Here is a 56,310-nt window from a genome sequence, read left to right as displayed (position 1 = left end):
CCGCCGAAGGCGCGGACCGCCTCACGATCCTGATCGGCGCCGACACCTTCTTCCCCGATGTCAACGGTGCCGCCCGCTTCGGCGAGCGACTCGCAGCCGGGCTCGTCGCCCGCGGACACGACGTCCACGTCATGGCTCCGAGCAAGACCTGGGCCCAGCACGGCGAGTTCCGAGAGGTGATCGAAGGCGAGGAGATGACGGTCCACCGCATCCACTCGTACCGCTGGTATCCGCACGACTGGCTGCGTTTCATCCTGCCGTGGCGCTCCAAGCACTACGCGCGGAAGGTGCTCGACCGGGTGCGACCCGACGTCGTCCACATCCAGTCCCACATCGTCATCGGTCGGGGGCTCTCACGCATCGCGCACGAACGCGGTATTCCCGTCATCGCCACCAACCATGTGATGCCGGAGAACATCCTCGATTTCACGGCCCTTCCGACGTCCTGGAACGACACCGTCGTGCGCTGGGCGTGGGCGGACGCGAAGCGCACCTTCACCCTCACCCGCGCCGTGACCACGCCGACCCGGCGCGCCGCGGACTACCTCGAGAAGACGATCGACATCCACAACGTCATCCCGATCAGTTGCGGCATCGACCAGTCGAACTACACGCCCGATCTCACACCCCGCGACGCGAACCGCGTGCTGTTCGTCGGGCGCCTCACGACCGAGAAGCAGATCGACGTCGTGCTGAGGGCTCTCACGAAACTCGATCCCGCGCTCGAGGTCACGATGGACATCGTGGGCGGCGGCGACCAGCGCCGCACCCTCGAGACCCTCGCCGATGAGCTCGGGCTTGCGGGCCGAGTCAGGTTCCACGGGCACACCTCGGAGGAGGACCTGCGGGCGTTCTACTCGCGAGCCTCGGTCTTCGCGATCGCCTCGATCGCCGAACTGCAGTCGATCGCCACGATGGAGGCGATGGCCTCGGGCCTCCCCATCGTCGCCGCCAACGCCGTGGCGCTGCCGCACCTCGTGCACAACGGCGAGAACGGGTACCTGTTTGAGCCCGGTGACGTCGACGAACTCGCCGCGCGCCTGACCGATGTGCTCACGGCGACGCCCGAGGAGCGGGTGCGCATGCAGAAGGCGTCGCTGAAGGCGGTGTCGATGCACGACATCGGCCGGACGCTCGACACGTTCGAAGCCCTCTACCGCAACGAGCCCCTGCCGGAGTAGTCCCGTGCACATCGTGATGTTCGGCGATCAGCACGTCGAGACCCTCGGGGGAGCGCAGGTGTCGATGCGCCTGCAGCGGGCTTTCCTCGAGCGTGCCGGCCACACCGTGACGATCGTTGCGCCCCGCCGCCACGGCCCCCGCGCGCACACCGGCGCGAACGACCCCGGCTATCTCGATCTCCCCTCGGTCCCGGTGACCCTGGACCGCGAGTATGCGATGACCTGGCCGGGCGCACGGGCAGAGAGGGTGCTGGATGCCGAGATGGCCACGCGTCCGCCGGTGGACGTCGTTCACGTGCAGGGCGACTTCTGGGGGGCCTTCCTGGGCCTGCGCTTTGCCGAGCGGCACGGGCTCCCCGTCGTGATCACGATGCACAACCGCGTGGATGTCGGCATCCGGGCCGTCGCGCCGGCGCCGGGTCTCGTCCTGCGTGGGCTCAATCGGTGGGGCCGGCATGTGTTGGGCGAGACCAACACGCAGGGGAAGGACGGCTGGGCGTATCTGCGTCTGCTCGCCTCCCGCGCCGATGCCGTGACGGCGCCCTCGGCGCACTTTGCGCGGCGTCTGGAGGAGCATCGGGTCTTCGAGCACGTCGACATCATCTGGAACGGGATCGATGACGACGCGTACCGGGCTGTCCTCGACAAGCCGCAGACCGAGCGGACCTCTCGACGACCGCGACTGGTGTGGGTCGGCCGTATGAGTCCCGAGAAGCGCCTCCTTCCGTTCCTCGAGGCCGTTGTCGCGTCGGGCATCGACGTCGACATCGAGGTCATCGGCAACGGCGCTCAGCGCGCGGCGGCGCAACGCGTGGCCGAGCGGGCACAGGCATCCGTGTACTTCCTCGGGTCTTTGCCCTACCGCGAGACCCTGCGGCGCATCCGCGCGGCCGATGCTCTGGTGCAGACCTCGATCGGCTTCGAGACGCAGGGGATGACGATTTTCGAGGCCGCGTCTGTCGGGACCCCCTCGATCGTGTGTGATCCGGATCTGGTCGCCGAACTGGGATCAGGGACATGGCCGGTAGCCGATGACTCGGTCGCGGCGCTCGCTGAGGCCCTGCGCGCCGCGACCGCCGACATCCAACGCGGCTGCGCACCGCAGCCGGCCGCCGACATCGCCGCGCGCTTCCAGCAGTCTTCGCGCACCCGCGCGATGCTCGAGGTCTACGCCCGGGTCATCCAGTCCCACGCCGCGCGCTGACACCTAGGCGACCTCCCCCGCCGCGAACCCACTGGTTCCTTGCGAACCCACACGTTGCTGACGCAACGAACGTGTGGGTTCGCCAGGAGCGTGTGGGTTCGGCGGCGTGGGGAGGGCGGAGAGGATGCGGGTGGGTTCGGACTGGACGGCTCGGGAGGGGTCGGTGGGTTGGCGGCGGTGACCGTCGCGGAGGATGGCGCGGACGGTTGCGGCGACGGCGGTGAGGGCGAGGGTGGCCAAAAGGATGCTGAAAACGGTCATGGCAGAAACGCTATGGCCGAGTGAAAACCGCCACTAGTGGCAGAAGTGACGTCATGCGTATAATTTCTGCCATCCCCTGGAGAGAGGCGACACATGATCACCACCGTTGCGACGATCGTGCAGCCCGGTTTCTCGCCGTTCGAGTTCGGCCTGGCGTGCGAGGCGTTCGGTCTGGACCGCTCGGGTGACGGCATCCGCAACTTCGACTTCCACATCGTCAGCCCCGAACCTGGGCTGGTGCCGAGCAACCTCGGCTTCTCGATCACGGTCGACGAGGATCTGTCGGTCGCCGAAACCGCGGACCTCGTCATCGCGTCGCCCGTGCCCCGCGCGCTCTGGGATGACCCCGACGAACGCGTGTCCGAGGTCATCCGCGGCGCCGTCGCGCGCGATGCGTGGGTGCTGAGCGTCTGCAGTGGTGCGTTCGTCATCGCCGGAGCGGGCGTCCTCGACGGACGCCGCGCGACCACCCACTGGATGTACGCCGACAAGATGGCCCAGATGTATCCGGATATCGAGGTCGACTCCGACGTCCTCTACGTCCAGGATGGGCGGATCATCACGAGTGCCGGCACCGCCGCCGGACTGGATGCCTGCCTGCACCTGCTGCGCCAGGAGCTCGGCCCCGAGGCGACCAATCGCATCGCCCGCCGCATGGTCGTTCCGCCCCAGCGCGACGGCGGCCAGGCCCAGTTCATCGACAAGCCGATCCCGCTTGCCGCGAGTCAGTCGCTCGCGCCCGTGACCGATTGGATGCTCGCGAACCTGCGCGAGGATCTCACGGTCGACCAACTCGCCGCCCGCGCCCACATGTCGCCGCGCACCTTCGCGCGGCGCTTCAAGGCCGACCTGGGATCGACCCCGGCCGCCTGGCTCGGGCGCCAGCGGGTGTTGCACGCACAGCGTCTCTTGGAGCGCACCGATCTCGGTCTCGACCAGATCGCGTGGGAATGCGGGTTCGGATCGGCTGCGGTCCTCCGCCAGAACTTCGTCCGCGTGCTCGGTGTCACCCCGACCGCCTACCGCTCCCGCTTCTGTGGGGCCGAGGATCTGCCCGAAGCCGTGTGACCCGGCATGACGGCGCGCATACCCTGATGCTTCACCCCGTGGCGCATGAGGGCAACGGGGTGCCACCCCCGTTCGCTACACTCTCGCTCACACGCCGCTCGGCGCGGCATCGGCAGTGCTGGTATCGGGGGTTTGCATGACGAAGAAGATCGTTCTCGCGGGGGGAGGTGCGGCGGCTGCGCTGCTGCTCTTGGCGGGGTGCACCACTCCCACGCCCGAGCCGACCGCGACCACGGAGCCGACCACGTCTCCGAGTGCCACGGTTGCGCCCACAGTCGAGCCCACCTCAGACGCGATCGTGCTCCCGGCGTGCGAGGACATGCTCGACCTCGCGGTCGTGCAGACCAACTTCGGCGCAAATGCGCAGTTCCTGGATGTGGTCGCCGACGGCGACCTCACCTCGCTCCTGCCCGGTCCTGCCGCGCAGACTGCGCTCGATGCGGCCGTGTCCCGTGAAGGCTGCCTGTGGGGCATCCCGAACAGCGATGGTGCTTTCTTCGTCATCGTCGCCGACATCCCGCTGTCGGCGCGCGACACGCTCGTCAGCGCGCTGGGTTCGAGTGATTTCTCCGAGACGGTCATCGGCTCCGCGCCGGCGTTCGTCTGGGAGCGCGATGACGAAATGGGCACCCTCACGACCGTCTACGTGTTCGCCGACCCGATCTGGGTGACCGTCACCGGCGCCGGGACGACGGCCTCGCAGACGGCAATCGCCGAGGACGTCGTGATGGACATGCGAGACCTGTTCCCCGCCATCTCCTGACTGCCCGCTCCCGGTCTACCTCTTCCCAGCCTCTCGCAGGGAGCGGCGGTCGGAGCGGGAGAGCGCCGAGTCTGAACGTCTGCGGGCGGCGGATGCGGCATCGCGGAACGCCGCCCGCTGATCGGGCGCACAGACGCTCGCCAATGCTGCGAGCGTCTTCTGCAGACGGATGCCGACCTCGACGGTGCCGGCGCCGTCGCGTGCGATGGGGCGGAACGCGTCCTCAATGAGATCGCGGAGGGAGACCGGGGTGACGCTCACGTGGGGGAAGGCGATCTCAGGGTCCGGCTCGGTGCTGATGATGACCGTGAAGACGCGCTGGAGTGCGCCGAGCACCTCGATCGCGCTCCCGGGATCGTTCGTCGACGGCGACAGGGCGCGGCTGGCGATCTCTGACAGGGCGATCATGCCGAGACGGGGATCCTGGTCGTAGTCGCGATGACGCGCGATATGGAACGCCTCGGCGATCAGGGCGTGGTCGTCATCTTCGAGCACGCTGCCCGGGCGCACACTCACGGCTGCGAGCGGCGTCGCCGCATCCGCGATCGACCCGGGCATGGCGATGATGTGGACCGCCGCGCCGTGCTCCTGCGCCCATGCGTTCAGACGCGCGAGCTCGATGTGCGTCACGTAGCCGACGCGGTCCGTGTGCACCGGATGCGCGTCGCGCGGCGGTGTCTGAGAGACGCGGGCCCGAAGGCTCGGGTGACGCGCGTACTCCGCGACGGTGTGCTGCGCGGCCTTCTCCACCCGATCGATGACGTCCGCCATGCGACCGAACGGGCCGAGAAAGCCGATCCACCGCAGCAGTGCGACGACGATGAGAGCGATCACGACCAGCGTCCCCGCGAACAGGATGATGCGCCCCTGTTCTCCGTAGTACCCGGTCGACAGTGCCACGATCCCCACGAGCGCGAACACGAAGCCGCCGAGGAACGTGGACAAGACGTTCTGGGAGGTGGGATCGTCCACGAGTAGCTGTGTCGCGCGGGGTGTGGCGACGGTCGAGGCCGACCCATACGCGGTCACCATCGCGGTCAACGAGAACGTCGTCACGGCGAGCATCGATGTCGCCAGCACCTGCAGGATCGTCCCCACCGATCCCTGGCCGAGATCCAGCGGAATGTCCGGGAGGAGAGCGCCGACGATTCCTGCGGCGAGTGCAAGCAGAACGGCGCCGAGGCTGAACAGCGCGGCGCGGAACCAGACGCGCCGCGCCAGTTTCCCGAGGAAGACCCTCGTGTCGCTCATCCGGTCACCAGCATCCTCTCGACGGTATCGGGCGGCCGTGCGTGCGTCGAGCCGGGCGGGCAATCGACGCACGAGAGCATTCCGTGCGGAGGACATTTCTGCTAAACTTGAGCCGTTGTGACTCAAGTTTAAAGACGAGCAACCCGTAGACCAAGGAGAGAACACCATGCCCGCAATGCCGATGGCCGAACAGGAGGAGCAGCACAGCGCCCTCGAGCAGTTCGGCATCAACCTCACCGATCGCGCCCGTCAGGGCAAACTGGACCCCGTCATCGGACGAGACTCCGAGATCCGTCGCATCAGCCAGGTGCTGACCCGGCGCACGAAGAACAACCCCGTCCTCATCGGCGAGCCCGGCGTCGGCAAGACCGCCGTTGTCGAGGGCCTCGCTCAGCGCATCGTCGCAGGCGATGTCGCCGAAAGCCTCCGCGACAAGGAGCTCGTCTCCCTCGACATCTCCGCGCTCGTCGCCGGTGCCATGTACCGCGGCCAGTTCGAAGAGCGTCTCAAGGGCGTCCTCAAGGAGATCACCGAGTCCGACGGGCGCATCATCACCTTCATCGATGAGTTGCACGTGCTCATGGGAGCCGGGGGTGGCGAGGGGTCGGTGGCGGCATCCAACATGCTCAAGCCGATGCTCGCCCGCGGTGAGTTGCGCATGATCGGTGCGACCACCCTCAACGAGTACCGCGAGTTCATCGAGAAGGATGCCGCCCTCGAGCGTCGCTTCCAGCAGGTGTACGTCGGCGAGCCCAATGTGGAAGACACCGTCGCGATCCTCCGCGGCCTGAAGGAGCGCTATGAGGCGCACCACAAGGTCGCGATCTCGGACGGCGCGCTCATCGCCGCCGCGGCCCTCTCGCACCGCTACATCCCCAGCCGCCAGCTGCCCGACAAGGCGATCGACCTGATCGATGAGGCCGCGTCGCGGCTGCGGATGGAAATCGATTCCGCACCGCTGGAGATCGACGAGCTGCGACGTCACGTCGACCGGCTGAAGCTGGAGGAGATGGCGCTCAAGAAGGAGAAGGACGACGCGTCGCGCGAGCGGCTTGCGAAGCTGCGCGAGGACCTCGGCAAGGAAGAGTCCCGGCTCGGCGAGCTGCAGGCGCGGTGGGACCAGGAGCGGTCGGTGCTCAACCGTGTCGGTGAGCTGAAGACGCGTCTGGACTCGGCTCGCATCGACGCGGAGCGGGCACAGCGCGAGGGTAATCTCGAAAAGGCCTCGCGGGCGCTCTACGCCGAAATCCCGGCGCTGGAGCGTGCGCTCCTCGAGGCCGAGCGCGCCGAGAGCTCGGATGACCGGATGGTGGGCGACCAGGTCACCGAGGAGGCCATCGCCGGCGTGATCGCGGCGTGGACCGGCATCCCTGTCGGACGTCTGCTGCAGGGGGAGACCGAGAAGCTCCTCCACCTCGAGGCCGAGCTCGGCAAGCGCCTGATCGGTCAGAAGGATGCCGTGAAGGCCGTCGCAGACGCCGTCCGCCGTTCGCGCGCCGGCATCAGCGACCCGAACCGTCCGACCGGTTCGTTCATGTTCCTCGGCCCGACGGGCGTCGGCAAGACCGAGCTGGCCAAAGCCCTTGCCGAGTTCCTCTTCGACGACGAGCACGCCATGGTGCGCATCGACATGTCGGAGTACGGCGAGAAGCACTCGGTCGCGCGTTTGGTCGGTGCCCCTCCGGGATACATCGGCTTCGAGCAGGGCGGACAGCTCACCGAAGCGGTGCGCCGCCGTCCCTACAGTGTCGTGCTGCTGGATGAGGTCGAGAAGGCGCACCCCGAGGTCTTCGACGTGCTACTGCAGGTCATGGATGACGGTCGCCTGACCGATGGTCAGGGACGGACCGTGGACTTCACGAACACCATCCTCATCCTCACCTCGAACCTCGGTTCGCCGATCCTCATCGACCCGACGATCCCGCTCGAACAGAAGCGGGAGCAGGTGCAGCTGTTGGTGCGCCAGGCGTTCAAGCCGGAGTTCATCAACCGCCTCGATGACATCGTCATCTTCCAGGCGCTGACCGAGGATGACCTCGCGCAGATCGTCGAGCTGTCGGTGGACCACTTGCAGCGTCGGCTGCGGGAGCGTCGGCTCGTGCTCGCCGTCACGCCGGATGCCCGGTCGTGGCTGGCCGAGCGCGGCTACGACCCGATGTTCGGGGCCAGGCCGCTGCGCCGGCTCATCCAGTCCGAGATCCAGGATCGCCTCGCGATGGCGCTCCTGTCGGGCGGGGTGCGAGACGGTGATGTCGTGCGGGTGGATGTCGCGGTCGACGGCTCCGGTCTGGCGCTGACCAGCCAGGGACCTGCCGCGGCGCCCGCGCCGCAGCCGGGCGAGGACGACGGCGTGATCGAAGCCGAGCTCATCGACGAGTGAGCGCGAAAAGCCCGCCCTGCCGAGTCTTTCGGCAGGGCGGGCTTTGTTGTGCCGGTATCGCGCGGGTGTGAGCTCAGGCGTAGACGAGGACCGCGTCGGCGAGGGGGCGACGGGTGCGGGGCGTGGCCTCGCGCTGCTGCAGCTCGTCGGATGCCGCATCCACATCGCCGAACGCGCCGATGGCCACGACGGTGAGGGGCTGCATCGTGGCGGGGAGGTCGAACTCGTTGGCGAGCGCGGCTGCCTCGAATCCACCCATCTGGTGAGTTGCGAGCCCGTCGGCGTTGGCCTGGATCGTGAAGTGCGCCGCGGCCTGTCCGGTGTCGTAGGCGGCCCAGGGGAGGGCGACTCCGTCGCGTTCGGTCTCGGCGACGAAGATGACGAGCGCGCCGGCGTCCGCCGCCCAGGTGGAGTTGAAGCCCTTGAGGGTGGCTGCGATACGAGCGAACGCGTCGCTGCCGCGGCGCGCGACGATTGCGTGCCAGGGCTGGCTGTTCGCTGCCGAGGGCGCCCAGCGCGCGGCCTCGAGCGCGTTGTTCAGCGCTGTGTCATCGATCGGCGCGTCCGCATCGAAGACACGGGTGCTGTATCGGGTCGCGAGGATCTCGTGGATCGCGGTGGTGCCGGTTGTGGTGCTCATTGAGGGTCTCCCTGCGCGTGATGCTGATCTTCCCAGGGCAACGCTGACCTGCTTCATGCAACAGCATGGATTGCGAGGCTATTCCCCCGCTGTGAGGACGCCATGGGTCAGAGCACAGGCCACGGATCTTTCGGCGGAGAGAACTCCTCGCGAACTTCTGCGGGCGTTCCACCCCGGCGGGCGCAACCCGCTGCGTAGCGTTAACGCATGACGATAGCGACGGCCGACCTCTACGACGAGCGTGGCGACGAGCTCGCCTCCCTTTCGCTGCAGCTGCGCGACCTCGGCGGGCGCCGAGCATTCGACGGGCCAGTGCGGACGGTCCGCTGCTTCCGCGACAACGCCCTGGTCAAGCAGACGCTGAACACCCCCGGCGCAGGTGCTGTCCTCGTCGTCGACGGCGGAGGGTCGCTGGAGTCCGCGCTTGTCGGGGACCTCATCGCCGGATCCGCCGTCGAGAACGGGTGGGCGGGCATCATCGTCAACGGCGTCGTGCGCGATACAGAGGCGTTGGCGGGCCTTTCGATCGGCATCAAGGCGCTGGGCACCAACCCGCGCAAGAGCGCCAAGGCCGGAGTGGGCGACGTCGATGTGCCCGTGACCATCGCAGACGTCACGTTCATCCCCGGTCGCCACGTGTGGGCCGATGCCGACGGCATCCTCGTCGAGCGCGCGCCCTGATCGCCCAGTTGCACCTCGCTCAGCCGAGTTGCACCTCGCTCAGCCGAGTTGCACCTCGCTCAGCCGAGTTGCACCTCGCTCAGCCGAGTTGCACGTCGCTCAGCGCTTGAGGGCGTCGCGCCAGCGAACCCGCGCGCCCATACGCAGCACGGAGTTCTCGTAGATCCGCGCGCCGATGGCGACCGCGGCCGCACACGTGGCGATGAGGATCACGAGCGAGACGATCGGCTCCCACCACTGCGCCTCCCCCGTGAAGATGCGCACCGGCATCCCGACGGGTGCCGAGAACGGCACATACGACATGATCGCGAGCACGAGCGGGTTGTCGTGGGCGAAGATCACGAGGAAGTACGGGATGAGGATCAGCATCGTCAGCGGCGTCGTCGTCGCGCCGACATCCTCCTGACGCGAGACCAGCGCCCCGGCGGCCGCGAACAGCGAGGCGAGCAGGATGAATCCGAACAGGAAGAACACGGCGAACCACGCGATGGCAGGTCCGATGCCGTCGAGCGCGACGGACTGTCCCGTCACCGAGACCCCGAGCACCCCGATTGCGGCCATCGCGATGATCTGCGCCATCGCAAGCACCGTATTGCCGAGCACTTTGCCCGCCAGCAGAGCTCGCGTGGGGATCGCCGAGATCAGCAGCTCGACGACGCGGGTCTGCTTCTCTTCGACGACGCTCTGCGCGATCGTGCCGCCGAAGACGGATGCTGCGAGCAGGAACACGATCCCGAACGCGATCGAGACGATGTACTGGGCGATGTCGTCACCCGGTGCGGGGTCGAGCAGCGTCACCGTCGGGAAGGTGCCGAGCGCCAGGATCAGTTGCTGCGGAGCGGATTCCGTCGCGATCACGCTCACGCCGACCGGCGACGATGAGTCGGGGACCACGGCGGCATCGACCGTTCCACTCTCGACGAGGGCAGTGGCGGCATCCGGATTCGGCGCTTCTGTGACCGAGACGTTCGGGATGGCGCTGACTTCGGCGGACGTGTCGGATGTCACGGCGACGGACGTGGTGAGGACCGTCTGCGCCTGGAAGCCGCCCCAGACGACCGCGGCGAGAGCTCCAAGCAGCAGGATCGCCGTCGAGATGACGAAGACCTTGCTGCGCAGTTTCGACCCGATCTCCCGGCGGGCGACGAGTCCCACCGCGCGAACGGCAGACGGCGAGGGGCTCATCGGATCACCTCCCGGAAGATATCGGCCAGGGTGGGTTGGACACGGGTGAAGCGCGACACCGGCCCGCGGGCGAGCGCCTCGCGCAGCACCGCCTGGGCGGCGTCGGGCGTCTCGGCATCGAACGAGACGCCATCCGTCGCTCCGGTCGCAACGGTGATTCCGGGCAGGCTCCCGATCCACTCGGTCGCCGTGGCCGTTGACAGCTCGTACCGGTGGGAGGCGTGCTCGGCGCGCAGCGCATCGCGTGAACCGGATGCGCGGATCGTGCCCCCGGCGATGATGACGAGGTCATCGCACAGGCGCTCCACGACATCGAGCTGGTGCGAGGAGAACAGCACCGCGGCTCCCGCGGCGGCCCGCTCGTGGAGGACACCGGCCACGACATCCACGGCGAGAGGGTCCAAACCCGAGAAGGGTTCGTCGAGGATCAGCACCTCGGGCTCGTGTACGAGCGCGGCGGCGATCTGCGCACGCTGCTGATTTCCGAGGGAGAGCGCCTCAACCATGTCGTTCATCCGCTCGCCGAGCCCGAGCCGCTCCAGCAGCGCGGTGGCCCGCCGGGTCGCATCCGTGTGCGAGAAGCCGTGCAGCTTCGCCAGGTAGACGATGTGCTCACGCACTTTCATCTTCGGGTACAGGCCGCGTTCCTCGGGCATGTAGCCGAAGCGGCGGCGATCAGCTGCCGCGACGGGCGCACCATGAAGGGTGACGCTGCCGGAATCCTTCGCGAGCACACCCAGAACGATGCGCATCGTGGTCGTCTTGCCGGCGCCGTTTCCGCCGACGAATCCGGTCAGGCGTCCGTCGGCGACAGCGAAGCTCACCTCGTCGAGCGCTCGCCGGTCGCCGTAGCTCTTGGTGACCTCCGTGAGCTGCAGCACCGCGCTCCTAGTTGTCCGCCCAGCCCTCGGGGCCTGCGGACCCCGCTGCGTAGTCCTGCAGCGGCACCTCGTTCTTGGCCCAGGCATCGAGCACTGGCTGAACGATGCGCCAGCACTGCTCGGCGGCATCACCGCGCACCGACAGGGTGGCATCACCGTCGAGGATGCCCTGCAGAACTTCGGCGTAGGCCTTGAGCGCGCCGGCGCCGAGATCGGCACTCAGCGATTCCTTGCGGAGCTCGAACTCGTCGCCGCCGTCGTTCATGTTCAGCTCGAGCGACATGCGGTCGGGGCCCAGCTCGAACGTCAGGGTGGTGCCATCCGTCGAGCCGGTGAATCCGGTGGGCACATGGCGGACCGGCTTGAAGCGCAGCTGGATGTGTCGGCGCGGCGCGCCGATCGCCTTGCCCGAACGCAACGTGATGGGCACTCCCGCCCAGCGCTCGGTGGCGACCTCGAAGGTGACCTCGGCAAGGGTCTCGGTGTTGTTCTCGGGGACGACGCCGTGCTCTTCGGTGTACGAGGGGAGCTGGCGTCCATCGATGGTCCCGGCGGTGTAGCGTCCGCGGCGCGAGCTGGTGATCGGGTCGTCATTCCACACGTGCGTGGCGCGCAGCGCGGCGGTCGTGGCATCCCGCAGGTCCTGCTCGGACAGCGTCGCGGGCGGCTCCATGGCGACGACGGCCATCACCTGCAGCAGATGGCTCTGGATCATGTCGCGCAGGGCGCCGGCCTTGTCGTAGTAGCGCGCGCGGCCCTCGAGCCCCAACTGCTCGTCGTAGCAGATGAGGATCGATTCGATGTGCTCGCCCTTCCACACGGGTTCCAGCACCCGGTTCGCGAAGCGCACGCCGAGCACGTTGAGGGTCATGGAGCGTCCGAGGAAGTGGTCGACCCGGAAGACCTGATTCTCGGGGAGGAGCTTCGCGAGCACCTCGTTCAGCTCGTGTGCGGATGCCTGGCTCGTCCCGAACGGCTTCTCGAGCGCGATGACCGTTCCTTCAGGAAGGTCGATCTTGGTCATCGCTTCGCACGATGCCGCGGCGATCGCGGGCGGCACCGCGAAGTAGAGCGCGGGGGCGGGACCGACCATCGCGAACAGGGAGGTGAGCTCGCTGGGATCGGTGATGTCGAGCTTGTGATACGTCGTGTCCTTGACGCGGTCGTACGCGGCATCCGCGTTCATCTCGTCGAAGGCCCGTCGCACCGTCGTGCGCCACCGCTCGTCATCCCAATCGTCGACGCCCGCGCCGAACAGACGCACCTCTCGATCCGGCTCGATCGTGAGCAGCTGGCCGAGAGCGGGAAGCAGCAAGCGCGAGGTGAGGTCACCGGAAGCGCCGAAGATCACCATGGTCGTTGCGTCAGACATGCCACCCACCCTAGCGAGCGGTGATGGTCACAGGGAGGCGTCCGGGGGACCCGCGCGGATGGCACGAGCTGCCTGTGCACAGGTCGGGTGGGTCCTCGCAATCCGTGCGACATCAGCGACCGATATAAGTGTCCCGATAGTGGTCGCGCATTCTCCGGCGACCTCGCTCCCGTGAAAGGACGTCTCGTGCGCCGTATCCGCGTATCGCTCGCCTCCCTCGCCACCGCCGGACTCGTCGCCGCGCTGCTGGTCGCCGCGCCGTCGGCCGCGAGCGGCCACGGCTACGTTTCGGGCGACGTCGTTGCCCGGGCGGCCGCGTCACAGAACACGAATCGCGGCACCGTGGCATACGAACCGCAATCACTCGAGGGTCCGAAGGGATTCCCCGAGGGCGGTCCCGCGGATGGCCAGCTCGCCTCAGCTGGCGGATTGTTCGGCGGGACGCTCGACGAGCAGTCGGAAGACCGGTGGTGGAAGAACGAGGTGACCACCGGCGATCTCACGATCACCTGGACGTTCACGGCGGCGCACCGTACGTCGGAGTTCCGGTACTACATCACGACGCCTGGATGGGACGCCAACGATCCTCTGGACCGCGGTGACTTCGTGCTGCTCGCAACGGTGCCGCACGACGGGTCGGCGGCGTCCACCAATCCCAGCCACACGGTCACGATCCCGGCCGACTACTCGGGCTATCACGTGATCTATGCCGTCTGGGACATCGCGGACACCTCCAACGCGTTCTACAACACGATCGATCTCTCCATCACGCCCGCCGACGGTTCTCCCACTCCCACCCCCACGGTGGAGCCGACTCCAGAGCCGACCGAAAGCGAAGAACCCGCGGTTGCTGCAGTCACGGGCCTGCACATCATGGAGCGGTCGGATACGACGATGCAACTGATGTGGACGTCGTCGGCAGACGCCGCGTCGTACCGCGTTTCACGCACAGCGCCGAACGGGACGGTCACGACCGGATCGACCACGGCGACGATGTTCGACGACAGTGGCCTCTCCGCATCCACGACGTACACGTATCGAGTCTGGGCGGTGGCTTCGGACGGCACGCTGAGCGACCCGGCGACGGTCACGGGAACGACCTCCGCGGCACCGGTCGACGAGGAATCCTCGGCGTCGTACCCGACATGGAGCTCGACCGCCGCGTACACGCGTGGGGACGTGGTCGAATACGGCGGCGTCGTCTACCAGGCGGTGCAGTCGTATCAGGGCGTCGGCGACCCGAATTGGATCACAGCCCTCGCACTCTGGACGCCGGTGACGGACACCCCGGCTCCCGCTGACTCGCCGGCGCCTGAGCCCACGACCAGCCCCGAACCCGAGCCGACGGTCGAGCCAGAGCCAGAGCCAGAGCCGGAGCCGACCGTCCCGCCGACGATGATCCCCGTGTGGGACCCTCGTGGCACGTACGCCGCAGGCGACCAGGTCACGTGGCAGGGCACGACCTACGTGGCCGTGCAGGGCTACGCGGGCTACGGCGACCCGAACTGGATCACCGCGTTGTCCCTGTGGCGCCCCCTGTAGGGCTCACTGCGCCAGACGGACGCCGTGCCCGGAACCTGACAGAATCGGCCCATGGCTGCCCCCATCGAGGACTATGCGATCCTCAGCAACTGTCGCACCGCCGCGCTGGTCTCCCGCGAGGGGAGTATCGACTGGCTCTGCCTGCCGCGCTACGACTCGGCATCCATCTTCGGTTCTCTCCTCGGCGACGAACACCACGGGCACTGGACACTCCGGGCGAGTGATCCGGATGCCACGTCGACGCGCTCGTACGAGAAAGACACGTTCATCCTCGTCACCCGGTGGGAGACCTCCACCGGCGTCGCAGAGGTACAGGAGTTCATGCCCGTCGACGGCGGTCGGGTGGAACTCATCCGCCGCGTCGTCGGCATCGAGGGCACGGTCGAGTTCACGAGCAGCCTGCGGATGCGATTCGACTACGCCCGCGCGCTGCCGTGGATGCGCCAGGTCGGCAGCATCATCACTCCGGGTCTGTTGGGGGTGGCCGGTCCCGATGCGGTGCTCGTCCGCGGTGTCGAGATGGCCGCCGACGACCGCGTGCACCGGGGCAGCTTCACCGTCGAGGCCGGCCGTGGCCGCGACCTGACCCTCAGTTGGTATCCCTCGCACGAAGAGTCACCGGAGCCCGGGGATGTGGACCGGATGCTGTCGCACAGCCGCCAGTGGTGGGACGACTGGGCCGGCCGCGTCGACCATGACGGACCCTTCGAAGAACAAGTCGTGCGCTCGCTCATGGTGCTCCGGGCGCTCACACACGAGGACACCGGCGGCATTGTCGCCGCGGCCACGACGTCGCTTCCCGAGCAGTTCGGGGGCGAACGGAACTGGGACTACCGCTACGTCTGGCTGCGCGACGCGGCACTGACGATCGAGGCGCTCATCTCCCACGGCTTCCTTCGCGTGACCGAGCGCTGGCGCAGCTGGCTGCTGCGGGCGATCGCGGGAGATCCGGCCCAGCTGCAGATCATGTACGGCATCTCGGGTGAGCGTGACCTGCACGAGCGCGAACTCGAGTCCCTCCCCGGATACCAGGGCGCGGCGCCCGTGCGCATCGGAAACGGCGCGGTCACCCAGTACCAGGGCGATGTCATCGGCGAGGTGATGGTGGCTCTGGAGTCCGCGCGCATGGCGGGGCTCGAAGAGACCGAGACCTCGTGGGCGCTGCAGTGTGCCCTGCTCACCGGGGTGGAGGCGAACCTGGATCGGCCCGACAACGGCATTTGGGAGATCCGTGGCGAACCTCGTACCTTCACCCACTCGCGCGCGATGGCGTGGGCGGCGTTCGACCGCGGCGCGCGGGCGGTGCGCGAGCACGGCTTGGAGGGCCCGGTGGAGCGCTGGGAAGAGCTGCGCGACCAGGTCCGTGCCGAGATCGAGGCGCAGGGCGTCCACCCCGAAGGCGGCTACTTCGTGCAGTACTTCGGCGGCACCGAAGTGGATGCCTCTCTCCTTCTGCTCGCCCAGGTCGGATTCGTGGAGCATGACGACCCGCGCATGCTCGCCACCGTCGCCGAGATGGAGCGCACGCTCATGGTCGACGGACTTCTCCAGCGCTACCGCACGACATCGGGCGTCGATGGGCTGGCAGGCACGGAGAACCCGTTCCTGGCCTGCTCGTTCTGGTTGGTCGAGCAGTACGCCGGCAGCGGTCGCGTCGAGGAGGGCACCGCGCTCATGGAGCGGCTCTGCAGCTTCGCGAACGACCTGGGACTGCTGTCGGAGGAGTACTCCGTGACGGAGGGCCGTCAGGCCGGGAACACGCCGCAAGCGTTGTCGCACCTCGCGCTGGTGCGTGCCGCCGACGCGCTCGGCGGCCACACGGGACGCGCGGCGCACCGCAGATAGGGATCAGCCCTCGACGGGGGCGGGCTCCTCGGGCAGGGTGGCGTCCTCGATCACGCCCGCGTCGTGCAGGCGTACGGCGTCTTCGAGCTTGAAGAACTTCACGACCTGCTCCTGGTCGCTCGCGAGGATCGTGTCCGCGATGGGGACGATCTCGATCTGATCCACCCGGTGCCGCTCGCCGTCGATGCGCAGCACCGCCTCGCCGGCGGCCATCGCGTTCTTGGCCCACGCGGTGTCGCGGCCGTACACCAGGGCCACGCTCCAACCTTCGTCGTCGCGGACCGGCGAGATCGGCGTCTCGTAGGCGGCTCCGCTCGTGCGACCGATCGTCTCGATCACCGCCGTGCGCTGTCCCGGAGTCCCGGCGTTCTTCAGGACCTCGGGGTTCAGGTAGTCGCGCTGGATCTCGGTGAACTTCTTCAGGAACCTCGGGTCCCGCGAGCGCATCTTCGTGACGAAGAAGGAGGCGGCGACGGCCGCCGCTGCGGCGGCGAGTCCGGTGAGGGTGAGCAGGACGACGAGGATGCGCTTCATGGGAGGGCTCCAACCGGTGGCCGTGGATTGTGACCACGCTACGGGCCGAACCCGTCGTGACGGAAGGGCTCGTCGGTGACAGGGAGGGGAGGTCAGCCGAAGATCATCGGCAGATCGTCGTCGGCCTCGCCGTCCGCGAGATCCATGTCGACGACGACGGGTACGTGGTCGCTCGGGCCTTCGCCCTTGCGCTCGTCCCGGTGGATGGCGGCAGCGGTCACGGCATCCGCGACCGCGCGCGAGCCGAGGATGAAGTCGATCCGCAGACCCTCGTTGCGGGGGAAGCGCAGCTGCTTGTAGTCCCAGTACGTGAAACCGGTGGGAACGAGCGGACGGACGACGTCGCTGAGTCCCGCGGCCTCGAGGGCCGCGAACGCGTCGCGCTCGGGCGCCGAGACGTGCGTCGAGACGCCCTCGATGATCGTGGGGTCGCCGTTGTCGGCATCCGTGGGCGCGATGTTGAAGTCGCCGACCAGGGCGAGCGGGAGGTCGGGCTGGGTGGCGAGGATCGCGTGGGTGTACCCGCGGAGGGCCTCGAGCCAGCGCAGTTTGTAGGCGTAGTGCGGGTCATCCAACCCGCGCCCGTTGGGCACGTAGAGGCTCCAGACCTTCACCCCGTCGATCAGCCCCCCGATCGCGCGGGCCTCGAGCGGAGCATCCGGCCCGTTGTGGCCCTTGGCGAAGCCGGGCATGCCGGGGAACGAGGTCTCGACCTCGGTGATCGGCGAGCGGCTGGCGATCGCGACGCCGTTCCACTGGGAGATGCCGTGGGCCTCGACGTGGAAGCCGGCCGCTTCGAACTTCTCGAGCGGGAACTGCTCGACCTTGCACTTGATCTCCTGCATCGCGAGCACATCGATGTCTTCGCGCACGGCGAAGTCGACGATCCGGTCGACACGGGCACGGACCGAATTGACATTCCACGTGGCCAGGCGCATGGGCTCCAGCCTACTTTCGCCGCAACGTCAGAGTGCGGCGCGAATGCCGGGGAGGGAGGCGCGGAAGCGGGCGAGGGCGGCGCGGGTGGTGTCGAGGACGCCGGCGCGTTCGAGGGCGAGCATGCCGGGATCGCCGCGGTCGATGCCGGCCTGGATGCGGTCGAGCGACAGCCCGATGCGTTCGCCCACGGCATCCAGCAGTGCCGCGGGATCGAGATCGCCATAGGCAGCGGCGACGAGGTTCACTCGGCGGGCGGCGTCGGAGGGGTCGAACTCGTCGCGCAACGGGACGCCGCTCCAACAGAGGAAGGCCACATCATGGATCGGGTCTCCCGGGCCGGCCTGGTCCCAGTCGATCATCCCCGCAAAGTGGCCGTCACGGATGACCCAGTTGTAGACGCCGGGATCGTTGTGGCAGATGATCTGTCCCGGCTCGGGCGCGGCATCCGTCTGTCGCCACTGCCGGGGACCGGGGTCCCAGTCGCGGACGGCGTCATGGAACCCGCGCAACCAGCCGGCCGCCTCCGCCAGCAGCGTGTCAGGGATATCGCCGACGGGCGTCGCACCGGGGAGGAAGGTCAGCACCTCTTCGGTCTCGGTCGCGCCGACCACGCGCGGAACGCCCGCCGCCCCGGCATCCGCGAGGTGCGTGAGCAGCGCGTGCACCGCCGCACTCCAGGCCCCGACGGGTCGCCGCACCACCGGGCCCTGATGTGGGTCATCCGCGTACCAGACTCCACCCGACCCGCCCGGAAGATGCACCCACCTGCTCACGCCCCGACGCTATCGCGCCACGCTCCACTGCCGAACCCACACGCTCGTTGCGAACCCACACGTTGATGGCGCCATGAACGTATGGGTTCGCCAGCAACGTGTGGGTTCGGCAACCGAGAGAGGTGGGCAGGAACTACAGTTCGCGAAGGATCTGCTCCACCTTCTCCTTGGCGTCGCCGAAGAGCATCTGAGCGTTCTCGCGGAAGAACAGCGGGTTCTGCACGCCGGCGTAGCCCGAGGCCATCGAGCGCTTGAAGACGATGACGTTGTCCGCCTCCCACACCCGGAGCACGGGCATCCCGGCGATCGGGCTGCCCGGGTCTTCGGCGGCGGCAGGGTTGACGGTGTCGTTCGCACCGATCACCAGCACGACCGCCGTCTCGGCGAACTCGTCGTTGATCTCATCCATCTCGAAGACGATGTCGTAGGGGACCTTGGCCTCCGCCAGCAGCACGTTCATGTGCCCGGGCAGGCGCCCGGCGACCGGGTGGATGCCGAACCGGACGTCCACGCCGCGCTCGCGCAGGCGCGCGGTGAGTTCGGCGACCGGATACTGCGCCTGCGCGACGGCCATGCCGTACCCGGGGGTGATCATGACCCGATCGGCCTCAGCGAGCAGCTCCGCAGCCCCCGTGACGTCGATCTCGCGGTGCTCGCCCTCTTCGGCATCCGAGGTCCTCGGCGCCTCGATGCCGAAGCCGCCGGCGATCACCGAGAAGAACGAGCGGTTCATCGCCCGGCACATGATGTACGACAGGTAGGCACCCGAGGAGCCGACGAGCGCGCCAGTGACGATCAGCAGGTCGTTGCTGAGGATGAAACCGGCAGCGGCTGCCGCCCATCCGGAGTAGCTGTTGAGCATCGAGACGACGACGGGCATATCGCCGCCGCCGATGGATGCCACCAGGTGCCACCCGAGCGCGAGCGCCAGCACGGTGACCAGCGCGAGCAGCCAGATGTCGGGAGTGATGACGTACCAGACGGTGAGCGCGACGAAAGCGACCAGCGCCACGAGGTTCAGGATGTTCTTGCCGGGCAGCACGAGCGGTTTCGACGAGATGCGCGCCGAGAGCTTGAGGAAGGCGACGATCGAGCCGGTGAAGGTGACGGCGCCGATGAAGACGCCGATGAACACCTCGGCGTGGTGGATGCCGACCAGTGCCGGATCCAGGTTGCCCTCGGCGAGCGCCCCGTTCCAGCCGACCAACACCGCGGCAAGACCTACGAAGCTGTGGAGCAGTGCGATGAGCTCGGGCATCCCGGTCATCTCGACCACGCGTGCCCGCCACAGGCCGATGCTGGCGCCGATGAGAACCGCGACCACCAGCAGGATGAGCCCGAGCGTCGCCTGCGGCTGTCCCCATAGCTGCTCGACGGTGAGCCAGATGGTCGCGACGATCGCGATCGTCATCCCGACGATGCCGTAGACGACGCCGGTGCGGGCGGTCTCGTGCTTGGAGAGTCCGTGCAGGCTCAGGATGAACAGGAGTCCCGCGACGAGGTATGCGCCGCCGGCGATGGATGCTGCGATCATCGCTTCGCTCCTGCTTTATCGGGAGCCTGTGCCCTTGCGGGAGCGGGCGCCGCCGCTCCCTTCGAGAACATGGCGAGCATCCGTCGCGTCACCGCGAAACCTCCGAAGATGTTGATGGAGGCCAGTAGCACCGCGATCGCGGCGAGGATCTGGACCACGAGCTCACCCGACGCCAGCTGCAGCATCGCGCCCACGACGATGATTCCCGAAATGGCATTCGTCACGCTCATGAGCGGGGTGTGCAGGGCGTGGTGGACCTTCCCGATAACAAAGAAGCCGACGATGATCGCCAGGACCAGCACCGTGACGTGCTGGGGGATCGGAGCCGGCGCAAACGCCGCGATCACGAAGACCACGAGTGCGGCAACGGCCATGGCGATGACCGTCCGCCAGGGCGAGGTCTTCTTCGGCTCCGGCGGCTCGACTGGGGTGGTCGCCGTCGGCGCCTTCGGGGCGGCAGACACCTGCACCGGAGGTGGCGGCCACGTCGATTCGCCGCCTCGCACGATCGTGACGCCGCGCTGCACGACATCCTCGAAGTCGATCGTCAGTTGCCCGTCCTTGGCGGGGGTGAGCAGCGCGAGCAGGTTGTAGACGTTCGTCGAGTAGAGCTGGGAGGCCTGCGCGGGCAGGCGCCCGGCGAGGTCCGTGTACCCGACGATGATGACGCCGTTCTCGGTGACGACGCGCTCGCCCGCGACCGAGCCCTCGACATTGCCGCCCTGCGCCGCCGCCATGTCGACGATCACACTGCCGGGCTTCATGGCTGCCACGTCGGCGGCCGTGATCAGGCGCGGCGCGGCCCGCCCCGGGATGAGGGCGGTCGTGATGATGATGTCGACATCGGCGGCCTGCTCGGAGTAGATCTCCGCAGCTCGGCGGTCGTACGCCTCGCTCGTGGCCTTCGCGTACCCGTCCGAGGACTCCATGGTCTCGGCGACCTCGACCGGAAGGTACTCGCCGCCGACCGACTTGACCTGGTCGGCGACCTCGGGCCGTGGGTCGGTCGCGCGCACGATCGCGCCGAGGCTCGCAGCCGTGCCGATCGCAGCAAGCCCGGCGACGCCGGCGCCGGCGATGAGCACCTTCGCCGGTGGCACCTTGCCTGCGGCGGTGACCTGCCCGGTGAAGAAGCGGCCGAACTCGTTCGCGGCTTCGACGACCGCGCGATAGCCCGAGATGTTGGCCATCGAGCTCAGCACGTCCATGGACTGCGCGCGAGATATGCGCGGAACGGCATCCAGCGAGAGTGCGGTGATCCGGCGGGTCGCGAGCGACTCCCGCACCTCTGGTTTGAGCGCCGGCGCGAGCATCCCGATCACGGTGGCACCATCAGCCAGCAGGGGGACGTCATCGGCCGACGGTGCCGTGACGGTGACCACGATGTCGCAGCTCCACGCCGTCGTGCGGTCGACGATGTGGGCACCGGCGGCCGAGTATGCCGCATCGGGGAACGAGGATGCCGCGCCCGCACCGGATTCGACGCTCACCTCGTAGCCGAGCGCGAGCAGTTTGGCGACCGTGGGCGGAGCGATCGCGACACGCGTCTCGCCATCCGCCTCGGCAATGATCCCGATGCGGGTCATGACACTCTCCTGGAGGGGGCAGGCACCGCCGACTCTAACGGGCGTGGGGGCGGTCAGCGGGGGACCATCGTCCTTGACGGCCCGCTCGATCGTGACACATCGCCGGGCCGGACAGGAGCCGATTGACGGCATCCGGGCGCGAAAGAACCCCGATTCTTCCTAAACTCGAAGCATGACCGCCTCCTCCCTGCCCGAGATCGAAGCCGATCGCCAGTCCCTCATCGCGCTGATCGGAGCCGAGGCGGTGTTCCACGGTGACTTCACGCTGTCCAGCGGCAAGAAGGCCACGTACTACGTCGACATGCGAAAGCTCACGCTCGACCACCGCGCGGCTCCCGCGATCGGCCGCATCATGCTCGACCTCATCCGCGATATCGACGGCATCGTCGCCGTCGGTGGCCTGACCCTCGGCGCCGACCCCATCGCCAACGCGGTCATGCATGCCTCGGTCGATACGGATGCACCCCTGGACGCCTTCGTCGTGCGCAAGGAGCCCAAGGACCACGGCCGGGGACGTCAGATCGAGGGCGCGGATGTCGCGGGCAAGCGCGTCGTCGTGCTGGAGGACACCTCCACCACCGGCCAGTCAGCGCTGAAGGCCGTGGACGCCCTCCGCCGCGAGGGCGCGAAGCCCGTCGCGGTCGCCGTGATCGTCGACCGAAAGACGGGCGCCCAGCAGGCGATCGAGGATGCCGGTCTGCAGTGGCTGGCCGCGATCGACCTCGACGACCTGGGCCTCGCCCCGCAGTAGCCCCGCGCGGCGGCGGGAGCGCTGCCGCAGACGGGCTAATGTCGAGCACGTGGCCAGTGCGCGGTGGAACCCCTCAACGCTGCCTGACCTGCGCGACCAGAGCTTTCTGGTCACCGGTTCGAACGCCGGGCTGGGCTATTTCGCCTCGGAGCAGCTCGCCCGCGCCGGCGCGCACGTCATCCTCTCCGGTCGCAATCCGCGCCGCCTCTCGAGCGCGCGCTCGACGCTGATCAGCCGGGTGCCGGGCGCGGATGTCGAGTCCCTCATGATCGACACCTCCAAGGCCGGCTCGATCCGCTCGGCCGCCGCCACATTGCGCACCCGGGGTCCACTGGACGGGGTGCTCCTGAACGCCGGGATCGTGCACCCGCCGAAGGAACGCAAGACCACGACCGACGGCGACGAGCTCGTCCTCGCCACCAACGCCCTCGGGCACTACGCGCTCGCCGGCGAGCTGCTGGTGACCTTGGCGAAGTCCGCGGGTCGGATGGTGTGGCTCGGCAGCGTCTCCACCGTTATCTCGCCCTACGATCCGGTCGATCCCGAACTCACCGAGAACTACACGCCGTGGCGGGCATATGTGCAGTCCAAGGTCGTCACGACCGCCTTGGGCCTCGAGGCCGACCGGCGTCTGCGTGACCGCGGCGTCCCCGTCGACAGTGTCGTGGTGCACCCCGGCTATGCGATCGGCGGGCGCACTCCGGCACTGCCGGGAGTGAACCAGCCGACACACCTCACGCGCTTCATCGGTAGCCTGCAGACGCCGATCGCCGAGTCCAAGGAGATCGCGGCGCGGGTGTTGGTGCGGGCACTGATCGATTCCGGCATCCCGGGCGGCCAGTTCTGGGGGCCGCGCTACACGCTGCGCGGCGACCCCCGCCGGGTACGGGTGCCACGCATCAACCGCAACATCGAGCGCAACGCCCGCATCTGGGAGGAGTGCGAGAAGCTCACTCGCATGCGCTGGCCGTTCGGTCCGGCATCCACGTACTGAGCGGCACCGTACTCGCCACCGCTGCCGCGCTCAGGCGCTCAACCACACCGCCCGCTGTGCACTGACGGGGAGGGAGACCTGGTCGTGGCGCACCCGCACTCGCCGGTCGGCGAGGACCGTCACCTCGAGCCCGACGGAAACGCCGATCGCGTCGCACGAGCGCAGCACCTCGGGATCCCGGTCGCTGATGCGCAGCACGCGACCGATGTGCCCGGGCTCGGCATCGGCGAGCAGGACGAACGGCTCCCGCGTCACGTTTCCTTCAGCATCCGGAATCGCGTCACCGTGCGGGTCGAATCGCGGGCGGCCGAGGAGAGCATCGATGCCCTCCAACAGTCGGTCGCTGATGGTGTGCTCCAACACCTCGGCCTCTTCGTGCACCTCGTCCCATGAGTAGCCGAACTCGCTCACCAGCCAGGTCTCGATGAGGCGGTGTCGGCGCACGACCGCGGCGGCGCGAAGCCTGCCTGCCTCGGTGAGACCCACGGGCCCGTAAGGACGGTGCGTGACGAGCCCGGCGGCCGCGAGCTTGCGGACCATTTCCGTGACACTCGACGGCGCGAGCCCCAGCTCGGCTGCCAGCTGCGAGGGGGTGATGCGATCGTCCTGCCACTCGGTGTGGTGGTAGATCGTCTTGAGGTAGTCGTCGGCGGCCGGTGAAGGCATGGCGTCACCCTATCGGGACCGGGCGAGGAGGCTGATCAGCTTCCCGTGAAAACGAGCCAGAGCAGCAGCAGATTCAGTCCGATCAGCAGTGCCGCCGAGACGATACCGAGTGTCGTCGTCACGGGGGCGTTGCGGTGCACCCCCAGGACGCTGCGCCGCGCCGTCAGCCATACGAGCGGTACGAGGGCGAACGGAATGCCGAATGACAGCACCACCTGGCTGAGCACCAGGGCGAATGTCGGATCGACCCCCGCCCCGAGGATGAGGAGGGCGGGCACGAGCGTGATCAGGCGGCGCAGCACCAGCGGCACCCGCACCCGCAGGAGCCCGTTCATGATCTCGGCGCCGGCATAGGCGCCGACGGCGGTGGATGCCAGTCCGCTGGCGAGAAGGCCCACGGCGAACAGTGTGGCGATGATCGGACCGAGTCCGTCGCGAAGGGCCGCGTACGCCCCCTCCAGTGAGTCGGTGCCGGGGACGCCCGCGAGGTTCGCCGCCGCCAGCAGCAGGATGCACAGGTTCACCGTGCCGGCGACGATCATCGCGATCGTCACGTCCCAGCGGGTTGCCAGGAGCAGGCGCCTCGTCGACAGGCCCCGCCCGGCCTCGAGGGTGTCGGCCGTTGATCCGGGCGTGAAGCGATCGCGGCTGAGTGCCGAGTGGGCGTAGATCGCATGCGGCATGACGGTGGCGCCCAGGATCGATGCAGCCAGCAACACGGAGTCGGGACCGGCGAACTGCGGCACCAGCCCCGCGGCGATGCCGGCCGGATCGGGTGGCCCGACGAAGACGCCCGCGGTGAAGCCGATGGCGATGAGGACGACGAGCCCGATCACGATGATCTCGAACGGCCGTGCCCCGCATCGGGACTGCACGACGAGCAGACCGAGCGAGACGACACCGGTGATCACCCCGCCCCACAGCAGCGGGATGCCGAACAGGAGGTTCAGGGCGACTGCACCGCCGATCACCTCGGCGATGTCGGTCGCCATGGCGACCAGCTCGGCCTGCAGCCAGTACAGGCGCCGTCCCCACGCATGCCGGATGCGCCCGCCCAGCGCCTCGGGCAGGCTCTGGCCGGTCACGATGCCGAGCTTGGCCGACAGGTACTGGATCAGCCACGCCATGACGTTCGCGACGACGACGACCCACACCAGCAGATAGCCGTAGCGGGCCCCCGCCGTCATGTTGCTGGCGACGTTCCCGGGGTCGAGGTAGGCGACGCCGGCGACCAGGGCGGGGCCGAGCAGCCACACCAGGCGGGGAGTCCCGGGTGCGCGGCGAGGGAGCGCGGTCGTCGTCGGCATGACGGCCAGAGTATCGGATTTTTCGGCCTACCGAAAACAGGTCTTTCTGCACGCGAAGGGTCGCATTCTGCCGCCGCCTCAGGCATCCGTGCGGCGTGTTGTGACCCCTCGCGTACGGTGGACGAGTGAGTGGAGAGCCGGGGCACGAGCCGGAGATGTCGCACGGGGTCGGGCCGTGGCCGGGGGAGCAGCCGCCGGACGACCCTCGGTTCGACCCCGAGCTGCTGGCGGAGGGTGATCGCCGCAACGTGATCGACCACTACCGCTACTGGACGATGGAGGCCATCGTCGCCGACCTCGACGAGCGACGTCACGGCTTCCACGTCGCGATCGAGAACTGGCAGCACGACATGAACATCGGCTCGATCGTGCGTAGCGCCAACGCGTTTCTGGCCGCGGAGGTCCACATCATCGGCAAGCGTCGGTGGAACCGCCGCGGCGCGATGGTCACCGACAGGTACCAGCATGTCCGTCACCACGAGGATGTCGCGGCCTTCGCCGTGTGGGCGGCAGGAGCCGGACTCCCCATCGTCGCGATCGACAACGTCGAGGGCTCGCTGCCGTTGCCGGAGGCCGAGCTTCCCGAGAAATGTGTGCTGCTGTTCGGTCAGGAAGGGCCGGGTCTGTCGACCGAGGCGCTGGCCGCGGCATCCGCGAGCGTCGAGATCACGCAGTACGGCTCGACGCGCTCAATCAACGCGTCGGCGGCCGCCGCTGTCGTGATGTACGAATGGTGCCGCCGCTGGGCCTGATCGCGGTCGCGGGCATCTGCGCCGCGAGGGTCACATCAGCGGCCGCAGGCGCTCCTCGCGATCGGCTGCCAGCCGGTCGAGTCGCTCGGCGACGGTGTGCATGGATGCCGAATCCGCCCCGTCCTCGGTGATTGGTGAGGTCAGCGGTGCGCCCGCGCGCAGCGCCACCGGAAGGACCCCCGCCCACACCGACAGGTCTTCGCCGTCCTCGACGGTGTCCCCGACCCCCGCGAAGCGCACCTTGACGCTCGCGTGCTCCAGCGGCACCGAGAGCACGTGCGTGGCGCTGACCTCCTTCTTGGTCATTTCGCGCACCTCTGCGCGGCGACCCGGCATGAGGTGATCCGAGATCTGCCACAGGGCCTCGCGGCGCTGCTCGGCGGAAACGACGGTCGCGCGCCCCACGACCATGGCGCTGCGGTAGTTCGCCGAGCTGTCGAACGTCGACCGTGAGAAGACGATGCCGTCCAGGTGCGTCACGGTCACCGATACCGGGACGCCCTCAGCCCCGGCATCCAGGAACAGCCCGCCGCCGGTGGAGCCGTGCAGCAGCAGCACCGGACCCTCGCCGAGGTCGCCGACGGCGTAGAGGAAAGGCAGCACCAGAGGGAATCCGTCGCGCACGAAGCCGACGTGCGCCACGTAGCCCTCGTCGAGGACCTCGCGCAGGACCGCGGGATCGTCGTTCTGCCGCTCCCGCAGACGACGGACGGTCAAGGACGGAAGGGCGGACTCGCTCATGCAATGACGATACGGCCCGCGCGGGGTGGGCGCGTGCGCGAGGACTAGAAGGGCGTCGGAATGTAGCGAAGTGGCAGTCGCGGGTCCTTGTATTCCTTCGGCTCCTCGCGGTCGGGCAGCTCGATGTGCTCCCGCGGCAGTTCCTCGTAGGGGATCTGGCTGAGCAGGTGGGAGATCACGTTGAGTCGGCCACGGCGCTTGTCGTCGGTCTTGGCGACGAACCACGGCGCCCACCCGGTGTCGGTCGCGCGGAACATCGCGTCCCGCGCGTGTGAGTACTCGTGCCACTTGCTGTACGAGAGCAGGTCCATGTCGGAGAGCTTCCAGATCTTGCGCGGGTCGTCGATCCGGCTCTCGAGGCGCCGGGTCTGCTCCTCGGCGCTGACTTCGAGCCAGTACTTCAGCAGGATGATCCCCGAGTCGACGATGTACTGCTCGACGAGCGGTACCTGGTCGAGGAATCGATCGGTCTCTTCCGGAGTGCAGAACCCCATGACCCGTTCGACGCCGGCCCGGTTGTACCAGCTGCGATCGAAGATCACGACCTCGCCCGCCGCGGGGAAGTGCTGCATGTAGCGCTGGAAGTACATCTGACTCCTCTCGCGCTCCGTCGGTGCGGGAAGAGCCACCACCCGGAACACCCGGGGGCTGACGCGCTCGGTGATGGCCTTGATCGTGCCGCCCTTACCGGCGGTGTCGCGCCCTTCGAAAACGATCATGACTTTGGCGCCGGTGGCCTTCACCCACTCCTGCAGCGTGACAAGCTCGGCGGCGAGTTTTTCGAGCTCGCGCTCGTACTCTTTGCGCTTCATCTTCGGCGGCGGATTCTGGCCCGCGGTCGCGGCATCGGTGCTCTTGGTCATCGTGGCCTCCTGCTCGGACTCTACGCGGTTGCGCCCGCCGTCAACCAGGCGCCGCCGCGGACTCGCCAGCCCAGGGTCCCGAGCCGCGCGAGCATGTACACGCCGAAGAAGGCGACCGCCAGCCACGCCAGCCCCGCAGCCCCCGCCGGATGCACGATCGCAACGATGATCAGCGCCGGCACGAACGGAACGAGGTTCAGCGCGCCGGCGATCGCGAGGTAGCGGGCGTCGCCGGCGCCGATCAGCACACCGTCCCAGACGAAGACCACCCCGCACACCGGCTGAGCGATGGCCAGCACGATCAGGGCGGGCTGCAGCAGCGCCGCGATCTCGGGTTCGCCCGTGAACAGCAGCCCCAGCACCCCGGATGCCGCACCGATCGCCATCCCGACGACGATGCCGAACCACAGCCCCCACGCGGTCGTTCGTTGCAGCACGCGTCGAACCAGGTGCTCGTCGCCCTCGCCGAGGGCTTTGCCGATCAGCGCCTGGGCGGCGATCGCCAGCGCGTCCAGCGCGAAGGCTGCCGTGGAGAAGAGGGTGAAGGCGACCTGCCATCCCGCCAGTTCCTCGGTGCCCAGCCCCGTCGCCACGGCGACCGTGGCCAGTAGCGCGATGCGCAGCGAGACGGTGCGCAGCAGCATCCAGCCGCCGGTGAGGGCGGAGGAGCGCACGCCGTCGCGACTCGGGCCCACCGGAGCTGCGTGGCGGCGCGCGAGACGCCCGATCACGAGGACATAGGCGATGACCATGCCCCACTGAGCGAGCACGGTGCCCGCCGCGGACCCGGCGATGCCCCAGCCCAGGCCGTAGATCAGCAGGCCGTTCAGGCCGGCATTGGCGGCGAAGCCGGCTACCGCGATCCACAGCGGCGTGACGGTGTCCTGCATCCCGCGCAGGAGCCCCGTGGCGGCGAAGACGATGAGCATCGCCGGCAGCCCCCACATGGAGATCTGCAGGTAGGTGATCGCATCGGCCGCGACCTGCTCGCTCGCCCCGAACACTCCGACCATCCACGGGGTCGCCAGGACCCCGGCCAGGGCGAGGAGCGCGCCGATCCCGAGCGCGAGCCACAGGCCGTCGATCCCGACGGACACCGCCGAGCGCGCGTCACCCGCCCCGAATCGGCGGGCGACGGCCGGCGTGGTCGAGTAGGCGAGGAAGACCATGAGCCCGACGATCGTCTGCAGGATCGCGGAGGCGATCCCGAGTGCCGCCAGCGGCACCGTTCCCAGGTGCCCCACCAAGGCCGAGTCGACGATGAGGAAAAGGGGCTCTGCCACGAGCGCTCCGAGCGCCGGGACCGCCAGGCGCAGGATGTCGCGATTGAGCGACGATCGCGCGGGCGGGGAAGGCATAGGGCGAGCATACGAGCGGTCGCCGACCTCGTGCGGCTCATGCCACGATGGAGCGCGAAGGGACGCGAAGGCTGGGGGTGCGGTGACCGACGAGACGACTCCCGCGCCCTGGCGCTCGCTCGCGCTGCTGATGGCCCTCGCCGCCCTGGCGGGGGTCGGCGTCGGGATCCTCGGTGGGGCCTTCCGTTGGTCCATTGAGCAGGTCAACGCCGCCCGTGTCGCGCTTTTCGGCGTCGCCGCCGAGCACCCCGAGTGGGGGTGGCTGCTGGCGATCGCCTTCACGGCGGCCGGCGCGACGATTGCGGCGTTGCTCGTGAAGTGGGTTCCCGCGGCGGCCGGGAGCGGCATCCAGTACGTCGAAGCGGTTGAGCGGGGTCAGCGTCCGCCGAGCGCGATCTGGGTGATGGTCGCGAAGTTCGTCGGCGGTGTGTTCTCGATCGGGTCGGGTCTGGTCCTGGGGCGCGAAGGTCCCACCGTGCACATCGGTGCGGTCCTGGGCGCAGAGACCGCCCGTCGTGCGAAGCGGCCGCTCGAGGACGTGCGGACGCTGCACTCCGCGCTGTCGGGTGCGGGCCTTGCCGTCGCGTTCAACTCGCCCGTCGGCGGCTCCCTGTTCGTCGTCGAAGAGGTGGCCCGTTCGGTCAAGCCCCGCATCGTGCTGCCGACCCTCGCGGGTGTCGCGGTCGCGACGGCCACCGCCTGGCTGATCGTCGGCAACAAGCCGATCTTCGAGGTGTCGTCGGTGCCGGCACCCGATCTGCTGCTGGTCGGTCTGTTCGCCGTCTTCGGTCTTCTGACCGGTGCCCTCGGTGCGCTCTACAACCGGATGATCCTCGCCTCGCTCACCCTGGCGCGACGCGCCCGTCGGGTGCCCCCGGTCGCCCAGGCCGCGATCATCGGCGGTGTCGTCGGCGCGCTGCTGTACGTCGACCCGCTCGGCGCGGGCGGCGGCGATCCGATCTCCCAGGGGCTGCTGTCGGGGCAGGCGCTCGTCCCGCTGGTGCTTGTCACCACGCTCGTCATCCGCTTTCTCGCCGGCCCGATCTCCTACGCTGCGGGCACGCCCGGCGGGCTGTTCGCGCCCCTCTTGGCGATCGGGGCCCTGTGGGGGGCGCTCTGCGCCTCGATCATGAAGCTGGTGATCCCCGACGTCCCCGGCGCGACCCTGGTCGTGTTCGTCCTGGTCGGGATGTCCTCGATGTTCGCCGCGACGATCCGCGCGCCGTTGACCGGCATCGTCGTCGTGGTCGAGATGACGGCGGTCGCCACGGTGCTCGCTCCCATGCTGGCGGCATCCGTCTGCGCGATCGTGGTGGCCGCGGCCCTTCGCACCCGCCCGATCTACGAGGACCTTCGCGAGCGGATGCTGCACCCGCCGGCCGTCCAGCCGTGGACGTTCGGACTCGATACGTTCTCGCGGGGCGAACGCGGCTAGCCTGCGTTCCCGGCTGTGGGCGTGCCTATCCTGGGAGGCATGACCGACACGCTCGTCTCCGGACTCGCCATCGATGAACTGTCCGCCGACATCCGCCCGCAGGACGACCTCTACCGGCACGTCAACGGCGCCTGGATCGATCGCACCGAGATTCCCGGGGACAAGGCGCGGTGGGGGTCGTTCCACCTGATCGCCGAGCAGGCCGAAAAGGACGTGCACACGATCATCGAGGAGTCCGCGACCGCCGAGCCGGGCACCGAGGCCCGCAAGATCGGGGACCTCTACGCGAGCTTCATGGATGTCGACCGCATCGCCGCACTCGGGGCCGCGCCGCTGGCCGCTGCGCTCGCCGAGGTCGACGCGATCGACTCCGTCCCCGGTTTGCTGGCCACGGTCGGCCGCCTCGAGCGCGAGGGCGGTCACGGCTTCGTCGGCCTCTACATCGAGCCCGATCCGGGAAACCCCGAGCGCTACGTCCCGTTCGTGCTGCAGAGCGGCCTGTCGCTGCCGGATGAGAGCTACTACCGCCTGGACAACTTCGCCGAGACCCGCGAGGTCTTCCGCGCGCACATCGAGCGGATGCTGACCCTCGCCGGCATCGCGGATGCCGCGGCATCCGCGGAGACGATCGTGGCGCTCGAGACCGAGGTCGCCTCGCACCACTGGGACAACGTACGCAGCCGCGACGCGGTCGCCACCTACAACCTGCGCAGCTGGGACGACCTGATCACCCTCGCCGGTGTCGACCTCGGCCCCTGGCGCGATGCGATCGCCGAGGGACACGAGACGGCATTCAGCGAGGTCGTGGTCTACCAGCCGAGCTTCATCGAGGGCCTCGGCACCCTGCTGACCGCAGACCGGCTCGAGGACTGGAAGGCCTGGCTCCGCTTCCAGATCGTGAGGGGGTCCGCTCCGCTGCTCTCTGACGAGTTCGTCAGCGAGAACTTCGCCTTCTACGGCACCCAGCTCACCGGCGTCCCGACGATCCGCGAGCGCTGGAAGCGCGGCGTCAGCATGGTCGAAGGTGCGATGGGAGAGGCCGTCGGCCGCGTCTACGTCGAGCGCCACTTCCCGCCGGCCGCGAAGGTCGCCATGGACGAGTTGGTCGCCAACCTCATCGAGGCGTATCGACAGAGCATCCAGACCCTCGAGTGGATGGGTCCCGAGACCCGTCAGCGGGCTCTCGCCAAGCTCGACGCGTTCACCCCGAAGATCGGCTACCCCGAGACGTGGAAGGACTATTCGGGCCTCGAGATCGACGCGGCCGACCTCGTCGGGAACGCCCGCCGTTCGGCGGCGCTCGAGCACGATCGGCAGCTCGCGAAGGTGGGGAAGCCCATCGACCGGGACGAGTGGTTCATGACGCCCCAGACGGTCAACGCGTACTACAACCCGCTCATGAACGAGATCGTCTTCCCCGCCGCGATCCTGCAGTACCCGTTCTTCGATGTCGATCGCGACCCCGCGGCCAACTACGGCGGCATCGGCGCGGTGATCGGGCACGAGATCGGCCACGGATTCGACGATCAGGGCAGCCGGTACGACGGCACCGGCGCGCTCAAGGACTGGTGGACCGAGGCGGACCGTGCTGCTTTCGAGGAGCGGACCGGGAGTCTCATCGAGCAGTACAACGCCCTGAGCCCCGAGGCTCTCAGCGATGAGCACACCGTCAACGGCGCCCTCACGATCGGCGAGAACATCGGAGACCTCGGCGGGCTCGGCATCGCGCTCAAGGCCTACGAGCTGTCTCTCGAGGGTGAGCCCGCGCCTGTCATCGACGGCTACACCGGCGTACAGCGCCTGCTGCTGAGTTGGGGGCAGATCTGGCAGCAGAAGGGGCGGGATGCCGAGACGATCCGCCTGCTGACGATCGACCCGCACTCGCCCAACGAGTTCCGCTGCAACCAGATCGTGCGCAACATCGACGCGTTCTACGACGCCTTCGGCGTCACCGAGAACGACGCCCTGTGGCTGGACCCCGACAAGCGCGTCACCATCTGGTGAGGGCCACTGGCTGAGTCTGACCATGTTTGGTCCGTGCGCCGTTCGTGCCTGCGGCCAACTCCTCAAGATTGATCCGATTCGAGCGATCGACGACGGAAGTCGACGCACATCGGCACCGATTTGAGGAGTTCGCCACGACCTCCTCATGTGACGCGTTCCCCTGCAACGGGTTATGCGCGCGATGACGGTGGGCTCTGTCATCCCGCGTTGCCAACTCCTCAAGATCGACAGTGGCCGGGCCCGAAGGGTCTGATCTTGCGAACCTGCGGCCCGGATTTGAGGAGTTAGCTACAGCTCGGGAGTGGTATTTCGGGTGGGTCGTGACTGATCTACAGCACGCGGTAGGCGTCGTAGACGACGAGGGATGCCTCGCGAGCCGCTGCGGCGACGATGATGCTGTCCTGCAGGTGACGAAGGCGGGCGGATGCCGTCTCGAGCGTCACCACGACGCGGAAGTGGTACTCGTCCGGCGATCGCGTCTCGCCGGCGAGGATCGCCTCGAGAACCTCCGGCGGGCCCGAGCGCACGCCTTTCGTTCGGATGTGGACGAGCTCACCGTCGGTCGTGCGTGCCGAGTACCGAGTGTCGATGTCGAGCGTCCCGTCCGCATGGGCGATCTGCCAGTCCGCACCACCGGGGAGGACTTCGGCGTCCAGCCCGGCGCTGAGCGCACCGCCGAGGATCGGCACGATCCGGCGGTGGCCGGCGCGCGTCTGGCCATAATCCATGACCGGGCCAACCTCGACGACGGCGCGAAAGATGCGCGCGAGTCCGGTGGTCGGAGGCTCGATCATCACACCATCCAACGATACATCTGTTGAAAATGTCAATGATTGGGACGATCGATCTTCTTTTTCAAGGAATTCGTGACGAGCGTCACAACTTCCTTGACAAAGGTCGGAGTTTCGGCGCACGATTGCTGCGTCGGCACAAGGGAGTGATCGACCGGGCAACGACAGTGAGCCCGCACTCCGGAAGGCCGCACCTCCCCTTCCACCAGCACACGAGAGGTCTCCTTCGATGAAGAAGAGTCTTGCCACGCTCGGCGCCTTGGCCGCAGCGGTCCTCGTCCTGTCCGGTTGTACGGACTCGGGCGCTCCCACAGAACCGACCAGTACCTCCACCGACATGAGCGGCGACGTCACCACGGTGCGCGTCGCGGCTCTCCCGATCGCTGAGACCGGCGCCCTCTGGGCGGCGATGGACGAGGGGATCTTCGCCGAGCACGGCCTCGAGATCGAAGTCGTTCCGGCTCAGGGCGGCGCGCAGGCGATCCCCGCCCTGATCAGCGGCGACATCGAGTTCGCGATCGGCCAGCCCTTCGGCCCGTTCCGCGCCAACATCCAGGACTTGGGCGCGGTCATCATCAGCAACTACGCCAGCAGCCTTCCCGAGAGTGCGGGCGGAGACGTCAACGCGGTGGTGGCACTCGAGGGTTCGGGGATCACCGGTCCCGCCGACCTCGCCGGCAAGCGTGTGTCGGTCAACAGCCTGGGTGCAGCGGGTGATGTCACGATCATGAAGGCCGTTGAGGATGCCGGCGGCGACCCGTCGACGATCGAGTTCGTCGAAGTGGCCTTCCCCGAGGTGCAGGCCCAGCTCGAGGCCGGCAACATCGATGCTGGATGGGTCCCCGACCCGTTCATGTCGCGCATCGCCGGCAACGGCGGCACGATCGTCGTCTACCCGTACCAGGCCACGATCCCCGGCCTGTCGCTGCTGACGAACATCACGACGCAGTCCTTCGTCGACGCCAACCCCGAGCTGGTGGCCGACTACGCCGCGGCCATGGCGGACGCGCTCGTGTTCGCCTCCGCGAACGAGGACGCCGTTCGCGCCGCCATCGTGAAGTACATGGAGATCCCCGAGGAGGCAGCGGCGGGAATCACACTGCCCGACTTCACCGCCGCGCTGAATGTCGCGGATCTCGAAGAGCTCGCGAACCTCGCGGTGGGCTACGGGGTCCTGGACACACTGCCCGACTTCACCACACTCATCCAGCCGCAGTAAGCATCGCCGGTCGGAGGGTGCCCCGGTTGGGGCGCCCCCGGCCGTCGTGCCCAACGACAGGACACCACTCCATGGCCCTCTCCACGGTCACCGCCGTCGCCCCGCCAACGCGTCGACGCTCCTCTGCTCGCACACTGCGCTCCGCCCGCAAGGCCGGTCTCGGCATCCTGGGCGTCGTCGGATTCCTCTTCACCTGGCAGATGATCCCGACCCTCGGCATCGTCAACCCCGAGTACTTGCCGTACGCGACCGAGGTCCTCGGCAACCTCATCGGCGAGATGCGGGACCTGGAGTTCTGGCGCAACGTCGGTCGCACCGTCTCCCTCTGGGCGGTCGGACTATTGATCGCGACCGTCGCCGCGATCATCCTCGGCACGATCGTCGGACTCGCCCCGTTCCTGCGACGGGCGACGCACACGACCGTGGAGTTCCTCCGACCGATCCCGTCCGTCGCGCTCATTCCGCTCGCGATCCTCATCTTCGGCCTCCAGCCCCAGGCGGGAATCGTCATCATCGTGTACGCGACGTTCTGGCAGGTCTTCGTGCAGGTGCTCTACGGCGTCGCCGACATCGACACCGTCGCCCGCGACACTGCCCGAAGCTTCGGGCTGACCCGGGCGTCGCAGTACCGCTATCTCGTCTTCCCGACCGCGCTGCCCTACCTGATGACCGGTCTCCGGCTCGGGGCTGCGGTCGCACTGATCCTGACCGTGACCGCAGAGCTCATCATCGGCATCCCCGGAATCGGGCGGCAGATCACCTATGCACAGTCGATCGGTGACTGGGTCACCGTGTACACCTACGTCGTCGTCGCGGGGCTGCTCGGTCTCATCGTCAACCTGCTCTTCCGGTTCATCGAGCGCCGAGCGCTCAGCTGGCACCAGTCCGTTCGAGGGGACGAGGTCCTGTGACCCTCTATACGACCACCGTCGTCACCGCCCGTCCCAGGTCGGTTCGCTGGCGCGCGTTCGTCGAGAGCGTCGGCTACTCCATCGGCTTCCCGATCGTTCTCCTGATCGTGTGGGCGATCTGGTCGAGTCTGTCGCCGGCGGCGTTCTTCCCCGGCCCTCTCGCCATCGCCCAGGCCTTCATCGACACCTGGATCGGGCCCGCATTCGTCCAAGACGTGCTGCCGAGCCTCTATCGACTCTCGCTCGGGATCATCCTCTCGATCGTGATCGGTATCGCCGCGGGCACGCTCATCGGTCTGGTGCGGTGGCTGCGCGAGTTGCTCGAGCCGACACTGGAGTTCTTTCGCGCCGTTCCGCCGCCGGTCATCATCCCGCCGATCCTCATCGTCTTCGGCATCGGTGACGACGCGCGGATCCTCGTCATCGTCGCCGGCTCCATCTGGCCGATCCTGCTCAACACGATCGAGGGCGTGCGTGCCACCGACTCGGTCATGACGGAGACGGCGCGCTCGTTCGCGCTGACGCCGCTCCAGCGACTGCGCTACCTCGTCCTCCCGGCGGCGAGCCCTCGCATCATGGCGGGCGTGCGGCAGTCACTCTCCGTCGCGCTGCTGCTGATGGTGATCTCGGAGATGTTCAACAACTCCGCGGGCCTCGGCTACCGCATCACCTATTTCCAGAGGAACTACCTGATCGCCGAGATGTGGAGCGGTGTGTTGCTGCTCGGTCTCATGGGCGTTCTGCTGGCTGTCATCTTCGGCTTTGTCGAGCGGCGCGTCCTGCGCTGGTACCACGGAATCAAGGAGGTCGAGCGTGTCTGACACTCTGCTCAGCGTCACCAACCTGAAGAAGGTCTACGAGTCATCAACCGGCAGCGTCGAGGCGATCGGTGACATCAGCTTCGAGATGCGATCGGGCGAGCTGGTCTGCATCGTCGGTCCCTCGGGATGCGGCAAGACGACGTTGCTCAAGTGCATCGCCGGGCTCTTGCGGCCGACGTCTGGGGCGATCGAACTCGACGGTCGATCGGTGACCGGGCCGCCGCCGAACATGGCGCTGGTCTTCCAGGAATACGGCCGTTCGCTCTACCCCTGGCTGACGGTCAAGGGCAACGTCGAACTGCCCCTGCGCCACAAGAGGCTCAGTCGTGAGCAGCGCGCGAAGCTCGTCGATGACGCGCTCCACGCGGTGGGTCTCGATCACGCCGCCAAGAGCTATCCCTGGCAGCTCTCCGGCGGCATGCAGCAGCGCGTCGCGATCGCGCGCGCCGTGGCCTACCAGCCGGAGATCCTGATCATGGACGAGCCGTTCGCCGCCGTCGATGCACAGACCCGCGCCGACCTCGAGGACCTCGTGCGCACGCTGCACCGCGAGCGCGGGATGTCGATCCTCTTCGTCACCCATGACATCGACGAGTCCGTGTACCTCGGCGAGCGGGTCGTCGTGCTCTCCAAGTCCCCGACCTGGGTGCAGGAGGACCTCACGGTCGATCTCGCACCCGAGCGGGACCAGATCACCACCCGCGCCCTGCCGCGCTTCACCGAACTGCGCACGCACGTCTACGAGCAGATTCAGCGCGCCAAGCGCGGGGAGGCCGTGCGGCCCACACCATGATGGTGACTGTGTCTGGTGTCGTCGCCGGTCGCGGCCGGTCGCCGCGATCCCTCGTCCTCGCGCTCTTGGGCGAGTACATGCTCGAATCCGAACCGCAATCGGTGCGCGCGGGTCTGTTCATCGAGGTGCTCGAAGGAGCCGGCGTGCAGCCGCCGGCGACGCGTTCGACTCTGGACCGATTGGAGCAGACGGGGATGCTCGGTCGCGAGCGGCGAGGACGCGAGGTGCTGTTCACGCTGACGAGCCCCGGTGCGGCGGTGCTGAGGGAGGCGACCCAGCGCGTCAGGTTCCCGGAGCCGCTCCACGCCGACGGGAACGGGTGGACGCTCGTCACGTTCAGCGTCCCCGAAGGGCAGCGGACCCTCCGACACCGGCTTCGCTCGACGCTCACCTGGGAGGGCTTTGCACCGCTGCGCGATGGGCTGTGGATTGCTCCGGGCGCCGTCGACCTCCGTCGAGCTATGGCCGCGTTGGAAGGCGACCTCCCCGCGGGCACAGTCGTCGCGTTTCGTGCCGAGGAACTCGACGGCTTTCCCATGGGCGATGGAGTGCGCGGTGCGTGGGACATCGAGGCGATCCGTGCCGCCCACCAATCCTTTATCGAGACCTGGGAGGACGTGAGTGCGGAGGCGGTGCCCTCGGCACTCACGTCGCGCACGATGCTCGTCGCTGACTGGCTGGCGCTTGTGCGGACTGACCCTGGCCTTCCACGCGAACTCCTCGGCGAAGCGTGGCCGGCGCTGCAGTCTCTCGAGATCTATCGCAGGCTGCGCTCTGCGACCGAGAAGAGCTCGGCCGCAGAGTTCGCGCGTCTGGTGTCGGCGTCCCGCTGATCGGTCGTCGTCACTTCTTCCCGAAGATCGCCCGCAGGTCGGCCTTGCGGATCTTGCCCGACGCTGTGCGCGGCAGCTCGTCGACCACGACGACGTCCTTGGGGAGCTTGTAGCGGGCCAGCAGGCCGTCCAGGTGTTCGCGCACGGCTGTCGTGTCGACATCCGCGCCCTCTCTCAGGGTGACGACTGCCAGCGGCACCTCGCCCCATCGCTCGTCGGGGACCCCGACGACGGCGACGCCCGAGATCCCCTCGATGTCGCTGATGAGGTTCTCGACCTCGGCGGGGTAGATGTTCTCCCCGCCCGAGATGATCATGTCTTTCAGGCGGTCGGCGATGTAGAGGTATCCGTCGGCGTCCAGATAGCCCAGATCACCGGAGCGAAACCAGCCGTCGTCGGTGAAGGCCGTCTCGTTGGCGTCCGGCCGGTCGTGGTAGCCGGGGAACACGTTCGGCCCCGAGATCTCGATTTCGCCGACGGTGCCGCGAGGCACCATGTCGCCGTTCTCGTCCGCGATACGCACCTCGGTGAAGAAGTGCGGCAGTCCGACGCTGCCCTGCTTCTCTCGGGTCATGGCGGGCGAGAGGGATGTCGCGCCCGGCGAGGTCTCGGTCATCCCGTAGCCCTGCGAGAAGTGCAGACCGCGCTCCTCATAGGCGTTGAGGATGCGGGTGGGGACCGCCGAGCCGCCGCACGTGAGCTTCTGCAGGCTCGAGATGTCCGTGCTCTCCCACGCCGGGTGGTCGGCGAGCATCTGGTAGGTGGTCGGCACCCCCGAAAGCATCGTGACCCCGTGCTGGGCGATCAGCGCCAGCGCCCGGCCCGGCTCGAATCCCTTCTCGAGCACCATGGTCGCACCCTTCAGGATGCCGGGAAGAGCCCCCATTCCGAGCGAGGCGACGTGGAACAGCGGCGAGATCATGAGCGAGACATCCATCGAGACGATGTCGTAGTCCACGATCGCGTTGAGCGAGACCCAGGTGAGGTTGCCGTGGGTGAGCACGGCGCCCTTGGGCTTGCCGGTCGTTCCCGATGTGTAGACGATCGCGGCCGGATCTTCAAGGGTGACATCGGCGATCGTATGACCCCCGGGGGCTTCGGCGATGAGGTGCGCGAGCCCGGGGTTCTCGGGAAGCCCCTCGCCCGTGACGATCACATGGGCGATGCGCCCCGACTCCACGCCTGTCATGGCCCGGTCAAGGAACTCGATGTCCAGGATGAGAGCCCGCGCGTTCGAGTCCGTGAGAACGTGTGCGATCTCGGGCGCTGCCAGTCGTGTGTTGACCGGCACGAACACCGCGCCGATCTGTGCGGCCCCGAACAGCACCTCGAGGAACTGCGGACTGTTCTCGCCGATATAGGCGACGGCATCGCCCGTGCGGATGCCGCGATGCCACAGCACGGAGGCGACCCGATCGGCCGCATCCGCCAACTCGCGATAGGTCAGCACCTCGTCGCCGAAGACGACGGCCGGCTTGTCCGGGTTCTTCAGTCGGCGCTTGGCCAGCCAGAACCCCAGTCCTCTGTTGCGCATGTCTCTCCTTCGAGCGTGCGGACGGTGCCGGGCGCGGGTCTCAGGCGTAGAAGCGGTACAGGCCCCGAGCGACGACGGCGGGCTTGGTGCCGCCCTCGATCTCGATGGTCTGATCCACAGCGAACTGCAGGCCGCCGGCAACCTCGGTCACCTCGGCGATGACGGCGTTCATGCGCACCTTCGCGCCGACGCGGACGGGCGAGACGAAACGGACCTTGTCGAGACCGTAGTTGACGCGCGTGGTGACACCGGTGGCATCGAACAGCTCCGACCAGAAGAGCGTGGTCAGCGACAGCGAGAGGAAGCCGTGCGCGATCGGGCCGCCGAACGGGCCGTCCGCCGCACGCTCGGGGTCGACGTGGATCCACTGGTGGTCATCGGTGGCGTCCGCGAAGAGGTTCACGCGGTCCTGGGTGACCTCGAGCCACTCGCTCCAGCCGAGGTCGGTTCCGGCCAGACCGGCAGCGTCTTCGAATGCGACGACAGTCGTCATGATTTCTCCTTTGCGGGGGATGGGGTGAAAGCCGACAGGCCGGTCAGGGCCCGTCCGACGATGAGGGAGGTGATCTCGTGTGTGCCTTCGTACGAGTACACGGCTTCGGCATCGGCGAAGAAGCGTGCGACGTCGTGCTCCAGCAGGATGCCGTTGCCGCCGAGCACCTCGCGGGCCAGGGCGACCGTCTCTCGAGCGAGACGCGCGGTGTGCATCTTCGCGAGCGCGGAGTTCTCGTCGGCGAACTCGCCGGCATCCTGGCGCTGGGACAGCTGGACGACGAGCGCAAGGGAGGAGGTCAGATTCCCCAGCATCCGCGCGAGCTTCTCTTGCACCAGTTGGAATCCGCCGATCGGGGTGCCGAACTGCTCCCGGGCGGTGACGTAACGCAGCGCAGCCTCAAGGGCGCCGGCCTGCAGGCCGGTCGCGATCCAGGCGACGTCCGAGCGCATGGCGCGGAGGATCCGCGCAACATCGCGCCACGACGACACGTTCTGCAGGCGAGCCGACTCCGGCACGCGGACGGCGTCCAGCTGGATCACGGCGTTCTGCATCGGGCGCAGGGCGATCTTGCCCGTCATCGGAACGAGTGTGACGCCCGCCGACTCTCTCGGCACGAGGAAGGCGCGAACGGCGCCGTCGGACTCCCGGGCGAAGACTGTGAGGACGTCGGCGTTCGCTGCCCCGCCGATCCAGCGCTTGGCGCCGGAGATCACCCACTCTTCGCCGTCCCGGACGGCGGTGGTGGCCATCCCGCCCGCGATGTCAGAGCCGTGCTTCGGCTCGGTCAACGCGAACACGCCGCGCACGGCGAAGCTGCGCACCTGCGGGTCGAGCGCGGCGAACTGCTCCGGGCTCCCGCCCCAGCGGATCGCTGCGCGGAACAGCCCCGACTGCGCGTTGTAGAGGGTCGCCACCGAGACGTCCGTGCGGGCCAGGACGAAGTTGCGCAGGCCGGAGAAGAGGCTCGACGAGGCTTCCGGCTCCGACACGCCCTTCGGAGTCATCAGTTCCAGCGGGATCAGCGCCTCGAGGATCTCGCCCGGCATCGTGCCCGTCTCCCAGGCATCGGCCAGCAGTGGTCGCACACGTTCGTCGAGCGTCTCGCTCAGCGCGACGAGTGCGGCGTGCGCCGGCTCGCTGAGCGCGGTTCCGGCGAATCCGTACGGATCCAGCCCCAGTGCGGTATCCGTTCTCATGGCGGTGTCAGAGCCCCAGCAATCGGGCGGCGTTGTCTTTGAGGATGCCGGGCATCACCTCGGGCTTGAGAGAGGTGAGTTCGACGTCTCGTCGCCAGCGCTCGGGGGTGAGCAGGGGGAAGTCTGATCCGAACAGCACGCGCTTCTTCAGGTAGGAGTTGGCGGCGCGCACCAGGGAGTCGGGGAAGTACTTGGGGCTCCATCCCGACAGATCGATCCAGGTGTTGTGCTTGTGGGTCGCGACCGAGAGCGCTTCGTCCTGCCACGGCACCGAGGGGTGGGCCATGATGATCTGCAGGTTCGGGAAGTCCGCCGCGACCGGATCGAGCAGCATCGGGTTCGACAGGCCGAGTTTGAAGCCGCGACCGCCGGGCAGGCCCGCGCCGATGCCGGTTTGGCCGGTGTGGAAGAGGCCGACAACCCCCGCGTCCTGGAGGGTGGCGTAGATCGGGTAGTACCGCTCGTCGGACGGGTCGAACCCCTGCACTGTGGGATGGAATTTGAACCCGCGCACGCCGTGGTCCTCGACCAGTCGCGTGATCCGGTCGACGGCGTCGGTGCGGCGCGGGTCGACCGAGCCGAAGGGGATCAGGACGTCGTTGTGACGTGCTGCACCCTCGGCGATGTCCTCGCTCGACAGAGGGGCGTGGCCCAGCTGACTCTCGGCGTCCACCGTGAACACGACCGCGGCCATCTGCCGCTCGCGGTAGTAGGCGGCGATCGCGTCGAGGTCTGGCCGCTCGAGGTCGGTCGTGAAGTACTTCGATGCGGCCTCGACCAGATCGGGCGGGAGTGACGCATGGCCGTGATGGTCGATTTCGATGTGCACGTGCACGTCGATGGCGGTGATCGCGTCGAGGTCGATCGCGGATTCGTAGCGGGTCACGTCCTGGCCGTTCTTCGGGTGGGTGCTGCGGGTCGGCTGGGTGGCTCAGACTTCGGGCCGGGGCCGGACGAGGTCCTCGGGGAGCGGCGGGAACTTCTCGCCGACCGACTGCGCGACGAACAGTTCAGGGAACTCTGCCGTGAGTGCGTCGGCGGTGAAGCCGCCATCGTGGTACGCGGTGACGACAGGCTCGGGGTGCGACCACACCTGGATGCGGTCGCCGCCGATGCCGAGCGCCTGGCCGGTGACGCCGGCAGCGTCATCGGAGGCGAGGTAGGCGATCAGACCCGCGACGTCGTCGGAGGTGCCGAAGCCGAGGTCGTGACGGAAGAACGCGGGCATGGGCTCGCCCGCGGCATCCGCTTCGACGGCCGCAGCGAAGTACGGGACCGTCGCGGTCATCGCGGTGGCCGCGACCGGGATGACCGCGTTGGCGGTGATGCCGGCCTTCTTCAGCTCGAGGGCCCAGGTGCGCACCATGCCGACGATGCCGGCTTTGGCCGCGGCGTAGTTGGTCTGGCCGAAGTTGCCGCGCTGGCCGGTGGGGGAGCCGATGCAGATGATCCGCCCGGGGATCTCGTTCGCCCGCATATATGTGGCTGCTTCGCGCACGCAGGTGAAGGTGCCGCGCAGGTGGACGTTGATGACGGTGTCGAAGTCGTCGTCGCTCATCTTCCACAGGACGGTGTCGCGAAGGACCCCGGCGTTGGTGACGAGGATGTCGAGCCGACCGAACTCTGTGACGGCGGTCTCGACGAGCTGCTTCGCCGTTTCTGTGGGGCCGACCGGGGCGACGACGGCCGTTGCGGTGCCGCCGGCGTCGCGGATGGAGGCGACGGCTGCCGCGGCGGTCGCCTCGTCGACGTCGTTGATCACGACCGACGCGCCCTGCGCGGCGAGCTCCTGCGCGTAGGCCAGACCGAGGCCTCGACCTGATCCCGTGACGACGGCGACTTTGCCCGTGAGCGACATGGCTCCTCCTTGAGTACGTGGTGCGTCGGCATCCGTCGGCGCACCACCCATTCAAGAGCACGATCGTTGAAGTTGTCAATCATTGAACTTCGCGCTCAAATTGCTAGCATCGAGGGATGGTGGACAGAGCGTCGGACGTGGTCGAAGCAGTGGGGTCCGCGCTGGATGCCGACGTGAACTTCCTGCTCGCGCGCGCCAACGCGATGTCGATGAGCGCGGCGAACCGCGCACTCGCACCCCTCGAACTCAAGGTGCGCTCGTACTCCGTGCTCGCGCTGGCGTGTGCCGCAGCGCCCCCTTCGCAGCGCGAGATCGCCGAGTACCTGCGTCTGGACCCGAGCCAAGTGGTCGCACTCGTGGATGACCTGCAGAAGCGCGGCCTCGTCGAACGGCGCGCGGATCCGAGCGACCGCCGCACGAATGTCGTCGGGGCGACGCCGACAGGTGTGGAGCTGCGCGCCGAGGCCGCTGCCGCCACTCAGGCTGCAGAGTCGGAGCTCTACGTCGGGCTCAGCCCCGCGCAACGGCAGTCACTCACGCGGATGCTGCGCACCGTCGCCTTCCCCACGGAGTGAGCGCAGCTCGCTCCGTGGGAGGGTGACGCTTCGGATCCAGCCATAGGCTGCGTTGGCGTTGAGTTGGCCGAGTGTCGAGGAATGTTGATAGACCTTATCTGACCCCGGGATAAGGTCTATCAACATGGACGAGCTCGAGAACCCCTACAGGCCAGGTGCTGGGACCCAGCCTCCCGCGCTTATCGGACGTGACGCATACATCGACCACTTCGGGACGTTGATGCGGCGCGCAGTTCAGGGTCGGCCAGGCAAGAGCGTGATGCCGATCGGACTCCGCGGTGTGGGAAAGACAGTCCTCCTGAATCGGTTCGCGCAGATCGCCGAGACCGAGGGGCTCTCAGTCGCGTTCATTGAGGCTCCCGAGACGGGAGACCTGCGTTCACTTCTCGCGAGATCCCTGCGAAAGATCCTGCTGCAGTTTGATGGGCGAAAGGCCTCGGCGAAGGTTCTGAAGGCGTTGCGAATACTGAAGTCATTTCAGTTGCAGCTGCCGGATGGTTCATCTGTGTCGCTCGATTTCGACGCGCTTGCGGGAGCAGGCGATTCGGGCGTCCTCTCTGATGATCTGACCGATCTCCTCACCGCGGCGGGCGAAGCAGCGCAGGAGCGAAGCACGGGCATCCTCATTGCAATCGATGAGGTGCAGTACCTGACCGCCGAAGAGTTGTCGGCCGCCATTACTGCGATACACCGCACCACCCAGCTCAACCTTCCCGTCGTGCTCGTCGGTGCAGGGCTTCCCCAGTTGCCCGGCCTCGCTGGGGACGCGAAGTCGTATGCGGAGCGACTCTTTGAATTCCCGGAAATTGGATCTCTCAATGCGGAGGATGCGCGGGATGCTCTTGCTCTGCCGGCGGCCGTCGAGGGTGTGGAGTACTCGGCGGAGGCGATCGAGTTGCTCCTTGCGCTCACTGAGGGTTACCCCTATTTCCTTCAAGAATGGGGTTATCACCTGTGGAACATCAGCAACGGGCCGACGATTGGGATAGGCGACGTACAGAGCGCGCAGCAACAGGTCACGTCACACCTTGACAAGAACTTCTTCCTCGTCCGACTCGACCGACTCACTCCTAAGGAAAAGGAGTATCTGCTCGCAATGGCCCAGCTGGGGAAGGGGCCTCACCGATCGGGCGATATCGCGGCGAAGCTCGGCGTCAAGGTCGAGAGTGTAGCTCCGCGCCGATCGGGCCTTATTTCGAAGGGAATGATCTACAGCCCGGCCCACGGGGACACTGCATTCACTGTCCCGCTGTTTGACGCCTTCATGATGCGCACTTCGATCTAGCACCGTCGCCTTCCCCACGGAGTGAGCGAGCCTCAGGTCGCGTCGGCGTCGAGCTGGTCGACCAGCGCCAGGCCGCGTTCGGCCCAGGCGATCTCGCCCAGGGCATGCTCCACAAGGCCTTCGTAGGCGAAGCGCTTGTAGGCGATGGTGCGCTTGCGCACATCCTCGTCTGTGGTCGCCTCGAGGCGACGGGTGAGCATGGGGTTGCTCAACATCTCGATGTGGGTGAGCTCGCCCTCCCACTGCACGAGTTCGCCCTGCCACTGGCGGATGTGACCTTCGAAGAATTCGCGCGCGGCATCCGGGGTCGTCGTCTCGAGGTAGGCGGCACGCAAGTGCGCCGGGTCCCGCGTGCGTTGGTACTCGAGCGGTGATGCCATCCAGTCGAGGAACGCCTGATCGCCGGTAGGGGTGACGTGGTACATCCGACGCCGTCCGCGCTCGCCGCGGGCCTGCTCTTCGGCCTCGACGAGGCCTTCGCCCTCCATCTTCCGCAGCTCCGGGTAGATCTGCGAGTCGGGTGCGTGCCAGACGTGTCCGACGGACTGCGTGAACTGCTTGGCCAAGTCATACCCCGACAGGGGGCCGACACGAAGCAGCGCGAGCAGGGCGTACCTGAGGCTCATGGTCATCTCCTTCGTGTTCCCGTGATGGTATCGAGGGGGCCGGGCGGAACCCGACCCCCTCGAGGTGTGTCCCCCGCGAGGCGGGGAGAGTGTGCTCAGTCGTTCGCGTAGCCGGTACGCCAACCGCCCTGGTAGGTCTGGCGGGCGACGGTCGAGTACGGCACAGGGCTGACGACCACGCGCACATCGGTCTGCTCGTGCGGCTCGACCGAGGCCTTGGTGGTGCCGCCGTTCGGCTCGCCCCAGACCACGCGCAGCTCGGTTCCCTCGGGGACCGAGGGGTCAACCGTTGCGAGCGACAGACCGCGACGCTCGTTGGAGCTGTATCCGGTGAACATCGAGTAGCCCACGACCGTGCCATCGGCATCCACGACGGCGTCGTAGTTGGCCGAGCCGTAGTTGGCCAGCGGGAGGTCGAAGAACTTGTAGTTCGGGCCGTCGACGTTCAGGAGCGAGGTCCAGACCTTGCCGAGGTCCTCGGCGTCCCACGCGAGGGTGACCTTCTTGCGCTGGGCGGCGGGGTCCATCTTCTCGAGGGCGTCGCGACCGATGAAGTCGTGGTCGAACTTGACGAAGGAGCCGTAGCCGAGCTCCCACGGCGTCATGTAGTAGTCCTCGATGTTGTCCGAAACGAAGGATCCTGCCAGCGTCCCGGTCGCCTCGTAGCTGTCGGCGGGGAGCCACTCGCGGTAGGCCTGCTCAGCAGCGCCGGTGTAGATGGCGGGGAGAGGTGAGGGGATCCAGCCGGACTCGAGGGTGTTCGACGGGTAGGCGCGCGATCCGACAGGAAGTAGCCCGAACTCGGCGCCGGCCTCGACGATGAGGTCGCGGATCTTGTGGTGATCGGCGTAGGGTCCCCAGATCTCCAGACCGGGAGCGCCGGCCATGCCGTGACGGAGGGTGCGCACGTTCATGCCACCGATCTGCATCGTCGACATGTTGAAGAAGCCGAGCTTCTCGAGCGGTCCGCCGTTGAGCTTCTCGATGATGTCCCACGCCGCGGGGCCCTGGATCTGGAAGCGGTAGTAGAGGCGGGAGACGGCGTCGCCGTAGGGACGCGAGGGGGAGCGGCGGTCGACGGTGACGTCGAGGTTCGCGTAGCCGCCGGTCTCGCCGTGGAACATCAGCCAGTTCGACGCGGGCGCGCGGCCGACGTACACGTACTCGTCCTCGGCCTCGCGGAACAGGATGCCATCACCGATGACGTGGCCCGAGGCGGTGGTCGGCACGTACTGCTTGGCCTTGTTTACTGCGAAGTTGGCGACGGAGTTGATCGCGGTGTCCGAGATCAGCTTGATGGCGTCCGAGCCCTTGAGGAACACGTTGTCCATGTGGTGGGACTGGTCGTAGAGGACGGCGGTGTTGCGCCAGGCCTTCTGCTCCTTGATCCAGTTTTGGAAGTCCGCGGGGACGACCGGGTAGATGTACGAGCCGATCTGCGAGTTGCGCAGCAGGTCGACGGCGCCGTTCGAGGCGTCGAGGACTTCCTGCAGATTCTTAGGTGCCACGATGAACCTTTCGTTTGTAGCGGGTGGGGTGAGGGGTTAGAAGACGACGGTGTGGTTGCCGTGTCGGATGACGCGGTCTTGGGCGTGCCAGAGGACGGCGCGGGAGAGGACGGCGCGTTCGACGTTGGCGCCGCGTTGTTGCATGTCGGCGGCTGTCATGGAGTGATCCACGCGGGCGACGTCCTGCTCGATGATCGGTCCTTCATCCAGGTCCTTGGTGACGTAGTGACTGGTCGCGCCGATCAGTTTCACGCCGCGTTCCTTGGCTTTCTTGTAGGGGCCGGCGCCGATGAAGGCGGGAAGGAAGGAGTGGTGGATGTTGATGACCGGCACTCCCACGTTGGTGATGAAGTCGTCGGAGAGGATCTGCATGTACCGGGCCAGCACCACGAAGTCGACGTTCCCCGCGAGGAGTTTCACGATCTCGGCTTCGGCGGCGGACTTGTCCGGTCCTTGTGAGGGGATGTGGAAGAACGGGATCCCGAACGAACGGACATCCTCTGCGGTATTCGTGTGGTTGGAGATCACCATCGGGATCGATACCGGTAGCTCCCCGCGGCGGTGGCGCCACAGCAGGTCCAGCAGACAGTGATCACTGGTGGATGCCAGGATCGCCATCCGCTTGGGCACCGACTGGTCGGTGAGCTTCCAGGTCATCCCATAGGGGGTGAGAGTCTCGGCCAGGTCGGCCTCGAGCTCGTGGAACACCGCTGCCAGCTCGGGCCGGTGGAATACGACGCGTTGGAAGAACGCACCACCCTCGGGGTTGTCGGAGTACTGGTCGAGGGTGACGATGTTCGCCTTGTGGCGGGTGATCAACGCGGTGACCGCGGCGACGAGGCCGGGCTGGTCGGGGCCGTGAATGATCAGGCAGGCCTGATCGCGCAGGGCTTCGTTGTGCGTGGGCATGACAGTTGTTTCCCTGCTCACTTCGCGACGAAATCGCGAGCCCACACGGCGGTGGCTTCCATGCCACCGAACGTGTACATGTGCAGCTTCACCGCACCGGTCGAGGGGTCGTCACCGAGCAGTGCGGCGAGGTCGGTGACGAACTTGTCGGGACCGGCGGAACCCATCAGGTTGGTGAGGGAGAACCCGTACTTCTTCACGATCATCGCGTTCGCTCCCACACCGAACCGGGACGCGAACGAGATCAGCCGCTTGATGCCGGCAGGTCCGGGGGTGCCCAGGCGGATCTGCGTGTCGATACCCCGGTCGCGGACGCCCTTGATCCACGCCATCACCGGGTCGGTGTCGAACGCGAACTGCGTCAGGATCGTGGCATCCAGGCCCTGGTCCTTCAACGCGGCGGACTTGTCCTCGAGGTGCTTCCACAGCACATCGGTGGGGATGTCGGGGTGCCCCTCCGGGTATCCCGCGATCGAGACTTCTTTGACGCCGTACTTCTGCAGGATCCCGGTCTGGATCACCGACAACGAATCCGGGTACGGGCCCTCGGGGGTCGCGGGGTCACCACCCACCGCGAACACGTGCTCGGTCGCGCCGATCTCGGCCAGCGCGCCGAGGAACTCCTCGAGCTGCTCCTGCGACGCCAACCGGCGTGCGGAGATGTGGGGCACGGGGATGAACCCGAGCGCCTTCACTGCCTTGGCGGCTGCGACCCGCATCTGCAGGTCTTCGTTGCCGAGGAAGGTCACGTTGACCTTCGTTCCGGCCGGAATCAAAGGAGCCGCCTCGGTGAGGCCGGTGACATCCTTCTCTTTGCCGGTGATCTCGAGGGAATACCCCTGAACCAGACCCTTCGCAGCCTCATGCTGAGCTGCCGTCGGTGTAAAAGCCACTGATCGAGGTCCTTTCCGCTACCAGTGGGCCGCCTCGTTGCGACCTGCGGATCAGATTACCTATGGAGATAGGGAATGTCTATAGGTACTCAGGGAAGTCACGGCGCGGGGCTCGCGGCCGGTGGAGGCTCCTCGCCCTCGAGGATTTGCGCCGCCCGGAGACGCCACAGCATGCGACGAAGATGCTCGTTGAACTGGTGGATCTCCTCGTCGGTCATGCCGTCGACGATGATCTCCTGGCCGTGGATCGAGACCGGGAGCATGTCGTCGTGCATCCGAGCGCCGTCGCGGGTCAGGAACATGGGGCGCGAGCCGCGGGGACCGTCGATGAGGACGATCAGGTGGCGGCCGGCGAGCCGGTTCACGGACTTGGAGACCACCGCCTTGTTCACGCCGATGAAGTCCGTGATCTCTGTCGCCGACGAACCTGGCCGTACCGCGAGCGCGGAGAGTACGCGCCAGTCGTTCGTGCCGAGGTCGAACCGAGTGAGCAGCTCCTGTGATTCGCGCCATACGAGGGCGTTCGACAGCAGCGCCAAGAGGCGAGGAGTGAAGTTGTCGGGGTCGATGATCTCGTCGAGCGGCTCGGTGGCCACGTCGTCGTCGTGATAGCGGCCGAAGCGCCTCGTCGCGTCGTTCATGCTCCTCGTCCCCCGAGCAGGGTCGTCTGTGCTGCCCGATGAATTGTGCTCAGAGTACGCGGGGGTCCGACCCCGAGTGGGACCGGACCCCGCGCGAGCGCGGTGCGCTCAGTGGGCCATGGCGGCCAGGGCCTCGGGATCGATCGTCGCGATCGAGCGCGTGTCCTGGAACGCCCGGATCCCCTCGATGCCCTGCTCGCGGCCGATGCCGGACTGCTTCATGCCGCCGAAGGGCGCGCGCAGGTCGAGGCGGGTGGCGCCGTGGTCGTTGATCCAGACGTAGCCGCACTCCAGCGCCCCGCCCACGCGCTGGGCTGCGGCCGGGTCCGCGGTCCAGACGCTGCCGCACAGGCCCGCCCAGGTGTCGTTGGCCAGGTGCACGACCTCTTCCTCGGTGTCGAAGGGGATCACCGGGATGACGGGGCCGAACTGCTCCTGCGTGACGACCCGCAGCGACGGATCGGGGTTCACGACGATCGCGGGGCGCAAGAAGTTGCCGCCCTCGAGGTCACCACCGGGGAGCGTGCCGAATTCGCGCACGTCGGCACCGGCATCCTTCGCCTCCTGGATGAGCTCCTCGACAAACGCCTTCTGCGCGCTGGAGTGGAGCGGCCCCATTGTCGTCTCGGCGTCGAGGCCGTAGCCGATGACGGCCTTGTCGAGCCGCTCCGACAGACCCGCGACGACCTCATCCAGGCGCGAGCGGTGCACGTAGACGCGCTTGGCGTTCATGCAGATCTGGCCGGTGGTGTCGTAGATCGCCGCGTAGAGGCGATCCATGTGGGCGTCGTCGATGATCGCGTCCTCGAGGAAGACCGCCGCATCGTTGCCGCCCAGCTCCAGCGTGACCCGGGTGAGGGTCTTGGAGGCCATCTCCATCATCCGCTTGCCGCCGCCGACGCTGCCGGTGAAACACACCTTGGCGATGTCGGTGTTCTGGATGAGGCCGGACATGTCCTGGTCCTTGCCGGTGACGATGTTCAGCACCCCGGGCGGGAGCTTCTCGGCCACGCGCTGGACGAGCTTGGCAGTGGCCAGCGGCGCCGTGAGCGGGGGCTTGACGATGGCGGTGTTGCCGGCCAGCAGCGCCTGCGGGAGAGCTGCACCCAGGATCGCGATCGGCCAGTTGAAGGGCACGATGACCGTCACGACTCCCAGCGGCTGGTAGGCCACCTCAGTGTCGACCGGGATCGCGCCGGGGATCGCGGGGAGTGTGTGCGAGGTGTCGACCTGGTCCGCGATCATCAGCGCGAGATTCCAGCGGATCTCGAAAACGAGCGCGTCGATCCACGCCTCCATGCGGATCTTGCCGTTCTCCTGCGAGAGGATCGCGGCGTCAGCGTCCCGCTCGTCGGCGATGCCGGCGATGGCCTCGGCCATGAGCCGCGCACGCTCGGTGGCGCCGAGGGCCGCCCACGCGGGGAAGGCTTCCTTCGCCGCGGCGACGGCATCCGCGACGTCCGCCTGCGATGCCGCTGCGGCCTCGCCGACAATCACGCCGGGCTTGCCGGGGTCGGCGATCTTGAGGGTTTCATCGGTGAATCGCTCTGCTCCCCCGATGAAGAGTCCGGTTCGTACGCCGGTGATCGTGTCAGACATCCTGCACCTCTCTGTGTCTTGCTCTGCCTGGTTCCCTGTCGGATGCCGGAGCACCCGCTCCGCGCCGGGTGGCGCGCGAGTCCATTGTCGGTTCGCGATCGCTCGTCGCAGCCGGTTCGTCGAGGAGGGAAAGGGAGTTCGCAGGTTTGCGAGAGTCGTCTTCCTGTCGGCGTCGGCAACGCTGAGGACGCGAAAACGAGTTTACGTGCATTCCTGTTTACTTGTAAATGGGTTCGTGCTAACGTCACTCGCACCGCGACCCGAGAACGGGTTCGCCGGGCCAAACGAGAGTCGACGATGACCCCTCACAAGGGTACGTCGCGCTCATGTCATCAACGAGGAGACATGTGATGGGAACCACCCTGACCGTCGGGCAGGACCGCCCCAGCGTCGCCGAGTTGGAGGATCTCGCCTTCGAACTCCGGCAGAAGCTGCTGCACCTGTGTGGCACCTACGAGGGCGCCGTCCACATCGGCGGCGACCTGTCGTCGGCAGACATCTTCACCGCGCTGTTCGAATACGGGCTGAACGTCGACCCCACCAATCTCGCCAACCCCGCTCGCGACCGGTTCGTCCTGAGCAAGGGACACGCGGCGGTCGCGATGTACATCGCGATGGCGATCAAGGGGTTCTTCTCCTACGAGGGGATCGTCGACACCTACGGCCAGCTCGACAGCGCATACGGCATGCACCCGTGCAAGGTGCAGCTGCCCGGTGTCGAGGCATCCACCGGCTCGCTCGGGCACGGCCTGCCGCTCGCGGTCGGAATGGCCCTCGGCGCACGCGGCCGCGGCGCGACGCACCGCGTGGTCACCCTCATGGGTGACGGCGAGACCGGCGAGGGATCGGTCTGGGAGGCCGCGCTGGCGGCCAGCTCCAACAAGCTCGGGAACCTTGTGGCCGTCATCGACCGCAACCGTCAGCTCATGACGAGCTTCGACGAGGAGCGGGTCACACTGGAGCCCTACACCGACAAGTGGGCCGCCTTCGGCTGGAATGTCGTCCACGTCGACGGGCACGACATGGGCGCCCTCGTCGAGGCGATCGACAACCTTCCCGCCACCGAGAGCGACAAGCCGACGGTCATCGTTGCTGAGACCATCAAGGGCAAGGGCGTCGATTTCATGGAGCGCAACCTCGCCTGGCACGCCGGGTCGCTCGGCGCCGCAGACCTGGAGCGCGCGATGGCCGCGCTCGAAGCCACCCGTTCGAAGGAGAACGTCTGATGCCTGTCACCTTCACCTTCGGCGAGTTCCTCGGAGCCCGTTCGGTCATCGGATCGACTCTCGCCGAGCTCGGCGAGGAGCACGAGAACCTCTGGGTCATCACCCCCGACATCGGTGCCACCCTCGTGGAGTTCCGCGACAAGTACCCCGAGCGCTTCCTGGATGTGGGGCTCGCCGAGCAGGCGAGCGTCGGCATCGCGGCGGGGCTCGCGTACGACGGCAACATCCCGGTCGTGTCCGGCATGCTCCCGTTCCTCAGCATGCGTGCACTCGAGCAGATCCGCACTGATGTCTGCTACCCGAACCTCCCGGTCAAGATCATCGGGACGCACGGTGGGCTCGTCGGAAACGGCGGCTCGACCCACTACGCCGTCGAGGACCTCGCGCTGATGTGCGCGCTCACCAACATGACGGTGACCTCGATTGGTGACCCGCTCATGGTCGGCGAGATCCTCCGTCAGTCCATGGCCATGCAGGGCCCGCTCTACATCCGTCTGGCCGTGGGCAAGAAGGACAAGGTGCTCTACGAGCCCGGCGAGCACGACATCCGGATCGGCAAGGGCATCGTCGCGCGCAAGGGCACCGATGTGACCCTCTTCACGCACGGGACGACGGTCGCGCAGGCGCTGGATGCCGCCGAAGAGCTCGAGGCCGAGGGTGCGTCGGTGCGGGTGGTGGACATGTTCACGCTCAAGCCCATCGACGCGGACCTGATTGAGCTGTGCGCCGAAGAGACCGGCGGCCGCTTCGTCGTCCTCGAGGACCACCTCGCCTACGGCGGCCTGGCCTCGCGGGTCGCGGATGTCGTGGCCGACCGCGGCATCACACTGACCTCCTTCGAGCGCCTCGGCATCCCCCAGGTGTACGCGGGCTTCGGTGAGGACGAGCAACTTCGCGACAAGTACGGGTATGGTCTGTCGGCCACCACTGCGGCCCTGCGCAGGGCACTCGCAGCGGGCTGACCCGCCGCATCCCCACCCGCACGCTCAACGGAGAGACGTATGAAAACGGTAGCTGTCACCAAGATCGGAAAGCTCGCCGACCCGGACGAGGCCGCACGCGGTCGCGTCGAGGTCGTCGAGTTCCCCGAGCAGCCGCTCGGTCCCGAGGACGTCAGAGTCCGGGTCGCCTATGCCGCGATCTGCGGCTCCGACCCGCACCTCGCGGAGGGCTTCTTCGGCACCGAGGTGCCGATCGGCCTCGGGCACGAGCTGTCCGGTGTCGTCGAAGCGCTCGGCGAGAACGCCCACCGCAACGGCCTGCAGATCGGTGACCGGGTCGCCGGCAACTTCCTGCGCTTCTGCGGGACGTGCCGACCCTGTCAGGAAGGCAAGCAGCAGTTCTGCGAGAACATCCAGGAGTACAACCGTCCCGGCATGGCCGAGACGATCACCTGGCACGAATCGCAGGTCTACAAGCTGCCTGACAGCGTGTCCCTCCTCAAGGGATGCCTGCTCGAGCCCACCTCGGTGGCGGTGCGCATCGCGGACAAGACCCGTGTGCGCGTCGGCGACCGCGTCGCGATCGTCGGCGGCGGTCCGATCGGTCAGCTCGTGCTGCAGGTCATGAAGATGTACGGGGCGACCTCGCTCACCATGATCGAGCCGATCGCAGAACGGCGAGCGATGGCGGCCCGTCACGGCGCGGAGTTCACGATCGATCCGGTGACGGAGAACCAGTTCGAGCGCACCGACGAGATCACCGGTGGACGCGGCTACGACATCGTCATCGATGCCTCCGGATCCACGCGCGCGGTGCGGGGAGTGCTCGACATCGCGGCCAAGGGCGGCACCGTCGTCTACGGCGCGATGTACCCCGCGCAGTATGAGATGCCGTTGAACCTCTCGGACTACCTGTACCTCAAGGAACTCACCCTCACCGGCGTCTTCGTCTCGCCGTACGCATTTCCGCGGGCGCTGCAGGTGCTGCCGCAGCTGGATGTCGATGAACTGACGGCCGCCGTGTTCGATCTGGATGACGCGACCGAGGCCTTCGCGGTCCACATGAGTGGTGTCCACCCCAAGGTCGTCATCCGCTGCAACACCATCGAGGAGTCGGCATGACTTTGGTCGAAGACACGATCCCCGTGAGCGAGCTCGGTACCCCCGCGCTCGCGGCCGAGAACATCGTCAAGCGGTTCGACGGTGTCCACGCCCTCGAGGGTGCGCGCTTTTCCGTGCAGCCCGGCGAGATCCATGCGCTTCTCGGTGAGAACGGCGCCGGCAAGTCCACGCTCATCAAGATCCTCACCGGCGTCCACCACCCCGACAGTGGCACCATCACCCGCAACGGCGAGAAGGTCGAGTTCGCCAATGTCCGCGTTGCGAACGCGGCTGGCGTGGTGGCGCTGTACCAGGAGCTCTCGATCATCCCGAGCATCAGCGTGGCCGAGAACATCCTCCTCGGCGAGCAGACGCCCAGCCGTGGCGGGTTCGTGCAATGGGGGGCGCTCAAGAAGCGCGCCAAGGAGCAGCTCGAGAGCATCAATCAGCGCAAGATCCCGGTGAACGCACTCGCCGGCGACCTCTCGCCGGTGCAGCAAACGATGGTCGCCTTCGCGCGAGCCCTCGCAACTGACGCGAAGGTGCTCATCCTGGATGAGCCGACCGCATCGCTGACCGACACCGAGATCATCGAGCTGTTCGCGGTGCTGCGCTCGCTGCGCGATCGTGGCGTCGCGATCGTGTACGTGTCCCATCGCCTCGAAGAGGTCTTCGAGCTGTGTGACCGCCTCACGATCATGCGCAACGGCACGACGATCATCACCAAGGATGTCGCCGACTCCCACATCGACGAGGTGATCTCGACGATGGTCGGCCGCAACGCCAACGAGCTGTTCCCCGAGCGGGGCACGGCGACCGATGAGGTCGCAATGGAGGTGCTCCACCTCAACGGCCGTCGTGTGAAGGACGTCTCGCTCGAGGTGCGCAAGGGCGAAGTGCTCGGCATCGGCGGACTTGCGGGCTCGGGCCGCAGTGAGCTGCTGCGGATCCTCGCCGGCGCGCAGAAGCACGTCGACGGCGAGATCATTGTCGGCGGGACGAAGCTGCCCCACTCGCCGGGCGTCGGCCGAGCCCTGGACGCGGGGGTCGCCCTCGTCCCCGAAGAGCGCCGCAGCCAGGGCGTGATTCTGGACGCGTCCATCCAGGACAACATCGCCGTCGCCAACATCCCCACTGTGAGCACGGCAGGGATCGTGTCGGGCGCGAAAATCTCGACGATCACCCAGCGTGGGCTCGCCGACCTCAAGATCAAAGCCCGCGGGCCGAAGCAACACGTCGGGGAACTCTCCGGTGGCAACCAGCAGAAGGTCGTGCTGGCCAAGATGCTCGCACGCAAGCCCAAGGTGCTGCTGATGGACGAGCCCACGCGCGGCATCGACGTCGGCACCAAGGCCGAGATCTATCGCCTCATCCGACAGCTAGCCGCCGAGGGCACCGCCATCATCGCGATCAGTTCGGAACTGCCGGAGCTGATCGGCATGAGTGACCGGATCATCATCCTCCACGAGGGCGAGGTCAGCGGCGAAGTGGCCGCGGATGTCGCCGACGAAGAACTCCTCCTCTCCTACTGCTACGGGAAGTCACAGTCATGACCACCACCGACAACAACAAGGCCCCCACGACGACCTCGATCGTGGTCGGGCACGCCAGCAACGCGGGCCGATGGATGATGCAGGGCGGCACCATCGTCGCTCTCGTCGCCCTCGTCCTGTTCTTCTTCCTGATGCGACCCGACGTGTTCCTCACGTTCGTGAACATCAAGAACATCCTGTATCAGGTGTCGATCCTCGCGATCATCGCCGGCGCGCAGACCGTCGTCATGGTCGTCGGTGACTTCGACCTGTCGGTGGGTGCGACATCCGCCCTGGCCGGAGCCACCGCGGGCGCCGCGATGCTCGGCGGGATGCCGATCCCGGCTGCCATCGTCCTCGCACTCGTCGTCGGCCTCCTCATCGGCTTGCTCAACGGTGTCCTTGTGGCGTACCTCAACCTGTCCGCCTTCATCGCGACGCTCGCCATGATGACCTCGGTCATCGGCGTCGCCTTCCTCGTCACGCAGGGGACGACGCTGTTCAACTTCCCCGCCGAGTTCAATGAGCTGG

At 67.6% G+C, this 56,310-nt stretch carries 53 protein-coding genes (2 of these 53 running past the window's edge); 25 read left to right on the top strand and 28 right to left on the bottom strand.

Annotation, left to right across the window (positions count from 1 at the left end):
• Positions 1-1,181: the 3' portion of a glycosyltransferase gene (locus ABD206_RS10095; protein ID WP_425561191.1), read on the top strand. Its footprint begins 43 nt before the window's first position; the window shows 1,181 of its 1,224 coding nt (coding positions 44-1,224); its start codon lies beyond the left edge, outside the window; the stop codon is at positions 1,179-1,181.
• A 4-nt stretch (positions 1,182-1,185) separates the two neighbouring features.
• The gene (locus ABD206_RS10090) at positions 1,186-2,385 is read left to right on the top strand and encodes a glycosyltransferase (RefSeq protein WP_344072115.1); all 1,200 of its coding nucleotides are present in this window, start codon (positions 1,186-1,188) and stop codon (positions 2,383-2,385) included.
• Between the two features lie 3 nt (positions 2,386-2,388).
• On the opposite strand, the gene ABD206_RS10085 is transcribed toward ABD206_RS10090, so the two are convergent.
• Positions 2,389-2,646, bottom strand: a complete 258-nt coding sequence (locus ABD206_RS10085; protein WP_344072113.1) for a hypothetical protein — start codon at positions 2,644-2,646, stop codon at positions 2,389-2,391.
• A gap of 93 nt (positions 2,647-2,739) precedes the next feature.
• Here ABD206_RS10085 and ABD206_RS10080 point away from each other — a divergent pair, with 93 nt between their 5' ends.
• Both ABD206_RS10080 and ABD206_RS10075 read left to right on the top strand, forming a co-directional pair.
• A complete protein-coding gene (locus ABD206_RS10080; RefSeq protein ID WP_344072110.1) occupies positions 2,740-3,714 on the top strand; it encodes a GlxA family transcriptional regulator in 975 nt (324 codons plus the stop codon).
• A gap of 136 nt (positions 3,715-3,850) precedes the next feature.
• Positions 3,851-4,477, top strand: coding sequence for a hypothetical protein (locus ABD206_RS10075; RefSeq protein ID WP_344072107.1), 627 nt, complete (start codon positions 3,851-3,853; stop codon positions 4,475-4,477).
• A gap of 15 nt (positions 4,478-4,492) precedes the next feature.
• On the opposite strand, the gene ABD206_RS10070 is transcribed toward ABD206_RS10075, so the two are convergent.
• Entirely contained in the window at positions 4,493-5,728 is a 1,236-nt protein-coding gene (locus tag ABD206_RS10070) for a DUF2254 domain-containing protein (RefSeq protein WP_344072105.1), read from the bottom strand.
• A 166-nt stretch (positions 5,729-5,894) separates the two neighbouring features.
• Between ABD206_RS10070 and ABD206_RS10065 the strand changes: the two genes are divergently transcribed.
• Positions 5,895-8,108: an ATP-dependent Clp protease ATP-binding subunit gene (locus tag ABD206_RS10065; RefSeq protein WP_344072103.1), complete on the top strand. Its 2,214-nt coding sequence runs from the start codon at positions 5,895-5,897 to the stop codon at positions 8,106-8,108.
• Between the two features lie 73 nt (positions 8,109-8,181).
• Here ABD206_RS10065 and ABD206_RS10060 read toward each other — a convergent pair whose 3' ends face one another.
• On the bottom strand, positions 8,182-8,748 hold the full coding sequence (locus ABD206_RS10060) for a nitroreductase family protein (protein WP_344072101.1): 567 nt from the start codon (positions 8,746-8,748) through the stop codon (positions 8,182-8,184).
• Between the two features lie 207 nt (positions 8,749-8,955).
• Between ABD206_RS10060 and rraA the strand changes: the two genes are divergently transcribed.
• Entirely contained in the window at positions 8,956-9,429 is a 474-nt protein-coding gene (rraA, locus tag ABD206_RS10055; protein WP_344072099.1) for a ribonuclease E activity regulator RraA, read from the top strand.
• 99 nt (positions 9,430-9,528) lie between these two features.
• Here the strand turns inward: rraA and ABD206_RS10050 are convergent, their stop codons facing one another.
• The 3 genes from ABD206_RS10050 to ABD206_RS10040 are packed head-to-tail and all read right to left on the bottom strand — an operon-like array spanning position 9,529 to position 12,867.
• Entirely contained in the window at positions 9,529-10,614 is a 1,086-nt protein-coding gene (locus tag ABD206_RS10050; protein WP_344072097.1) for an ABC transporter permease, read from the bottom strand.
• On the bottom strand, positions 10,611-11,495 hold the full coding sequence (locus ABD206_RS10045; RefSeq protein ID WP_344072095.1) for an ABC transporter ATP-binding protein: 885 nt from the start codon (positions 11,493-11,495) through the stop codon (positions 10,611-10,613). Before ABD206_RS10045 ends, ABD206_RS10050 begins: the two co-directional genes overlap by 4 nt.
• A 7-nt stretch (positions 11,496-11,502) precedes the next feature.
• A complete protein-coding gene (locus tag ABD206_RS10040) occupies positions 11,503-12,867 on the bottom strand; it encodes a glucose-6-phosphate dehydrogenase (RefSeq protein WP_344072093.1) in 1,365 nt (454 codons plus the stop codon).
• 186 nt (positions 12,868-13,053) lie between these two features.
• Here ABD206_RS10040 and ABD206_RS10035 point away from each other — a divergent pair, with 186 nt between their 5' ends.
• Together ABD206_RS10035 and ABD206_RS10030 are read left to right on the top strand one after the other, a co-directional pair.
• Complete coding sequence (locus tag ABD206_RS10035; protein ID WP_344072091.1) at positions 13,054-14,409, top strand: lytic polysaccharide monooxygenase; 1,356 nt, start codon at positions 13,054-13,056, stop codon at positions 14,407-14,409.
• Positions 14,410-14,460: 51 nt separating this feature from the next.
• Entirely contained in the window at positions 14,461-16,254 is a 1,794-nt protein-coding gene (locus tag ABD206_RS10030) for a glycoside hydrolase family 15 protein (protein ID WP_344072089.1), read from the top strand.
• A gap of 3 nt (positions 16,255-16,257) precedes the next feature.
• Here ABD206_RS10030 and ABD206_RS10025 read toward each other — a convergent pair whose 3' ends face one another.
• The 5 genes from ABD206_RS10025 to ABD206_RS10005 all read right to left on the bottom strand — a co-directional run bounded on the left by ABD206_RS10025 (position 16,258) and on the right by ABD206_RS10005 (position 21,620).
• On the bottom strand, positions 16,258-16,788 hold the full coding sequence (locus ABD206_RS10025; protein ID WP_344072087.1) for a nitroreductase/quinone reductase family protein: 531 nt from the start codon (positions 16,786-16,788) through the stop codon (positions 16,258-16,260).
• A gap of 92 nt (positions 16,789-16,880) precedes the next feature.
• Positions 16,881-17,726, bottom strand: coding sequence for an exodeoxyribonuclease III (locus ABD206_RS10020; RefSeq protein ID WP_344072085.1), 846 nt, complete (start codon positions 17,724-17,726; stop codon positions 16,881-16,883).
• 27 nt (positions 17,727-17,753) lie between these two features.
• Positions 17,754-18,500 carry an aminoglycoside phosphotransferase family protein gene (locus tag ABD206_RS10015; RefSeq protein WP_344072083.1) on the bottom strand — a complete coding sequence of 249 codons (747 nt, stop codon included), beginning with the start codon at positions 18,498-18,500 and terminating at the stop codon, positions 17,754-17,756.
• Between the two features lie 133 nt (positions 18,501-18,633).
• Positions 18,634-20,034, bottom strand: a complete 1,401-nt coding sequence (pntB, locus tag ABD206_RS10010; RefSeq protein ID WP_344072080.1) for a Re/Si-specific NAD(P)(+) transhydrogenase subunit beta — start codon at positions 20,032-20,034, stop codon at positions 18,634-18,636.
• On the bottom strand, positions 20,031-21,620 hold the full coding sequence (locus ABD206_RS10005) for a Re/Si-specific NAD(P)(+) transhydrogenase subunit alpha (RefSeq protein WP_344072077.1): 1,590 nt from the start codon (positions 21,618-21,620) through the stop codon (positions 20,031-20,033). The genes pntB and ABD206_RS10005 overlap by 4 nt, the downstream gene beginning before the upstream one ends.
• A gap of 172 nt (positions 21,621-21,792) precedes the next feature.
• Between ABD206_RS10005 and pyrE the strand changes: the two genes are divergently transcribed.
• Both pyrE and ABD206_RS09995 read left to right on the top strand, forming a co-directional pair.
• Positions 21,793-22,371 (top strand): orotate phosphoribosyltransferase, encoded by a 579-nt coding sequence (gene pyrE, locus ABD206_RS10000; RefSeq protein WP_344072075.1) that lies wholly within the window; start codon positions 21,793-21,795, stop codon positions 22,369-22,371.
• A gap of 49 nt (positions 22,372-22,420) precedes the next feature.
• Positions 22,421-23,365, top strand: coding sequence for an SDR family NAD(P)-dependent oxidoreductase (locus tag ABD206_RS09995; protein WP_344072073.1), 945 nt, complete (start codon positions 22,421-22,423; stop codon positions 23,363-23,365).
• 30 nt (positions 23,366-23,395) lie between these two features.
• On the opposite strand, the gene ABD206_RS09990 is transcribed toward ABD206_RS09995, so the two are convergent.
• Both ABD206_RS09990 and ABD206_RS09985 read right to left on the bottom strand, forming a co-directional pair.
• Positions 23,396-24,031, bottom strand: coding sequence for a metal-dependent transcriptional regulator (locus ABD206_RS09990; protein ID WP_344072071.1), 636 nt, complete (start codon positions 24,029-24,031; stop codon positions 23,396-23,398).
• A gap of 35 nt (positions 24,032-24,066) precedes the next feature.
• Positions 24,067-25,338: an Nramp family divalent metal transporter gene (locus ABD206_RS09985; protein WP_344072069.1), complete on the bottom strand. Its 1,272-nt coding sequence runs from the start codon at positions 25,336-25,338 to the stop codon at positions 24,067-24,069.
• Between the two features lie 155 nt (positions 25,339-25,493).
• Between ABD206_RS09985 and ABD206_RS09980 the strand changes: the two genes are divergently transcribed.
• The gene (locus ABD206_RS09980) at positions 25,494-26,090 is read left to right on the top strand and encodes a TrmH family RNA methyltransferase (protein WP_344073528.1); all 597 of its coding nucleotides are present in this window, start codon (positions 25,494-25,496) and stop codon (positions 26,088-26,090) included.
• 30 nt (positions 26,091-26,120) lie between these two features.
• Here the strand turns inward: ABD206_RS09980 and ABD206_RS09975 are convergent, their stop codons facing one another.
• The 3 genes from ABD206_RS09975 to ABD206_RS09965 are packed head-to-tail and all read right to left on the bottom strand — an operon-like array spanning position 26,121 to position 29,052.
• Entirely contained in the window at positions 26,121-26,831 is a 711-nt protein-coding gene (locus ABD206_RS09975; RefSeq protein ID WP_344072067.1) for a pyridoxamine 5'-phosphate oxidase family protein, read from the bottom strand.
• A 44-nt stretch (positions 26,832-26,875) separates the two neighbouring features.
• On the bottom strand, positions 26,876-27,694 hold the full coding sequence (ppk2, locus tag ABD206_RS09970; protein ID WP_344072065.1) for a polyphosphate kinase 2: 819 nt from the start codon (positions 27,692-27,694) through the stop codon (positions 26,876-26,878).
• Positions 27,695-27,714: 20 nt separating this feature from the next.
• Positions 27,715-29,052 (bottom strand): MATE family efflux transporter, encoded by a 1,338-nt coding sequence (locus ABD206_RS09965; protein ID WP_344072063.1) that lies wholly within the window; start codon positions 29,050-29,052, stop codon positions 27,715-27,717.
• Between the two features lie 82 nt (positions 29,053-29,134).
• On the opposite strand from ABD206_RS09965, the gene ABD206_RS09960 reads away from it, so the two are divergent.
• On the top strand, positions 29,135-30,487 hold the full coding sequence (locus tag ABD206_RS09960; RefSeq protein ID WP_344072061.1) for a ClC family H(+)/Cl(-) exchange transporter: 1,353 nt from the start codon (positions 29,135-29,137) through the stop codon (positions 30,485-30,487).
• Positions 30,488-30,526: 39 nt separating this feature from the next.
• The gene (locus ABD206_RS09955; protein ID WP_344072059.1) at positions 30,527-32,491 is read left to right on the top strand and encodes a M13 family metallopeptidase; all 1,965 of its coding nucleotides are present in this window, start codon (positions 30,527-30,529) and stop codon (positions 32,489-32,491) included.
• A 329-nt stretch (positions 32,492-32,820) separates the two neighbouring features.
• Here the strand turns inward: ABD206_RS09955 and ABD206_RS09950 are convergent, their stop codons facing one another.
• Entirely contained in the window at positions 32,821-33,285 is a 465-nt protein-coding gene (locus ABD206_RS09950; protein ID WP_344072056.1) for a DUF3237 domain-containing protein, read from the bottom strand.
• Between the two features lie 226 nt (positions 33,286-33,511).
• Here ABD206_RS09950 and ABD206_RS09945 point away from each other — a divergent pair, with 226 nt between their 5' ends.
• The 5 genes from ABD206_RS09945 to ABD206_RS09925 all read left to right on the top strand — a co-directional run bounded on the left by ABD206_RS09945 (position 33,512) and on the right by ABD206_RS09925 (position 37,859).
• A complete protein-coding gene (locus ABD206_RS09945) occupies positions 33,512-34,501 on the top strand; it encodes an ABC transporter substrate-binding protein (protein ID WP_344072054.1) in 990 nt (329 codons plus the stop codon).
• Between the two features lie 71 nt (positions 34,502-34,572).
• Positions 34,573-35,412 carry an ABC transporter permease gene (locus tag ABD206_RS09940; RefSeq protein WP_344072051.1) on the top strand — a complete coding sequence of 280 codons (840 nt, stop codon included), beginning with the start codon at positions 34,573-34,575 and terminating at the stop codon, positions 35,410-35,412.
• The gene (locus ABD206_RS09935; RefSeq protein ID WP_344072049.1) at positions 35,409-36,233 is read left to right on the top strand and encodes an ABC transporter permease; all 825 of its coding nucleotides are present in this window, start codon (positions 35,409-35,411) and stop codon (positions 36,231-36,233) included. The genes ABD206_RS09940 and ABD206_RS09935 overlap by 4 nt, the downstream gene beginning before the upstream one ends.
• Complete coding sequence (locus tag ABD206_RS09930) at positions 36,226-37,026, top strand: ABC transporter ATP-binding protein (protein ID WP_344072047.1); 801 nt, start codon at positions 36,226-36,228, stop codon at positions 37,024-37,026. The genes ABD206_RS09935 and ABD206_RS09930 overlap by 8 nt, the downstream gene beginning before the upstream one ends.
• A gap of 8 nt (positions 37,027-37,034) precedes the next feature.
• Positions 37,035-37,859 carry a PaaX family transcriptional regulator gene (locus ABD206_RS09925; RefSeq protein ID WP_344072045.1) on the top strand — a complete coding sequence of 275 codons (825 nt, stop codon included), beginning with the start codon at positions 37,035-37,037 and terminating at the stop codon, positions 37,857-37,859.
• A 10-nt stretch (positions 37,860-37,869) separates the two neighbouring features.
• On the opposite strand, the gene menE is transcribed toward ABD206_RS09925, so the two are convergent.
• Genes menE through ABD206_RS09900 form a run of 5 tightly spaced genes read right to left on the bottom strand, consistent with a single transcriptional unit; the run spans position 37,870 to position 42,943 of the window.
• Positions 37,870-39,393 (bottom strand): o-succinylbenzoate--CoA ligase, encoded by a 1,524-nt coding sequence (gene menE, locus ABD206_RS09920; protein ID WP_344072043.1) that lies wholly within the window; start codon positions 39,391-39,393, stop codon positions 37,870-37,872.
• A 40-nt stretch (positions 39,394-39,433) separates the two neighbouring features.
• Positions 39,434-39,889, bottom strand: coding sequence for a MaoC family dehydratase (locus ABD206_RS09915; RefSeq protein WP_425561199.1), 456 nt, complete (start codon positions 39,887-39,889; stop codon positions 39,434-39,436).
• Positions 39,883-41,085 (bottom strand): acyl-CoA dehydrogenase family protein, encoded by a 1,203-nt coding sequence (locus ABD206_RS09910; RefSeq protein WP_344072039.1) that lies wholly within the window; start codon positions 41,083-41,085, stop codon positions 39,883-39,885. The genes ABD206_RS09915 and ABD206_RS09910 overlap by 7 nt, the downstream gene beginning before the upstream one ends.
• A gap of 7 nt (positions 41,086-41,092) precedes the next feature.
• Entirely contained in the window at positions 41,093-41,971 is an 879-nt protein-coding gene (locus tag ABD206_RS09905; protein WP_344072037.1) for an amidohydrolase family protein, read from the bottom strand.
• Positions 41,972-42,016: 45 nt separating this feature from the next.
• Positions 42,017-42,943 carry an SDR family oxidoreductase gene (locus ABD206_RS09900; protein ID WP_344072035.1) on the bottom strand — a complete coding sequence of 309 codons (927 nt, stop codon included), beginning with the start codon at positions 42,941-42,943 and terminating at the stop codon, positions 42,017-42,019.
• 116 nt (positions 42,944-43,059) lie between these two features.
• On the opposite strand from ABD206_RS09900, the gene ABD206_RS09895 reads away from it, so the two are divergent.
• Together ABD206_RS09895 and ABD206_RS09890 are read left to right on the top strand one after the other, a co-directional pair.
• Positions 43,060-43,518 (top strand): MarR family winged helix-turn-helix transcriptional regulator, encoded by a 459-nt coding sequence (locus ABD206_RS09895; RefSeq protein ID WP_344072033.1) that lies wholly within the window; start codon positions 43,060-43,062, stop codon positions 43,516-43,518.
• Positions 43,519-43,642: 124 nt separating this feature from the next.
• Positions 43,643-44,803, top strand: coding sequence for an AAA family ATPase (locus ABD206_RS09890; protein ID WP_344072031.1), 1,161 nt, complete (start codon positions 43,643-43,645; stop codon positions 44,801-44,803).
• Positions 44,804-44,835: 32 nt separating this feature from the next.
• On the opposite strand, the gene ABD206_RS09885 is transcribed toward ABD206_RS09890, so the two are convergent.
• From ABD206_RS09885 to ABD206_RS09860, 6 genes are all read right to left on the bottom strand, one after another.
• Positions 44,836-45,429 carry a PadR family transcriptional regulator gene (locus ABD206_RS09885; protein ID WP_344072029.1) on the bottom strand — a complete coding sequence of 198 codons (594 nt, stop codon included), beginning with the start codon at positions 45,427-45,429 and terminating at the stop codon, positions 44,836-44,838.
• Between the two features lie 95 nt (positions 45,430-45,524).
• Positions 45,525-46,937 carry a vanillate/3-O-methylgallate O-demethylase gene (ligM, locus tag ABD206_RS09880; protein WP_344072027.1) on the bottom strand — a complete coding sequence of 471 codons (1,413 nt, stop codon included), beginning with the start codon at positions 46,935-46,937 and terminating at the stop codon, positions 45,525-45,527.
• Between the two features lie 36 nt (positions 46,938-46,973).
• Positions 46,974-47,846, bottom strand: a complete 873-nt coding sequence (gene purU / locus ABD206_RS09875) for a formyltetrahydrofolate deformylase (RefSeq protein WP_344072025.1) — start codon at positions 47,844-47,846, stop codon at positions 46,974-46,976.
• 17 nt (positions 47,847-47,863) lie between these two features.
• On the bottom strand, positions 47,864-48,739 hold the full coding sequence (locus ABD206_RS09870; protein WP_344072024.1) for a methylenetetrahydrofolate reductase: 876 nt from the start codon (positions 48,737-48,739) through the stop codon (positions 47,864-47,866).
• 98 nt (positions 48,740-48,837) lie between these two features.
• Complete coding sequence (locus ABD206_RS09865) at positions 48,838-49,380, bottom strand: MarR family winged helix-turn-helix transcriptional regulator (protein WP_344072022.1); 543 nt, start codon at positions 49,378-49,380, stop codon at positions 48,838-48,840.
• Positions 49,381-49,488: 108 nt separating this feature from the next.
• Positions 49,489-50,979 (bottom strand): aldehyde dehydrogenase family protein, encoded by a 1,491-nt coding sequence (locus ABD206_RS09860; protein ID WP_344072020.1) that lies wholly within the window; start codon positions 50,977-50,979, stop codon positions 49,489-49,491.
• Between the two features lie 350 nt (positions 50,980-51,329).
• On the opposite strand from ABD206_RS09860, the gene ABD206_RS09855 reads away from it, so the two are divergent.
• The 5 genes in view from ABD206_RS09855 to ABD206_RS09835 are tightly spaced (at most 39 nt apart) and all read left to right on the top strand, a layout consistent with a single transcriptional unit that may run on beyond the window.
• Positions 51,330-52,205: a transketolase gene (locus ABD206_RS09855; protein ID WP_344072018.1), complete on the top strand. Its 876-nt coding sequence runs from the start codon at positions 51,330-51,332 to the stop codon at positions 52,203-52,205.
• Entirely contained in the window at positions 52,205-53,167 is a 963-nt protein-coding gene (locus tag ABD206_RS09850) for a transketolase family protein (RefSeq protein ID WP_344072016.1), read from the top strand. The genes ABD206_RS09855 and ABD206_RS09850 overlap by 1 nt, the downstream gene beginning before the upstream one ends.
• Before the next feature lie 39 nt (positions 53,168-53,206).
• Positions 53,207-54,268: a zinc-dependent alcohol dehydrogenase gene (locus ABD206_RS09845; protein WP_344072014.1), complete on the top strand. Its 1,062-nt coding sequence runs from the start codon at positions 53,207-53,209 to the stop codon at positions 54,266-54,268.
• Positions 54,265-55,800, top strand: coding sequence for a sugar ABC transporter ATP-binding protein (locus tag ABD206_RS09840; protein WP_344072012.1), 1,536 nt, complete (start codon positions 54,265-54,267; stop codon positions 55,798-55,800). Before ABD206_RS09845 ends, ABD206_RS09840 begins: the two co-directional genes overlap by 4 nt.
• Positions 55,797-56,310, top strand: the 5' portion of a protein-coding gene (locus ABD206_RS09835; RefSeq protein ID WP_344072010.1) for an ABC transporter permease. It continues 482 nt past the right edge of the window; the window shows 514 of its 996 coding nt (coding positions 1-514); the start codon lies at positions 55,797-55,799; its stop codon lies beyond the right edge, outside the window. The genes ABD206_RS09840 and ABD206_RS09835 overlap by 4 nt, the downstream gene beginning before the upstream one ends.

Origin of the sequence: Microbacterium sediminicola (assembly GCF_039531125.1) — a bacterium.
Lineage (GTDB): Bacteria > Actinomycetota > Actinomycetes > Actinomycetales > Microbacteriaceae > Microbacterium > Microbacterium sediminicola.
The sequence above is the reverse complement of the archived record's forward strand: the minus strand, read 5'-3'. Positions and strand labels throughout refer to the sequence as shown.

Bases quoted from the DNA above. Each gene is read 5' to 3' on its own strand.
- ABD206_RS10005 (WP_344072077.1), bottom strand. From the start codon at position 21,620: ATGACCCGCATCGGGATCATTGCCGAGGCGGATGGCGAGACGCGTGTC.
- ABD206_RS09865 (WP_344072022.1), bottom strand. From the start codon at position 49,380: ATGAACGACGCGACGAGGCGCTTCGGCCGCTATCACGACGACGACGTG.
- ABD206_RS10025 (WP_344072087.1), bottom strand. From the start codon at position 16,788: ATGAAGCGCATCCTCGTCGTCCTGCTCACCCTCACCGGACTCGCCGCC.
- menE (WP_344072043.1), bottom strand. From the start codon at position 39,393: ATGCGCAACAGAGGACTGGGGTTCTGGCTGGCCAAGCGCCGACTGAAG.
- ABD206_RS10040 (WP_344072093.1), bottom strand. From the start codon at position 12,867: ATGTCTGACGCAACGACCATGGTGATCTTCGGCGCTTCCGGTGACCTC.
- ABD206_RS09885 (WP_344072029.1), bottom strand. From the start codon at position 45,429: ATGAGCCTCAGGTACGCCCTGCTCGCGCTGCTTCGTGTCGGCCCCCTG.
- ABD206_RS09845 (WP_344072014.1), top strand. From the start codon at position 53,207: ATGAAAACGGTAGCTGTCACCAAGATCGGAAAGCTCGCCGACCCGGAC.
- ABD206_RS09945 (WP_344072054.1), top strand. From the start codon at position 33,512: ATGAAGAAGAGTCTTGCCACGCTCGGCGCCTTGGCCGCAGCGGTCCTC.
- ABD206_RS10060 (WP_344072101.1), bottom strand. From the start codon at position 8,748: ATGAGCACCACAACCGGCACCACCGCGATCCACGAGATCCTCGCGACC.
- ABD206_RS09975 (WP_344072067.1), bottom strand. From the start codon at position 26,831: ATGAGCGAGTCCGCCCTTCCGTCCTTGACCGTCCGTCGTCTGCGGGAG.
- ABD206_RS10085 (WP_344072113.1), bottom strand. From the start codon at position 2,646: ATGACCGTTTTCAGCATCCTTTTGGCCACCCTCGCCCTCACCGCCGTC.
- ppk2 (WP_344072065.1), bottom strand. From the start codon at position 27,694: ATGACCAAGAGCACCGATGCCGCGACCGCGGGCCAGAATCCGCCGCCG.
- ABD206_RS10030 (WP_344072089.1), top strand. From the start codon at position 14,461: ATGGCTGCCCCCATCGAGGACTATGCGATCCTCAGCAACTGTCGCACC.
- ABD206_RS09890 (WP_344072031.1), top strand. From the start codon at position 43,643: ATGGACGAGCTCGAGAACCCCTACAGGCCAGGTGCTGGGACCCAGCCT.
- ABD206_RS09940 (WP_344072051.1), top strand. From the start codon at position 34,573: ATGGCCCTCTCCACGGTCACCGCCGTCGCCCCGCCAACGCGTCGACGC.
- ABD206_RS10070 (WP_344072105.1), bottom strand. From the start codon at position 5,728: ATGAGCGACACGAGGGTCTTCCTCGGGAAACTGGCGCGGCGCGTCTGG.
- ABD206_RS09850 (WP_344072016.1), top strand. From the start codon at position 52,205: ATGCCTGTCACCTTCACCTTCGGCGAGTTCCTCGGAGCCCGTTCGGTC.
- ABD206_RS09860 (WP_344072020.1), bottom strand. From the start codon at position 50,979: ATGTCTGACACGATCACCGGCGTACGAACCGGACTCTTCATCGGGGGA.
- pntB (WP_344072080.1), bottom strand. From the start codon at position 20,034: ATGATCGCAGCATCCATCGCCGGCGGCGCATACCTCGTCGCGGGACTC.
- ABD206_RS09965 (WP_344072063.1), bottom strand. From the start codon at position 29,052: ATGCCTTCCCCGCCCGCGCGATCGTCGCTCAATCGCGACATCCTGCGC.
- ABD206_RS09895 (WP_344072033.1), top strand. From the start codon at position 43,060: ATGGTGGACAGAGCGTCGGACGTGGTCGAAGCAGTGGGGTCCGCGCTG.
- ABD206_RS09985 (WP_344072069.1), bottom strand. From the start codon at position 25,338: ATGCCGACGACGACCGCGCTCCCTCGCCGCGCACCCGGGACTCCCCGC.
- ABD206_RS09980 (WP_344073528.1), top strand. From the start codon at position 25,494: ATGTCGCACGGGGTCGGGCCGTGGCCGGGGGAGCAGCCGCCGGACGAC.
- ABD206_RS10075 (WP_344072107.1), top strand. From the start codon at position 3,851: ATGACGAAGAAGATCGTTCTCGCGGGGGGAGGTGCGGCGGCTGCGCTG.
- ABD206_RS09855 (WP_344072018.1), top strand. From the start codon at position 51,330: ATGGGAACCACCCTGACCGTCGGGCAGGACCGCCCCAGCGTCGCCGAG.
- ABD206_RS09990 (WP_344072071.1), bottom strand. From the start codon at position 24,031: ATGCCTTCACCGGCCGCCGACGACTACCTCAAGACGATCTACCACCAC.
- ABD206_RS10050 (WP_344072097.1), bottom strand. From the start codon at position 10,614: ATGAGCCCCTCGCCGTCTGCCGTTCGCGCGGTGGGACTCGTCGCCCGC.
- pyrE (WP_344072075.1), top strand. From the start codon at position 21,793: ATGACCGCCTCCTCCCTGCCCGAGATCGAAGCCGATCGCCAGTCCCTC.
- ABD206_RS09955 (WP_344072059.1), top strand. From the start codon at position 30,527: ATGACCGACACGCTCGTCTCCGGACTCGCCATCGATGAACTGTCCGCC.
- purU (WP_344072025.1), bottom strand. From the start codon at position 47,846: ATGCCCACGCACAACGAAGCCCTGCGCGATCAGGCCTGCCTGATCATT.
- ABD206_RS09840 (WP_344072012.1), top strand. From the start codon at position 54,265: ATGACTTTGGTCGAAGACACGATCCCCGTGAGCGAGCTCGGTACCCCC.
- ABD206_RS09910 (WP_344072039.1), bottom strand. From the start codon at position 41,085: ATGAGAACGGATACCGCACTGGGGCTGGATCCGTACGGATTCGCCGGA.
- ABD206_RS10080 (WP_344072110.1), top strand. From the start codon at position 2,740: ATGATCACCACCGTTGCGACGATCGTGCAGCCCGGTTTCTCGCCGTTC.
- ABD206_RS09950 (WP_344072056.1), bottom strand. From the start codon at position 33,285: ATGATCGAGCCTCCGACCACCGGACTCGCGCGCATCTTTCGCGCCGTC.
- ABD206_RS10020 (WP_344072085.1), bottom strand. From the start codon at position 17,726: ATGCGCCTGGCCACGTGGAATGTCAATTCGGTCCGTGCCCGTGTCGAC.
- ABD206_RS09900 (WP_344072035.1), bottom strand. From the start codon at position 42,943: ATGTCGCTCACGGGCAAAGTCGCCGTCGTCACGGGATCAGGTCGAGGC.
- rraA (WP_344072099.1), top strand. From the start codon at position 8,956: ATGACGATAGCGACGGCCGACCTCTACGACGAGCGTGGCGACGAGCTC.
- ABD206_RS10065 (WP_344072103.1), top strand. From the start codon at position 5,895: ATGCCCGCAATGCCGATGGCCGAACAGGAGGAGCAGCACAGCGCCCTC.